The organism is Paenibacillus sp. 01T442 (assembly GCF_056398345.1).
Genome location: NZ_JBFTPF010000024.1, coordinates 1 through 57,671, shown reverse-complemented (window position 1 = coordinate 57,671; position 57,671 = coordinate 1). Strand labels below are relative to the sequence as shown.

Below are 57,671 nucleotides of genomic sequence, written 5' to 3'. Positions count from 1 at the left end.
CTTTATTGACAGTCCATGGGTTGGGTTAGCAAATTTCAATAAACTGTTTCATTATCCCGATTTTCAGCGAGTGTTTGTAAATACGATGATTCTCGGCTTTCTGCGAATCGTGATCGTGTTTCCAATACCTGTCTTGCTGGCACTTATGATCAACGAGATTCGTAAATCAGCTTTAAAGAAGGGGATCCAAACGACGCTGTACCTCCCCCATTTTTTATCGTGGGTTATCGTCTCAGGCATTGTTTTCGATTTTTTCTCTCTACAGGGAATGTACAACACGATAACTGAATGGTTCGGCTATGAACCTTCACTTGTCATGCAAGAGAGCGCTTACTTTCGTCCTGTTTATCTGTTGACGTCAATCTGGAGGGATGCAGGATGGGGAACGGTTGTATACATGGCCGCAATTAGCGCAATCGATCCCCAGTTGTACGAATCGGCGATGATCGATGGGGCCTCGAGATACAAACAAATTCGACTAATTACTTTTCCATTGCTTCTACCAACMGTGCTCGTGCTATTCCTCCTCGAAATTGGGAACTTTCTCGATTTAGGGTTCGATCAAGTGTTTAATTTGTTGACGCCAATGACGTATAGTGTGGGGGATATTCTGGATACGTACGTGTTCAGGACGGGGATCCAGCAAGCACAATATAGCTTTGCAACAACAGTAGGTTTATTCCAATCTGTGATTGGATTTGTCTTGATATACTTCTTTAATCGATTGTCGAAAAAAGTGTCTGACGGAGGGCTGTGGTAAACATGTTAGAATCTAGATGGGAAAAAGTATTTCGATCTGGCGTGACGACTTTGCTGCTCTTCATGTCCTTTATTGCTATTGTTCCGCTCTTAAATGTCATTTCGACATCATTTAGTTCGAAGAGCGCAGTAGAAATGAACCTGGTTACGATTTGGCCTAGGCAGTTCACTTTCTCTTCTTGGAGCCATATTATCGATCGTTTTGACTTGTGGAAATCGTTCTTTCTTACGCTGAGCACTACGGTAATTGGTACCGTATTAGCACTTCTCGTGACAGCATTATTTGCATACCCGTTATCGAAAACAGAATTCCGCTGGGGGCCAGCGATTATGGTTGGTGTGGTAATCGCAATGATTTTCAAGGCACCGATCGTGCCATACTTCTTGACATTACGTAGCATTGGACTGTATAACAACCCATTGGTTTTGATCGTTCCGCATATTCTGAATCCATTCAACCTGATCATCATGCGGACGTTTTTCAAGCAATTTTCGAAGGAGTTAGAGGAAGCGGCCCAAATTGAAGGGTGTGGCTACTTCCGTATGTTATTCCAATTTGTTTTGCCACTTTCCAAGGCGGTGCTGGCTACTTTGACATTGTTCTATGGCATCGTGTTATGGAATCAGTTTCAACATCCACTTCTATTTCTACAAGATACGAACTGGTTCCCGCTGCAGATTAAGGTGCGACAATTTATTACGGATGACAATGTTTTAATTCCAGCGAGAGCATCGACTGCCAACCTGGATTACAATGACCAAACCTTGCGTTCGGCTACTGTTATCTTTGCCATGATACCGATTATTGCTGTTTATCCATTCCTACAAAAATATTTTGTCAAGGGAGCCATGCTCGGCTCTGTCAAGGGTTAGATACTTTCCGGTTTTAAGGCTATTATAGCCTAAAACATACAGACAACAATTTAAGGGGGAAACAAGAAATGGCAATCAAAAAACTACTGGTTCTACATGTTGTAAGCGCTCTAAGTGTATTAGCTTTATCTGGTTGCACCACTGGGATGAAATCTTCAAACACGTCTTCAACACCAACACCAACAACACAAGTTCAAAGCGCGTCGCCCAAAGCAGAGGAAGTCGTCGATCTCGAAGTGTGGTATACGAATGTTGGCTTCAAACCGATTACTAAAGGCAGCAAAACTTATGAGTTTTATAAGAATTTGCTCGGTGTAGGTGTCATTCATCCTTACGTGGAATGGAACGGGGGTACCACGTACAGGGAGCAATTGAATCTTAAAATAGCAGCAGGCGAGATGCCCGATCTGTTCATGCCTTTTCAAGGTAATGAAACCAATTTGGCCAAGAACGATGCGATTGCCGATTTAACGGAACTGCTTCCGAAATATGCGCCAAACTTGTGGAATCTGATACCGAAAGATGTGTGGGACATCGTCAAAGCGAACGATCCTACGGGGCAAGGGAAAATTTACTATATTCCAAGTGTCGTGGATTATGAAAGAGAAGCTGGCCTCATTCGCAAAGATTGGCTCGACAAGCTTGGGTTGCAAATGCCAAAAACGCAAGATGACTATGTGAAGGTGCTTGAGGCATTCCGTGACAAAGATCCAAACGGTAACGGTAAGAAGGATGAAATTCCGACAGGAGGCCGTCAACAATTAACATGGATGAACCATTTATTTGCCATGTACGGCGTCGCGATGTCCGGGGGCAAGCAGGATTGGGATGTATATGACGGTAAATTGACGTATTCCGCCGTAACGCCGAACATGAAGGCAGCTTTAGAATTCGCTACAAAACTTTACAAAGAAGGACTTATTGATAAAGAAGCCCTGCTGAACGACAAAGCGAAGTGGGAGGCGAAAATTGACACCGGCTTGGTGGGGAACTACTACCATTGGGAAGAGACTGTCTTCGAGCGTTTAGAACCAATTTACAAAAACACCGGCGTGAAAGCTGATTTCTCTGTACTTCCGCTCCCCCAAGTCCAAGGCTATCAAGGCTTTTATTCCATCAAAAAAGTACAAAATCCAGTTTGGGTAGTTAAGAGCACGAAAGATCAAAAGAAGCTGATGGCTGTCATGAAATTGCTGAACAACATGTACGATAAGAAAAATTGGAATGCGCTTTACCTCGGCGTGGAAGGTATGCATTCTACKACTAAGGACGGCAAATCCGTAAGACTGCCGCAAGATAAAGGTACTCAGGAAAACCTTCCTCTCGTGCCTTATGAAGATGTAGCAACGGCAGACTTCTCAGCGCAATTGTTGAAAAATACAGCTTCCGACGATCGGAAGTGGGCAGTTGATCAAGGAATTCGAAACATACAGGAAGCACAAAAATATGCCAAGGCTATAGCTGGCGACGGTATGCCAGAAAGCGTCTACGATGGTTATCCCGATATTAGTAACCGTACTTTATTTGTGGAATATGCATCAAAGATCATTCTCGGTCAGTACCCAATAAGCAAATTTGACGAGTTTGTTGATAAGTGGAACAAATCTGGCGGTGATGAGGTCACGAAACGCGCTAGAGATTGGTTCGTGAAAGTAAAGAAATGAAATAATAAATGGTTAATTATGGATTTAAGTGTAGGGTAGGCGACTCTCGAAACTTTTCCGTACGGCACCGTTCTGCGGATGGTGTATGTCGTCATCGCCGGCAAACTGCTGACGATCGACGAAGCCGTCGAAGGCGAGGAAGACAACGCGGTGCTCGGCCGCCACCGGCGCAGGATCACCGCTATGCACTAACGCTGGCGGACTGAACTACGTCTGATGTAGGATGCCTGGCTTCTTCATGTCTGAACACGAACAGGAGGCGATGTAGTTCGGGCTAAACATAGTCATTAACTATGACAGCACGAAGAAGGGATTCAGATAAAACGCAACTTTTAACAGACAATGAAAAGGTGGTGTACGATTTCAAAGGCACAGTATCCCTTAATGCTCAGAAAAGTGACATTAAAGGAGAAAATCATGGAATTATGAGAATCCGTATCGTGTCTTGCATGCGCATAATTTTTAAAAAAAATTGAGAATTAATAGGAGGTAATAATATGGCTAAAAGGTTATTCACAGCACTATTTATTCTATGTCTCTTGATGTCAGGAAGTAGTATGGCCCTTGCTGCAGCTCCAGCGAACTTCAAGGTTGTCGGTTATGTTTTTTCTACTGCTGATATGAATGCGGTTCCCTACGCTAAGGTGACTCATCTTAATTACGCATTTGCTCGTCCTACGGCAACAGGGGGATTTAATATTGATAATCCTACGAATTTTGCTTCTCTCGTTTCACAAGCACATGCCCAAGGGAAGAAGATATTTTTATCTATTGGTGGCGGGCAGCAAGTAAGTACGGATAATTTCGCAGCATTTGCTACAAATTCTTCATACAGAACGGATTTTGTGAATAATTGTATTAACGCGATAAATCAGTATGGCTTAGATGGAATTGATYTCGATTGGGAATTCCCGGCAGGCGGCAATAATCCAGCAAACTATGCCACATTGGTAAGTCAAATGAGCACAGCCATTCATAATGCTGGAAAGTTGCTTACTGCTGCTGTTAATGCGTACGGAGCAAATGCTGATGTTATTCTAAGTTCAACATTCAACTCCTTCGACTGGATTAATATTATGGCTTATGACAAGGGTACAGGTGCTGCAAGTGCATCATACCAGGTAGCTGCAGACTCAGTGAATTATTGGAATGTTACCCGTGGGTTGGCAGCAAGTAAAATTGTATTGGGAGTACCTTTCTATAGCTCTCCAAACGCTATCCCGTATAAGGTTTTAGTCGCAAATGATTCACAAGCTCCAAATAAGGATTTTTCCACGTATAATGGTGTAGTTGAATACTATAATGGTAAAGCTACAATCACATCTAAAACAAATCTTGCGTTAAATGAGGGCCTCGGTGGAATTATGGTATGGGAATCCATGTCAGATACTACTGCCGCCAGTACTTCACTCTATTCAGCTATAAATGCGGCTATGGCTGCTTATAGTGGCGGCGGTGGATCAACCACTTATAGTGCCACTGCGGATGCCTACGTAAGAGGAGGAGCATATGCATCTCAAAATTTTGGAACAGATACTGCAGTTGAAATTAAAGATGCAGCTGGAGATTATCAGAGATTAGGGTACTTGAAATTTACTGCATCCGGTTTATCCAATGTAACAAGTGCAAAGCTTAGAATATACGGGTTGGCAGATTCGAATGCAACGATAAATGTATATGCAGTCGGTGATGATAGCTGGACAGAGACTGGTATTAATTTCAATAACAAACCTGTTATATCGACATTGCTGCAATCTACAAAGACTGTAACTTCAACATCCCAGTATTATGAATTTGATGTAACCAACTTTGTTCAATCTGAAGTAAGTTCTGGATATCAAATATTTTCATTTGCAATAACAGGACCTAATACAACCCAGAATATTGGTGTTCATTTCAACAGTAAAGAAAATTCTACAAACAAACCGCAATTGGTAATTACTAACTAGTCAAAGCGATTGTTGATAATGGGGGACTTGTCATACATTAGAAACTGGGTTCAAGCGTTTAAAGCATGATTACCAATATGTGACTTGGACCATGTGTAACTACAAGTGCGGCAATGTCGTGGACAAGTAAAAACCAGTTAACATTCGTAAAATCGAATGTTAACTGGTTTTTGTCGTTGAACAGCAACCTGTATTTAGTAGTAACAAAAGGTCATCCACGGAACGATTTCCTAATTTACACGTTCATTCTACATATTGATCAGTGCCATTCCAGATTTTGATGATGAGTTTGGGTTTTGACGATTTCCTATCTGTAAGGGTTTCCATATGATGAGTGTAATGGCTTGTACGCTAATCAGCCCTGTTGCCGTTGAGTGAAATCATAACGAAGAGGTGATGTTGAATTGAAGAAAGGATCAAGTGTATATACGAAAAGGATAATCAGCTTGCTGCTTGCAAGCGCTTTAACTTTAGGAGGGCTGCCTTCAGGTTTCCCCAAAGCGCAAGCCGATAGTGCTGTGGCAGGAACGCCGGGGGGCGTAGATGAGAGCTTGCTGAAATTGTGGTTAAAAGCGGATCCGGCCAGCATGACTGTGAATGGAAATGGAGAAGTTACCGMTTGGAAGGACAGCAGCCCGAAAGGGAATGATTTCATTAATGATGGAACGAAGATGGTGGGGGCCAACAAAGCCCGGACGAAGCCCCAATATGTGTCTTCCAATCCGTCGCTGAATTTCCAGCCTGCGGTGCAATTTATCCGTGCAGGTGACGGCAGCCTCCTCGTAGATGCGGACGGGCTGTTCGCTGAGGATGAAGTCGTAGCTCGTGCGATCGTTTATATGATGGCCGGCGGGTTGTCGGAGACGACCAAGTCGTCGAAAATATTTTATGAATATTTTCAAGATAAGGGGAGATTAGGAGCGTACATCCCCTTCGTAGGATCTGGTAGCCCTCCTCCTGCCCCTCAGGTCTTATGGGATTCGGGGAATGTTACCACGGGTAATCCGCGGCTCTCAACGGGGTATAGTGTCCCCCTTCGTCAATTTAACAACTGGGGATTTCAATTCGATTCGCAGCCAGTGACAGGCAACGTCTACCAATCCGTTACGCTTGATGGCCAGACGTATGCGACTTCAACAGCTTCACGTCTTCCGATGAAAGGAAGCGGGAGCTATCCAATGGCCATTGGTTCTGATGTCGACCCAACTCTCCCAGCCGGAAAAGCTGGCTCCGGTTACGACGGACAATTGGGCGAAATGATTGTATTTAATGATGCGCTGACAGCTACACAGCATCAACAAGTGCAGACGTATATGGCCATCAAATTCGGAACGCCTCTGAAAGGGAAGGATTACGTCTCGGCAGGGGTGTCTCCGCAAGTGGTGTGGCCGTCCACACTTAACACAGCATTTAACAATAACGTAGCAGGAATTGCCAAGGATCAGGAAGGCGCGTTAGCTCTGGATACGAGCCGAAGCAGTGAGGATCCGGCTGCATCGCAGATCATCATTAGCGCGAAACAAGCTATGGTCGATAAGCAGTACCTACTTTGGGGAGATAATGAAAGCACTGCGCCTGCTGTTCCTTATGGCTCGGGCTTCAAGCGATCGACACGAACTTGGAAGGCTCAGAACACGGGTAATGTTGGCACTGTGCAGGTCGCATTTCCGCAAAGGATGCTTCCGTCAGGCGGGCTTTTGTTAACGAGCAGCAGCGGTGATTTCAGCGATGCCGTGTCTCTGCCTTTAACCCAGGTTAACCTGCATGGGGAGACTTACTATGCAGCGGATGCGACGCTTGCCAATGGTTCGAATTTTACCTTTGCAGAGAAATTGCCGGACATTCAGCTATCTGCCTTGGACGTCTGGGCGGGCAGTCGGCATCTGGGGATGACACCCTCTTTCTCACCGACCAAGCTAGACGGTTATGAGGTGACGGTCCCTGTGGATGCCGACACGATCCGTTTGGATTCGCATGCAGACGCAGGGATTTCCGTGGATGCGACGCTGACGAACAACGCGGTGGCGAACCAGCCGGTTGGCGATATGAACCAGATTGCCATGACGCCTGGGATTAACAAAATGAAGGTGAACGCTTCCAGCGGCAGTTCGATAAATACGTATGCTTTGCAAGCATATCGATTGTCGGCCAAAGGAACGAACGGCCGCATTCCGATGAACGCTACCACGGTGACCGGCAGTTCGTACCAACCGAACACAACGAATATTCCGGCCAATGTCGTGGACGGGATCTGGGATACGGATGTGCGTTGGTCGGCTTCGGGACAAGGCGAGTGGCTGCAGTTTGACATGGGGCAGCCTGAGACAGTAACGTATCTGAACATTGCATTTCTGAATGCGATTGACCGGGTGTCTTCCTTTGAAATCTTAGGCTCGAATCAGGCGGATTTCCAGCAATCGACGGTGCTTTTATCCAAACGAAGCAGCCGGGCACTTCGCGTCGGTGACAGTATTTTGCAGCCCTATGTGCTGAGCCAGCCTGGAGCCTACCGCTATTTACGCTTGGTTGGGTATGGCAATAGTGCGTCAGGGAGCTCAAGCAGTTGGAATAGTATAACTGAAGTGGAGCTTTACACGGGAACACCCCCAGAAGTGAATGAGCCGACGGGGCCAACAGGGCCGCCGCAAGCGGGGGATAAACCAGTAGATCCGCTGCCGCCGGTTCAGGTTGTCCGTGTCAATACGGCTAGCGAGTTGCAGGCTGCGCTCGACCAAGCTGCTCCAGGCACGACAATTGAATTGCAAAATGGTACCTACGAGCAGCAAGGGCCTTTCATCATCAAGGACAAGCAAGGAACGGCTGCGCAACCGATTAGGGTGATGGCCGTGGAGCAAGGGAAGGCGATTATCGCCGGGGACAGCTATATGTATATACAGAATGCCAGCTACGTCAGTGTGGAAGGGCTTACGTTCCATTCGGGCGGCGGGTCGGAGAATAGCGAGGATTCGTTGCGAAGCCGAGGTGTTTCCGAGGAGATTTTAAACTCATTAAAAGGGTTGCACCCTGGTGTGGAGCTGTATGACACCAACAATGTCTCCATCCTGCGAAGCACGTTTGCCTTGGATGAAACGGGGCAGAAATACCGTTTTACCAAGGTTGAAAACAGTGTGAATAAGGTCATCTGGTGCGTCATCGGTGTGGCGAACAGCTGCCGTTATGGCAGCGAATATGACCCTAACAGTGCCGTCTACACAGGGGAAACTTCGCATACACCCGGCTCAGCATTACTCACGGATGGCGGGACGGACCGGCATTATATCCGGGTAGAAGGCACCGGAAGCCATAACCGAATTGCGTATAATGATATTGGGCCGAAAACTGGTTTTGGCGCTGTGATAACGTATGATGGCAAGGATGCCGTTTCGCAGTACGATGTGATTGAATACAATCACTTCCATGATATCGGTCCGCGCGTGAGCAATGGCTTGGAGGCAATCCGTCTAGGGCTCTCTGGACTTTCATTAGCCCCAGGACACGTTACGATACAATACAACCTTTTCGATGGCTTGAACGGTGAAGATGAGATCGTGTCGGTGAAAAGCAGCGACAATACGATTCGGTATAACACGGTTTTGAATTCCTATGGGGGTATGGTGGCTCGTCACGGTCACCGCAACAGCTTTTACGGCAATTACATCATTGCGGATGGCAAGAAAGCCGGAACGAGTGGCTTCCGTATTTATGGGAATGATCATCAAATTTATAACAATTACATGGAAGGCTTGACCGACGACGCCATTCAAGTTGATGGCGGCACGGAGGATGCCGGGCCAGATGGCTCCGCGAATCCGATGATCCGCTGGGGAATCGGCGTGAATGATGTCGCTCCGCTCAGGAGCTTGTCACCGGAAAGACAGCAGGAATTGCTGCGCGGGCATTGGCGGCAATATAACGTACAGATTTTTAACAATACGATTGTTAATTTAGCCAGCAAAGCCTCCGCGCTGAAAATGGCGAAACGGACATTCGAGCCGACGGGGACGCAAGTGTATAACAATGTGATTTTCAGCAATGCGGGAACTATATTCAATGAAAAAGATATTACCGATGGCAGACCCAATTATGTCGGCAATATGACCGACGGTCTTGCGGTAGTATCAGCTACCGCGACTGTTGTAAGCGCAACGTACAAAGGTGATCTGAAGCTAGTCCGTGGCATTGACGGACTGATCCGTTTATCGCCATTAAGTCTAGCGGTTGACGCAGCAAAAGGCCCGTACCTGCCGGTAGACGATATGGACGGCCAAAGACGGACGAATACAGTCGACGTCGGAGCAGATGAATATGTGCCTGCGAGCGTGCTGACGCAACGGCCGCTAACGTCGGCCGATGTTGGGCCAACTGCAGGACGGAACGTGCCGGTTGAAGAGGATAAGCCAGCTTTAAGTGGCCTTCAAACTAGTTCGAATCTGACAATCGCACCGGCATTCAGTTCGGAGATCACTTACTACACAGTGACGGTCCCAACGGGGATCAACAGCTTGACTTTGACGCCGACTTCCATCGGTCAGGGGGCTGCGATTCAAGTGAGCGTAGACGGTGGTGCGCAGCAGTCCGTTATTAGCGGCAGCGAGAGCAGACCTTTAGCCATTGCCGTCAGAGGCAGCGTAATTCTGCTGGATGTTACTATGCCTTCCGGTGTGCATAAAACCTACACGCTACTGGCACAGCGTCCAGCGGCAAGTGGTTCGTCTTCATCGGATTCCTCATCGGGTTATACTCCAGCGCCTGTACCAACACCAACGCCGAAGCCAATACCGGAACCGAGCAAACCGCCTGTAAGTCCTACAGATCCGTCCAAACAGCAATCATTTGTTGATGTGCCGAAACATTGGGCGTCGGAGGTTATCTCTCGCGCTGCTGCCAAAGGCATCGTGAACGGTTACGCGGATGGCAGCTTCAAGCCTGACGAGCCAATGACGAGAATGCAATTCGCTGCCATGCTGGTTCGAGCTCTTGGTTTGAAGGCCGAAACGTCAGCAACTAAGTTTGCCGATGGGGCAGATATTCCAGCCTGGGCAGTTGGTGAGCTGGGGGCAGCGCTGAAAGCGGGCATTCTTCAAGGGTATGAAGACGAATCCTTGCGGCCTAATAACCCGATCAACCGAACAGAAATGGTTGCTATGCTAATTAGGGCTTATAATCAACAAGGGGGAGTTTCATCCCAAGTGTCGTTTAGCGACAGTTCCCAAATTCCAGCTTGGGCATTGCCAGCCATTTCGCAAGCCGTTTCCTTGGGGCTCGTAACCGGTCGTGAGCAAAATACGTTCGAGCCGTTAGCTAAGGCAACGAGGGCGGAAGCGGTAACGATTATTATGCGGTTATTGGATCGATAACGTTATTTTGATCTCATATCTTATGCACAATTACACATAAAGGATAGATCATATGCAGTAGGCCTGGCATCCCGTTTTTTTCGGGATCTGGCCTGCTGCATTTAGTGCTTTGTTTACACACTTGAAGGGAGAACATCAATATGGAACATTTTAGCCAAATAAATAAAGATCAGTGGAGCTTATATGTCGATCTGACTGCGATCATCCAACAGGCGGATGCCTGCCTGACAACTCTTCCTGTTCAGATTACGGATGAGATAGCCCCGCATAGCCCGGGAAACGCTCATGACTATTATTCAAATGGCGATTACTGGTGGCCAAATCCCAATACGTCAGATGGACTGCCGTATGTGCGCCGAGATGGTGAGAGTAATCCAGATAATTTCCATGCACATCGGATTCTCCTTCGCCGAATGAGATCTCGTGTCGCTTGTCTGGCTGCCGCATACCGGATAACGGGTGAGCAACGGTACGCTTCCCACGCAGTTCGTCTGCTAGACGCATTCTTTGTCAATGAGAGTACACGAATGAATCCGCATCTGCTTTACGCGCAAGCAGTGCCTGGCGTCTGCGATGGCAGAGGGATCGGTGTGATCGATACGCTGCATTTGATTGATGTGGCAGAAGCTGTTCAGATGCTGCAACACAGTCAAATGTCTGTAACAGATTCTATTGTTCTGCAAAGTGTTTCCGCATGGTTCGCGAATTACTTGCAGTGGATGAATGAGCATCCGCAAGGGGTGGAAGAAAGAAACGAACCGAACAATCATGGGGTATGCTGGTATGTGCAGGCGGCCGCATTTGCGCGGTTAACCGGTCAACATAAGATGCTGGATTGGTGCAGAGAACAATACAAGACCAAACTACTGGTCGAACAGATGGCCACAGATGGCAGTTTTCCGCGGGAATTGTCCCGTACGAAGCCCTATGCCTATTCCCTTTTTACACTCGATAATTTCGTTACGCTTACGCACCTTCTTTCTACGCCGGACGATAATTTGTGGAAATTTCAGCTGTCGGATGGCAGAGGCATCGAGCAGGGGATTTCTTTCTTACTACCCTATATAGAAAATAAACGAACTTGGCCCTATGGCCGGGATGTCGAATATGATGCGCATTGGCCAGTAGGCATGTCTTTCTTACTGCTTGCAGGGTTGGCTTATGATTCTGAAAGGCTACTTGCCTTATGGCATACATTAGATCAAAAGCCGAAAGAAGATGAACTGCGGCGGAATATGGCCATTAAGCAGCCGCTGCTTTGGATATGAGGGACTTAAAACCGAGACGGGTTCCTCTATTTTCGCTATAATATATGAAAACAGTGACAAATGGGGATAAGGGGTTAGTGCTAATGAAGTTTAATCGGATCCGGTTTAATAAACGCAGCGTAATGTTTACTTGGTTTACTTCTTATATTTCCGTGCTGCTCGTCCCAATCATCATCAGCGGAATTCTATACGCGGCTTCATGGCATGTGGTCGAATCGGAAGTAAATCGTGCCAACACGAACGCATTGAAGCAGATGGAATTAGCGATAGATAACAGTTTGGGAGGTATTGAGCGATTAAGTCTGGAAATTTCCCTTAATAAACAGGTGAATGCGTTTATCAATACCTCACTGCCGCTTTCGGATAACGATTATTACGATTTAGTCACCATTTCGAATGATTTGCGGGTGTACCAGACAGCGAATGAGTTCATTGAACAAATTTATCTGTATTACAAAAATAGCGATACGGTCATATCCACCCGTAATCGGACGGACGGCCGCCAATTGTTTCAGATGTTGGACGGACAAACCTTGAGAGGTTATGATGCTTGGAAGTCGTTTCTAGACGAACGCTATGTTCAGGCCTATATGCCCGTGACGATGAAAGAGAATGACAATTCGTATAAAGCTGTTTTATTTGCTAAATCGGTTTCATTGGCGAATCGCGATCAGCCAGGTGCAGTGCTCCTGTTCGTGATGAGAGATACGAAACTGCTTGCCAATCTTCCGCCATCGGAAGCGACATCTGTTGCGCTGTTGGATAAAGAAAACCGACTAGTTGCTTCTAGTGGTCTTGAGCAAAGGCCGCAATTTCTTACTTATGACAAATTTACTGGCGAAAATGGACTCTTCTACGGGGATGTAGCCGGGAAGCAGGTCGCCGTATCCTATACCACGTCAGCTAGGACAGGTTGGAAATACATGTCGATGATTCCTGCTGAGCGTTTTGACGACAAGATGAGATATATGAAAAGGCTCGTGTATGCTAGCATTTTGCTAAGMCTTCTGCTGGGCGGGGTGGTCACTTTCTTGTTCCTTCGCAAAAATTACAATCCGATTAATCTGCTCATCCGGAGCTTTTCCATGAAAGCAGGGATTTCATTTGCCGAGGGAACGAATGAGTATGGCTTCCTGCAAGATGCGCTCAACAATACTTTCGCAGAGAAAGAGCAGGTTGATCGCCGTTTGCATCAGCACCGCGATGCCATTCGCTCGCATTTTCTGCAGGGGCTCCTAAAGGGGAATCTGGAGCAGGACATTCCTGTACATGAATCACTCTCAGCGCACGATATTCAGCTGTCATCCCCTCATTTTGCTGTACTCTTGTTCCATATCGATCATTTTGGCAAATTCCAGGATGATGTCACGGTAGATCCACAAAAGGTGAAGTTGATGCAGTTCATCCTGATGAATGTGGTGGAAGAAGTGATCGGCAGCCAGCATCGGGGTTTCGTAACGGAAATTGATGACATGCAGGCCTGTATTTTTAATTTCGGCACAGGGCAGGACCCCGAAGAGCTGCGGCAGGTTGCCGAGCAGGTGAAATTGTTCTTGCTTGACCATTTCCATGTCCATTTGACGGTGTCGATTAGCGGAATTCATACCGAGTTGTTCGGGATTGCCGGGGCTTATCAAGAAGCGCTGTCGGCAATGGCTTATCGACTTGTGGTAGGAGGGGGAGAGATCATTCGATACGACGAATTACCGAGTTCCGAGGCTGCCCACCAGGCCGGAAATTATTATTACCCGTTGCATGTGGAGCAGCAGTTGATTAATTTTGTCAAAACAGGCGATTATGAGAAGTCGAGCTCCATCATAGAGCAAATAATAGAAACGAACGCATCTAATGCCGTGTTGTCCGTACCGCTTGGCAAGTGTCTCATGTTTGATCTAGCCAGCACGATGTTGAAAACGATGAATGAAATCGGCTCGCAAAGTAATAAAGCGTCCTTTATCGAACAGTTTCATCCTGTGGAACGACTTTTCGGATGCGAAACGATGAAAGAAATGAAAGGGGAAATCCTTTCGATTCTTGGGCAGGTCTGCCAGTCCATCCAAGCTGAGCGCAAACAGGAGTACAGTCCGCTTGGCGAGCTTGTAAGCTCATTTGTGAAAGCCAACTATGCGGAAGATAATTTGAACATTTCGATGATCGGAGAGAAGTTCGGAATCACGCCTTCTTATTTATCCAAACAATTTAAGGCACAAACCGGCGATGCACTGCTTGATTATATAAGTCGAACACGGCTCGAAGAGGCCAAGAAGCTGCTAAGCGAACAATCGCTCTCTATTATGGAGATTGCGCGGAAGGTTGGGTATGCGGATATCAATACGTTTAATCGGACCTTTAAGAAGTTTGAGGGCATTACGCCAGGGAAATACAAAGAACTAAAGTGATACGTAACCGTTTGACATGGAGTCGTACAAGCTTGCTTGCGCGACTTTTCATTTTTTGCATAGTGATTTTGGATTCTGATGATTGCTTTCTACGGATTTTAAATAGTGATTTGCAGTTTTGACGATATTCAAAAGGGTGCTTTACCAGCCATACTGAAGCTACAGTGCTGCAACGAAATCAATCGCACTAGACAATATGAGGGGGATTCCACATGAGCAGTCGTTCAAAAAGAAAATCCATAAGCCTAGCACTAAGCGTTGTGGTCGCTTCTAGTATGTTCGCCGCATGTTCCAAAGAGGCAACGAAGTCACCAAGTGAAACGGGAACTGCTACAACAAAGACAGCACCAACTGCGGCAGCAGGCAAATATCCAATTGCTACGCAAGAAACACTAACATCTTGGGAGCAGATTAACCCGAACTTGACAACGTTATTTCCGAATATAGGCGATTCCCCTTTTGGTAAGCGATTGGAGAGCGAAACAGGCGTTAAAGTCAAGTATACGCATCCTGCTGACGGTCAATCGAAGGAACAATTCAACTTGCTAATCGCTTCGAACAATCTGCCGGATGTGATTGAATACAATTGGGGCGGCGGTGGAACAGCGGCGTATCCAGGTGGACCAGAGAAGGCGATTGCCGACAAGGTCATCCTTCCTCTCAACGACTTGATCGATAAAAACGCGCCAAATTTAAAGAAGCTGCTGCAACAGGATAAAGAGCTGGACAAAATGATTAAAACGGACAACGGTACCTACTACGCGTTTCCAATGATTCGTCCGGACAACGGCCTGGTTTTCCGTGGACCGATGCTTCGTAAAGACTGGCTGGATGAGATGAACCTAAAGGTGCCTACGACGATTGATGAATGGTACACCGTATTGAAAGCGTTTAAGGAGAAAAAAGGAGCTACCGCTGCTTTGACCGCTCAGTACAGCAATGAATTGAATATTCAGGATGCCTTCATTGGCGCTTATAAAACAGCCAACCGATTCTACATCAATGATCAAGGCAAGGTGAAATTCGGACCGATCGATCCTCAATTCAAAGATGCGCTGACTCTGCTGAACAAATGGTATGCGGAAGGTTTGCTAGATAAGGATTTTGCATTGAACACGGATTCCAAATCGCAGGATACGAAATTACTAAGCAATGCTTCTGGAGCGACAGTCGGCTTACTTAGCGCCGTGGGTAAATGGATGGATACGGGCAAGAAGACGAACCCGAACTACCAGCTTGTAGCTGCTCCATACCCGACGTTGAACAAAGGCGAACGCGCTTTCATCGGTCAACGTGACTTTAAGTACAACCCGGCTGTAAGTAAAGCTGTTGCAGGGGATTCCAAACATGCGGAGCTGGCTGTCAAATGGATGGATTATGCGTTTGGCGAGAAGGGCGCAATGCTCTTCAACTTCGGTATAGAAGGCGAAAGCTATACGATGAACAATGGCGTACCTACGTTCACCGATAAAATCACCAAAGATCCGAAATTCAGCCTGCAGCAAATGGTTTCCCAATATACGAAGCCGAACGGTCCGTTCTTGGGTGACAGCCGGAAGAGCTTCAATACGTACAAAGAGCAAGATGAAGCTGTCGGGATTTGGGAGCAAACGGACGCTGTCAAGCATGTGATGCCTCCTTTCTTGACGCCAACAACGGAAGAAAGTAAAGAACTGGCTAAATTGAGTACAGCGATTACGAGMTATAAAGAAGAGATGTTTGTTAAATTTGTTATGGGCAAAGAGCCGATCAGCAAATTCGATGAGTATGTCAAACGGATTAATGAAATGGGGATCGAGAAGGTGACCCAAATTTATCAGCAAGCGCTGGATCGATACAATAAGAGATAATTAGTTTACGGCATAATCTTGCGGGAGGAGGAACGTATTGTTCCGACCTTCCGCAAGAATAGGGCCGTGGCAGGAGAAGGTGATGCGATGAACACCATGATTTCCAAAACGAAGCCAGTTACAGCCATTGAAGACAAACGAAAAGTATTTCGTTTCGGGCTATTGCTGGATATACGTAAAAACAAACTGCTTTATGTAATGTTGCTGCCTGTTCTGCTGTATTATGTCGTCTTTCATTATGCGCCGATGTATGGCGCCCTGATCGCTTTCAAGGATTACTCCCCAAGAATCGGTATTTGGGGGAGTGACTGGGTTGGGTTCGAACATTTTGTTAATTTTTTCAACGGTGCCTACTTCTGGCGAACGATTAAGAATACGGTTCTGATTAGCTTCTACCAGTTATTGTTCGGGTTCCCTGCGCCTATTATTTTGGCACTTCTGCTGAATGAATTAAGGCATGCTTTCTTTAAAAGAATTGTGCAAACCGTGACGTATATGCCGCATTTTATTTCCTTGATTGTTATTTGTGGGATACTGAAAGATTTTACAACCAGTGATGGTGTCATCAACGATATCATTGCCTTCTTCGGGGGAGAACGGTCGACTTTCTTGCTCGAACCGAGTCTGTTCCGTACCGTCTATGTTTCTTCCGGGATCTGGCAAAATATTGGTTGGGGAACGATTATTTTTTTGGCGGCATTAACCGGAATCGATCAAGAGCAGTACGAGGCAGCCAGAATCGATGGCGCTGGTCGCTGGAAACAAATGACACACGTCACGCTGCCGGGAATTATGCCAATTATCATTATTTTGCTTATTCTCGATATCGGTCGGATGATGAATGTCGGGTTTGAGAAAATTATTTTGCTGTACAATCCGGGCACTTATGAGACGGCAGACGTCATTTCTTCCTATGTGTACCGTGTAGGTCTGCAAGATTTCAATTATAGCTACAGTTCAGCGGTGGGCTTGTTTAACTCGGTCATCAACTTTGCCCTGCTCATTTCCTCCAACTGGCTGAGCCGCAAATTTAACGATACAAGCTTGTGGTAAAGGAGAGTGCATGAAGATGCTGAACAAAACGAGCTTTGCAGAAAAATGCTTCGATGCGATCAATGTTGTGCTGCTGATCTTGTTGATGCTGCTTACCGTATATCCACTTATTTATGTGTTGTTTGCTTCTGTTAGTGACGCAGGAACTCTGATGGGCTATAAGGGCATGTTATGGCGTCCTCTCGGTTTCTCGCTTGATGCTTATACGAATGTATTCCGCAATCCGATGATTGTGAGAGGCTACGGTAATACCCTATTTGTCGTACTGGCAGGCTTGGTGCTGAACATCACGCTCACTGCGTTCGGGGCTTATGCCCTCTCGCGAAAGAGTTTGCGGTACCGCAAGCCGCTCATGCTGTTTATCATTTTTACAATGTTCTTTAGCGGTGGCTTGATCCCCCTTTACTTGACGGTCAAAGGTGTGGGATTAATTGATTCCTTATGGTCGCTTATTATTCCGACTGCCATCAATACCTTTAATCTGATTCTGATGAAGACGGCATTCGAAGCAATCCCAGATGCACTTGAGGAATCGGCCAAAATCGATGGGGCGAACGACTTCGTGATTCTATTTCGGATTGTACTCCCGCTCTCGATGCCCGTGATCGCTGTCATGCTGCTGTACTACGGCGTGGGCCATTGGAATTCCTGGTTTAATGCGATGATTTTCCTGCAGGAGCGTTCGCTTTATCCATTGCAGCTCGTGCTGCGGGGGATTTTGCTGCAAKGGGAAACCAATGCCAATTCAGGCGCTTCCGATGACGATGCCGCCATGTTGGCCGCTACCTTGAAGTATGCGACGATCATCGTTGCGACGGTTCCGATTTTGTTCGTATATCCATTTTTACAGAAATACTTTGTGAAAGGTGCTCTCATCGGAGCCGTCAAAGGATAGAGGAGGGATCTTCGCGTGAAAGAAGTTAACAGCTCGGCGGTTAAACTAGAGGTCGATTGGGAAGCCTACATGGCCAATAACGATATGGAATGGGTAGTTAAGCCAGTTAGCTGGGACGAAGGAGMTTTCCTCGGCAATGGCTTGCTCGGCACGATGGTTTATGGCGAGGAGCATGCGAGTAAGCGAAATGTGCTTCGCATGGTGACCGGGCGCACGGATGTCACGGCCATCCGTACGGACAAACCGGGATTCCCGCCACGCGTTCAGCTTGGTGAACTAGATCTGGAATTGGAAGGAAAGATCTATCATCCCACACAGATGCGCATTAACTTGTGGAACGCTGAATTGCAGGCTACGTTGACGACAACGAGCGGAGTGGTTAAACTGCGCTCACTCGTGCACAGTCTCGATCCGGTGATCGCCATCGAGATCGAGACGACAGAGGGAGAAAGTGGCGCTCGCTTTGCGTGGTACCCTTTTCCAGAAGTCGATCCTGTTCTGAATAACGCAGACGGCGTGAATTTGAATCAATATGTGCCGCAGACGGAAGTAGCCTATACGGAAGATGAGGATGGCATCCGCGTGTGTACCCAACGGTATTCCGGTGAAGATGGCTGCGTAACCGCTTGGAAGGACGTGCAGGTTTCGCCGAATCGGCGGATCTGTTGGCTGTCCATTGCCCGAGGGTATGGTGAAGCGGCAAAGGCTGAAGCCGTAGAGGCGGTGGGACAGGCTACGGCAGCGAATTTCGAAGAATGGGTACAAGCTCACCGAGCATGGTGGCACCGATATTACCAGCAAAGCTTCGTTTCGCTGCCGGATGGACGATTGGAAAGCTTTTACTGGATACAAATGTATAAGTTGGCTTCAGCTACGCGAGTAGACAAACCCTTGATTGATAATCAAGGTCCTTGGCTTACATCGACGCCTTGGCCTGGTGTTTGGTTTAACATGAATGTACAGATGAGTTATTCACCAGTTTATACGGCTAATCGTTTGGAGATGGGGGAATCTCTTGTTCGTTCATTGCATGCGAATAGGAACCAGCTGATTCGCAATGTGCCTGAACGTTTCCAGCATGATTCGGCTGGGTTAGGACGGAGCTGCAGCTTCGACTTGGAGACGAATGTAGAGGATGAGGTTGGCAATTTAACGTGGATCTGTCATAACGTGTGGCGGCACTACCGATATACCATGGATGATGGCATGTTGGAGGAAATATTATTTCCGATTTTAAAGCGGAGTGTGAATTATTATATCCATCTGCTGGAGGAGGGAGAGGACGGCTGCCTGCATCTGCCTCCGACAATATCTCCTGAGTACGGCTCATTCATGCGGACAACGGTGCCGGACTGTCATTATGATCTTTCCTTGCTGCGCTGGGGCTGTGAGACCTTGCTTGCGATATGCAAGAGGTTGAGCGTTAGCGATCCGCTCAGTCCGAAGTGGGAAGACATTCTGGAGCGTTTGGTTCCGTTGCCAGTCGATGAGACTGGCTTTATGGTGGGGCTTGATATGCCGCTTGCCTACGGCCATCGTCACTTTAGTCACTTGCTGGCGATTTTCCCGCTGCATCTGATCAGTGGAGAAACGGAGGAAGAGCGGGCTTTAATCGCTACTTCTCTGCGTCATTGGCTGGCGAAAGAAGGCGATCTACGCGGCTTCAGTATGACCGGAGCGGCATCCATTGCCGCAGTTCTTGGATGGGGAGATGAGGCGATGCGGCTCCTGCAATCACTGCTGCTCATCATCAAGCCGAATACGATGTACAAGGAAGCGGGACCGGTGATCGAAACGCCGCTGGCCGGTGCAGAATCGATCCAGGATATGCTGCTTCAGAGCTGGGGCGGCAAGCTGCGAGTGTTTCCGGCTGTGCCGGGAGCGTGGACAGAACTGGCCTTCCATGATTTGCGTGGGGAAGGCGCTTTCTTAGTCAGCGCAGTCCGCAAGGATGCTGCCACGCAGTGGATTAGAGTGAAGAGTTTGGCGGGAGAACCCTGTCTGATCAAGACGGGCTGGCAGGGACGGATTCGATGGGAGATCTTCGGCGTGGATGGCACGGAGCGAGTGTCTGGTGAAACGGTTATCCACGATGAGCTATCACTGGCGTTGGAGAAGGGCGAAGAGGCTGTACTCTATCCGAGTGAAGAGGTTCCTGATTTCCATGTACGTCCGGTCGAAGGAAAGGACAAGGTTGTGCGGTACTTCGGTGGACACAAGCCTTGGCGGTTATACGGGTTTCATTCAGACAATTAAGGCGATAAATATTGTTCTATCGTTTAAAACAAATTCGCCTCACAATAAATACAAACAGGTAGACCCTCAGCCAGTGGCCGTGGGTCTACCTGTTTGTATATATGGAAAAATAATGTAAGAAATAGAACGATACATGACCTATGCAGTTGGATGAAAATTCTGGATAATTAAACCCTGCCACTTACGCTAGTAACCCGAATAACGTTATGGCACAGCGCTATTTACACGAGTAGCCTTTTGGGCTACACCGATAGATAAAGTGAAATCGGTTAAGAAATAGCTATTCTAGACAACGTAATTAGGAGGTGCTGTCCGTATAATAAATATCAAATGAAGTACATACATGTGGAGGTAATCATGAGGAATGCACTGACATCACCCAAAGCTACGCCTATTAAACTGAGGAAGACAACATGGAGACTAGATCATCTTCCTTTCTACGTCATGATTGCACCAGGCTTGCTTTATTTTTTAATTTTCAAATACATTCCCATGTTTGGTTTGTTGATTTCTTTTCAGCGTTATGACCCCTTTGTTGGGATTATGAAAAGTCAGTGGGTCGGTTTTGACAATTTCAAACGTTTATTTACAGAACACGATTTTCCTATGCTTTTAAAAAATACGTTTCTATTTGCCGGCATGGATATTCTTTTTTTCTTCCCAGCTCCCATTATTCTGGCACTCCTTCTTAATGAAGCAAGATTGAAAGCTCTCCGAAATGTCGTGCAAACGATTATGTATGCACCGCATTTTATCTCATGGGTTGTGATTGTATCTATCACAATGACTTTGTTTTCATCGCAAGATGGCGTTATTAATCAATGGCTTCAATCCTCGGGGCTTGGTAAAATCGAGCTGTTCACGAAAGCAGAATGGCTTCGCCCGATGTGGCTCTTACAAAATATATGGCAAGGCATGGGTTGGGGATCCATTTTGTATCTAGCAACAATGGCATCCATTGATCCTTCCTTGTATGAAGCGGCAAAGGTTGATGGCGCAGGGCGGTTTCGGCAGATTTGGCATATTACCTTACCTGGTATTCGATATGTGGTGATCGTTCTGTTTATTTTACGACTAGGCAATTTTATGGACATTGGGTTCGAGCATATTTATTTGCTGCAAAATCCATTAAATGTGAATGTGTCAGACGTTTTTGATACTTACGTGTATCGGACAGGAATCTTACAGCGAGATTACAGTTATTCAGCCGTTGTTGGCATGTTTAAATCCATTGTAGGACTTGTACTTGTACTCGGTGCCAATCGCTTAGCTCGCAAGTTCGGCGAGGAAGGGGTGTACTAGTCGATGAAATCAGAACAAGTATGGAAGGATCAGATCTTTAATACAGTGGTTATCTTAATTTTATTAAGTTTGGGTTTGGTTGTTGTTGTGCCCTTCCTCTTCACAATCTTTAGCTCCTTTGCGACAAGTAAAGAGTTGCTCCTGAAAGGTGTGGTGCTGTGGCCTGAAATGTGGACATTAGAAGCGTATCGGTTTCTGTTAGATAATGATCAGTTTACAGGTGCATTCAAGAATGCGGTTACTTTGACGGTGTTTGGGACCATCATCAATATGACCCTCTCCATTTTGATGGCTTACGGATTGGCTCAACCTGGCGTAAGAGGCAGAAAGGCAGTTAACTTTATGGTTCTGTTCACCATGTTGTTTCACGGAGGCATGATTCCTACCTATTTAGTCGTGAATAAACTTGGTTTGATTAATTCGTACTGGTCAATCTGGCTCGTGAATGCGATTGCTCCGTTTAATATGATTGTCATGCGCAGCTTTTTTCAAACGTTGCCTAGCGAGATCAAGGAATCTGCCCGTATTGACGGATGTGGGGAATTTAGTATTCTTTGGCGCGTAATCCTGCCGATTTCTTTGCCGGTCATCGTAACATTCAGCCTGTTCTATACGGTAGCTAATTGGAACACGTATTTCCAAGCGGTCTTGTATCTCAACGATATCAAAGCATATCCGCTTCAAGTATTTCTTCGTCAGGTACTGATTGTGAATGCTTCCGAATTAGGGTTAGCCGTGACGGAGCATGGCTATGAATATTCGCCTGCTGTCCGGCATGCAGCCATTCTACTAACCGCAACACCGTTATTACTCGTGTATCCTTTTATGCAGAAATATTTTAGCAAAGGTATGATGATGGGTTCGGTAAAAGGGTAAGGGTGGCCAAGTATGTACTGTTCAAATACGTTCTTCCTATTGTATGGTTGAAGTAATCACATCCATGAGGGTATAGGGGGAAGCAGAGTATGTATCATGTTCTCGTTGTAGAAGATGAGCTGTTAATTAGAGATGCTATTGTAGAAATGGTCGGTCAATTGAATGGCTTTAAAGTGACAGGCGAGGCATCCAGCTGCGAGGAGGGATGGCGGCTCCTTCAAGAGCTCTGGCCGACTGTTGTTATTACCGATATTCAAATGCCGGACAAGGATGGACTTGAACTGATTCAGCGTATTCGACAAATGCGTCTACCTGTTGTTTCCATTATTATCAGCGGACATGATAGATTCTCTTATGCGCAGAATGCGATCCGTCTGCATGTTTCTGAATACTTGCTAAAGCCTATATCTGAGATGGAGCTGCATTCGGCTTTATCACGATCTGTCAGTCGACTGGAAACATTCGCTGAATCGAATCAACTGCTGCAGGACATTCAGATCTTTGTTGATCGCTTATCTGAAGGGAATCCGGTGACGTTGTTTGAGCAAGCGAACCAAGTATTGGGTGCGATTCTCGGGAATCGGACACTCGATCATGGTGCGAAGACAAGTTATGTTCGGATCTTTCTTGGCAAGCTCATGGAATTTGTGAAAATCATGTACCCGAGCTTTGAAGAGCCCACTATTTCGGAAGACCTCAACGAAATGCAAGTGCGCCAGGTGTTTCATACGATTTTGCATGAGTGGATACGTCGTTACCCGCAGTTCTCTAACAATAATATGCGTTTGGTAATCAAGAAAGCGATTACTTATATACAGACACATCTACAGGATGAGCTAACCTTGAAACAGATGTCCGATTACACCAATATAAGCACCTCCTATTTTGGCGTACTATTTAAACAGTACACGGGGAAAAGCTTTGTGAACTATGTTAATCAAATAAGAATTGAAAAATCGTTGGAATTTTTACGAAATACAGATATGAAAATATATGAAATTGCCGATGAGGTCGGCTTTGCTTCCTTACCTTACTTTAACCGAGTGTTTAAGCAAGTATCTTCACTGACACCCAATGAATATCGAAAGAGTCTCGGCCTATGAGATGGGGGACGTGGTTCAGCCGCTATTCGATTAAAGCTAAATTGATCGTCATCTTACTGATTGCAACTTTGACATCTATTCTTTTAATGGGTACTTTTTCCCAATACTTATATGCGAAAGCGGCGAGAAACGATTTTTATCAGTTCGCTGATGATGCATCGTATCGCTTGAATCGTCAAATCGATCTCTATATTCAACAAATGAAAATATCAGTTTCATCCCTCTTGGCTGGACCTTTGCCCAAACGCAATGAGTTTAACAGCCAGTTGGGGAATGTGGGAATTGTTCAGAATTGGCTAGTGAACGAGGCGCCGAGTACGCCGGCTCAACTGGCCGACTTGGAGGATGTGCTGAATAATTACGTCGCCCTTAATTACAGCGAGGTTGACAGTATGTTTCTCATGTCCCAAAGCGGCAGAATTGTCTCCAATGTGCAGCGTTTTGATGAGGCTTCCAAAGTTTATCTGAATGAGCCTTGGTTTGCCATGCCGATGAGCAGTACTCTAAAGGTGCTTCCAACCCATCAATCGCAAGTCACAGGTAAAAACGTGATTTCCTTACTCGTTCCTATTTACGCGACAGATACGATGAAGCTGGGAGGAAGACTTGTTATCAATTTGCGCATTAGTGAACTTGAGAAAACGATTGTCCGATCTTCGCTTGCCAAAAAGGGTTATTTTTTCATACTAGCCAACGATGGCACGATCGTATATCACCCGAATTCGGATTGGATTGGGAAGCGGATCGAACAAACGGAGTTAGCTCCTTTGAATTTACTTACATCTTCTTCGGTTCAAGAGCTTCAAGGAACAGAAATGCTGGTTGCTGCCAATTATTCGGAGTTAACGGAATGGAAGCTTGTGGCAATGGTGCCGTTTGAGGAGATGGCTAGCGGGATTACAGTGGCTAGAAAAGCCATGCTTGCTGCGATGCTTATTCTTGCAGCCTTTGTGTTAGTGCTCGTACCGATGGTGGCGCAATGGTTCATCCGGCCAGTTCGACAATTGAAGCAGCTGATGGAGCATGTAGAGAAAGGAAATTTAGACGTACGTGCCAAGGTATTACCTGGGAAAGATGAAATTCAACTGCTGAGCCGCAGCTATAACCGAATGACAGACCAGCTTCTACAGCTCATTGAAACGGTGAGTTCCATGAAAGTCAATGAAATGCACATTCTGCTGAGGCAAAAAGAAGCAATGATTCAAGCGCTGCAAAATCAAATCAATCCGCATCTCCTCTACAATACGTTGGAGATTATCAATAGCTTAGCTTATATCGAAAAAAATGAGCGGATCCAAGTTATTGCCAAAAATTTAGGTGACTATTATCGATATACTGCCTCCATTATTGAGCCGATCGTAACGCTTAGAGAAGAAATAAATCAATTAGAAAAATACCTGGAAATTATCAAAATTAGATTTCCAAAAAATTTCCAGAGTCGCTTTTATGTACATGAGAAATATCTCGATATACGCATCGTGAAATGCTCGCTGCAGCCGATTATTGAAAATGCGATTAAGTACGCAGTTGAACCGAAGAGCGGGAATGGAACGGTTATTATTAACGCGTATCAGGAGGCAAACGATCTCATTATTGAAATCGCCGATAATGGCAATGGCATAGAAGAAACTAAACTAAAAGAATTACAGGAGCGGTTGAGTTGGATTGTAACTCAAGCAAACGAGACGCTAATTAAGAGTGAATCCCTAGGCATAGTGAATGTTCAAGCGCGATTAGTCTTGCAATACGGTCCAGCCTATGGATTGACGATAACGTCATTTGCAAACAGGGGAACCGTTGTTTCCATCCGAATTCCTGTTCTTGAAGAAGACGGCACCAGGATAAAGGAGTGAAGGGTATGAAAGAAGCGCATATCAACGTTGAAAAAAAGCTTTCAAGTCACACGGTAAGTCCTTACCTGTTTGGTCATTTTATTGAGGATATTGATGATCATATGACAGCAATGTTGGCATTTCCCGTTCGCAATATGGATTTTGAAGAAGAAGACACGAACTTGGATGGTGTATCAGGTTCGTGGTTTCCTCTTCACGATGGGAAGCATACGCAATATGCCTTAGAGCCAGCAGCAAGAGGGCATAGCGGTCATAGTCAAAAGATTCGAATATGGAATAAAGATCGAGGGATGTCAGGCATTGGCCAACATATTCATTTAGAAGCCGGCCATCATACGCTCCGATTATATGTACGAGCGACAAGTGAAATCCATCGTGTGTTGGTGCGAATTGTTGATCGCTTGAACGGTAAGGTTGTAAGTGAAACAGAGCTCGAGATTACTGGACATAGATGGAAGGAATTAGGAGGTTTATTGAGCGTTTCAGGCGCTATTTCTGCCGCTGAGTTACAGATTTGGGCAGTTCCAAGACCTGCAAATGAGTGGGAGGATTCCGTCTCGACGGGAATGATCTGGTTCGATCATATTTCACTTCTTCCCGATCAAGCGACACTAACAGGCTTATTGAAGAGAGATGTCTTTCAAATGGCAAAAGCTCTGAATAGCGGGATTATGCGTTTAGGCGGTAATTATATTAGTTTATATCATTGGGAAGATTTTGTTGGCCCGACCTCCTTGCGGCCTAATTATATCAATGAAGCGTGGGAACAAGCAGGACATGTCCATAAGTATTTTGGGACGGATGAATTCATAGCACTATGCAAGCAATTGGGGGTAGAGCCTCAAATCTGTGTCAATATGGGTACCGGAACGCCGGAGGAAGCAGCGGATTGGGTAGAGTATTGCAATGGCGATATGGAGACGACAATGGGGGCATTGCGCGCAAGCCATGGATTTCCTGAGCCATATGGCGTGAAGTATTGGGAAGTTGGCAATGAAATGTATGGTCCCTGGCAGGCTGGGGTATGTACAGCGGAGCATTATGCAGACATGTATGTCCAGTTTGCTAGAGCCATGAAAGCCAAAGACGCTTCCATTCTATTATTGGGATGCGGAACGGCGAGAGATTCATTGGCGCCTGGCTGGAATCAGAAGGTGCTGGCACGGGCAGGCAAGGAAATGGATTTCTTTACTTTGCATATCTACCAAGGACAGAATTTTTTCCCTATCGATGCTCGAACACCATCAGAAGCACGATTTAAAGCGATTACCGCTTTTCCGGAAGTGGCGAGATCACTATTTGGGGAAGTTGAAAGCTTGATTCGAAACAACGATGAGTTAGCGCATCTGAAAATTGCCGTTACGGAATGGAATACGATGTACTTCCCAAACCCGGATTTACCCAATAATCATACACTAGAAGCTGCAGTTGCCAACGCGTGCATGCTAAACGAAATGATACGTCAAAGCCATCTTGTTCACATTGCGAATTTCTCTGATCTCGTGAACGGTTGGGTTGGCGGCTGCATTCGCGTAGGTGATGCTTACGAGCGGATGAGGAAACCAGGTTGGAGCGGGAATAACCACGTCATATTTGGGACTGCTACTTATCATTCCTTGCGATTATATGCGAATTGCCAAATAGACCGGCTGGTGGAGGTAGAGGTGGATTGTCCTACCTATGATGCTGGAGCATCGAAGTTAGAACTCTCCTTGAAGCAGCTGCCTGAATTAGATGTCGTTGCAGGGATATCTGCGAAGTTGGATAGACTGACGCTGTTTATTGTGAATCGAAGCTTGAGACAGATGCCAGTTTCTTGCCGTTTGACAGCGTGGGAACCGAAGGCGGAGGCGCGCGTCTCAGTTATTTCAGGCTCAGACTACGAGGCGTTCAATACGGTATTTGAACCTCAAGCATTGCAAACCCAGGTTGAACAAGTTCAGCTTGATGATGCTAAGTGGCAAACTACGTTAGAGCCGCATGCCATTTATGTGCTGGAAGTAGAACTTGAAACAATCGAATGAAATCGGATAAGTTTTAGATATTCTGTGTAACGATAAATAAATGAATTCCATGCATACTAAACATGTAAGCAATTAATCTGCTTTTGTGAAAAAGAGTAATGATCAGAGGAGGGGCAGCTGTGGGAATACACATAGACATTCAATCAGCTCCAGAGAAAGTAAGTCCGTGGTACATCGATAAGCGGATTTTCGGCAAGTTTTTTGAAACGAATGGCAGAGATACGTACCCAGGTATTATTGATGATTGCGTAGCTAACGGATCGTTTGAACATTGGTTCTCCAAGCGGAAGAAGGATGGCACGAATTTACCATGGACCATGCGCACTGAGATTATGTACAGAGACGTCGAGCCGACAACGGGGTTAGCTTACCCGTGGGAGCCTGTCGGTGATGTAACTGATGCCTTCGAGCAATTGCAAGGCGGTGTACATGGCAAACAAGGTTGGAAGACGTTCCAGCGGATCAAGCTCGGAGAGGGTACGATGAGCAGAGGCATTGCTCAACGCATTACGCTTGCCGATGAGCGAACGCTGACCTACCGATTGCAATTGTACGGCCGGGCAACGGGTTCGATAACTCACCTGCAAGTAGCGATTGAAGATAAAACTGGTGAATTACGCAGTGACAGCAGGATTCAGTTGACGCAAGAGTGGAACCGCTATGAGGTTGAGTTGACGTTGGATCGTGTAAGTTCGTCACGTTATGAAGCTTCACCTTTTGGCGAATACAAGCTATTGATCATTGCTAATACAGAAGAAGCTAGCTTCGTTGATCTGGATTGGGTGATGCTGATGTCAGGAGATGCTGTTGAAGGCTTGTATAATCCAACGACAATTGCGTTATTAAAGCGCTATCATGTCACTTCGATTCGGTGGGGTGGGAATTATGCGAATGAATACAATTGGAAGGATGGCATTGGACCTTGGCTGCATCGACCTGTTCGAGATAATCAGAATTGKGGCGGGTTGGAACCTAATTATTTCGGGACGAACGAATTTTTACGCTTCTGCCAATTGATCGAGGCAGAGCCTTTCATGAATATTGGCTTCAGTTATGATCTACCACCTGAATTAGCAGCAGAATGGGTGGAATACGTGAATGGCGATGCTTCGACGCCAATGGGACGGCTGCGCGCAGAGCACGGTTATCCAGAACCGTGGGGAGTGAAGCTATGGCAAGTTGGGAATGAGAGCTATGGTGATTATCAGTTCGGCTATACCAACTCGATTGATTTCGCGAAGAGGATCCAAACTTACTATACGAAAATGAAAGAAGTGGACCCAAGCATTACCATTATAATCGCTGGGCAGGATCCCATGTATGTAGACTTCTCCGAAATTCCAGGCCAACCACCGATCTGGAACAAACGATTGTTTGCGCTTGCAGGAAAGGATTATGTGGATGGGCTTGATATTCATCAATACACGCGAGGAATAAGGGACGAAGGCTTGCGTAAGGATTGGTTAGTGAGCAATGAAGCAGATCCAAGCTTTTATAATCAAGTTTTAGTAGCGTATCCTTCCCAATATGAGGTACTTATTCAAGAGTTGAAAGAGCTCGCAGGCGGATATGGCATTGAACCATTGGCTCTTGAAATTGGTGAATGGAATTTGGAACCGGAAACGGATGCTAATTGGCCCAAAGCCGAGTACGAAACGATGGCTCATGCGTGCTATGTTGCCGCCATGCTCAATACGTTTATTCGCCAAGGGGATAGCGTTAAATATGCGTACCAACGAGATAACACCCTGTATTATCGGGCGTATCCTGTCGATATGAGACCCGTTAATCCTGGCAACGATACGTCCAGATTTTATGCAGAGCCGTTTATGCGAACGGAGACAAAGTGGCGTAGCTTTGAACTTCAAACAGAAGGTACGACGTTTGACATACCTCAAACGTGGGTAAGGATCAGACCTATGGCGGGGATCGCCCATGTGGATGCAGCGGCAATCCTATCAGAAGACAACGCTGAAATGATTCTCTTTGTCGTCAACCGAGATTTGAAGAAAGCCCATAAGGTGGAGTTGCAGGGAGGATGGGATGGCGATCATGCCAATTCATCTGTTCTGCTGCAATACAGTGATTCACCGTTTATGCGACATACCGATTGGTATGAGCAGCGAGGGTATCATCTGGTTGAGACTCAGCTTATACGCGAAGAAGGCAATACGGTATCTTTACTTTTACCAGCAGGCTCAGTAGCAAGGATTACATTCCGATTAGCACACAAATCAGAGGGGGATTTGAAGTGAAAAAAACAGTTGTAGTAAGCCTTACGCTAATGCTCTCTGTAAGCAGCCTTGCCGCATGTTCAACAGATAAGGGGACGACGAATTCCGCTGCGAGCGCTACACCAGTAGCTACATCCGCAAATCTTGATGATGGCAAAGAGCTCATGAACATTTCGTTAATGCTTCCGCAATATGCTGAGATTGGCCCATCAAGCGACTCACCGCTAGTGAAAAAGTTGAATGAGAAGCTGAACATTAAGCTGGATATCCAGTGGATTCCCGGTGCGAGTTACAACGATAAAATTAGTGTTTTGGCGGCTTCAAACAGCTTACCAGATGTATATCGCATTGCCACCGAGGATTACATGAAATGGCGAGACAAAGGTGTATTTCTGGATGTGAAACCTTTTCTTAGCGGGTATCCCAATTTAACTAAACAACTCCCCGAAAGTGCATGGGCAGAACTTAACAATAAGAACTCGTATTTCGGAATTCCCTATTATAGTATTCCCCACCTGTTCTCTATGTCGATCCGAAAGGATTGGCTAGATAAATTAAACCTGAAGATGCCTGAAACAATTGGCCAATTCTATGAAGTAGCGAAAGCATTTGCCACCAAAGATCCCGATGGGAACGGCAAAGCAGATACAACAGGTTTCTCTGTACTTGTGAATTCCAATGGTACCTTTGGAAATGCTGCTCCGCTCATGGGGGCCTTCGGACTTGCCAATGAATGGGCCTTAAAAGATGGGAAGTTAGTGGCTATGCAGGCGCAAACAGATGAACTCAAGGGCTTCATCGGTTTCCTGCGGAAAGCTTATGCAGAAGGAGTGCTCGATAAGAACTTCCTGGTTATGAAATCGGCAGATGCCAGAAATAAGCTCTGGAACGGCCAATCGGGTATTCACCTTGTGAACCCGAACGAAGTGATTCGTCTAGATATTCCTAATATCAAGAAGAATGCTCCGCAAGCAGAGCTTGTCCAATTGATGCCTCCAGCAGGTCCAACGGGAATTCGCGCGACGCAAACAGACGGCATGGGTCAAGTCAAAGTTGTTATTAATAAAAATACAGATCCGAAGAAGCAACAGCGGATTCTCAAATTACTCGATTACATGCTTTCCGATGAAGGCTATGATCTATTGAAAGAAGGCGTAGAAGGTATTGATTATAAGAAAAATGCCGATGGCACGTTTACGAAGCTAGAAACGAAGGAAACAGGGAGTTTGTTCTCCATTAATTTCTTCCGACGCGCGGATAAAGCGATTCAGCTTCACAAATATAATGACCAAACTTATGTGAAACAAGTGGAACAATGGCTGAACAATAACGATAAATACGACTGGCCGAATGTGGGCTTAGGTTTGGCTGCAGAAACTGAGGCCTATAAGAAAATTAATCTCACGACCATGAACACGAAGTGGATGTCTTCGATGTCTCGTGTCATTGCAGGCGATGCACCTCTTGAAGAGATTGACAAAGCCGTGAGTGAGTGGTTAAAAAGCGGAGGTGAACAATTAACATCAGAGATTAACGAAATCTATAAGCAACGTAAGTAAGCAGATGTCACCGTGACAGGCGTATCTTAGGGAAGAGCGCCTGGTCACGTTGCTCGTTTACCTCATCCTCATTCTTAAAGGAGATGTTATGATGAAGATTCGTTCAAGCATCATAAGTTTGGTATTGATTGGTTTGATCGCGTTTTCACAGTCATTCATTATGCCTGTTCCTGCGCAAGCAGCGAATTCTACTGCGACGATCAAATCACCAGCGAGACGACGACCGCGATTGGCTTAAGCTGGGTACCAACTAGAACGGAAACCTATCATGAGTATTTTGAAGACGGTGCAGCGGATAACTGGTCACAAAATAAAGGAAGCTGGTTGGTCTTTACCGATACAAGCCGAGGGGCTAATTTCTATCAATCACCACTTGCGACGACGGGATTAACCATATTCAGCAACAGTGCAACCGGCAACTATGAGGGTGAAACAAGTGTTGAGCAGGTTGCAATGGCTTCGGGGAAATCTGCCTATGCCTATGGTGTCGTTGCACGTTATGTGGATGTTAACAACTATTACAAATTTGTTTATAACATCAACGAGGATAAATTTAAGTTAGTGAAGGTACAGAACGGTATAGAAACTGTGCTTATTAGTAAAACGACCCAGCAAGTAATGACCGATAGTAAAGTCACATCGTTGGATATATCCAAATTGTTGATGTCGATCCGGGTAGATGGCAGTACAATTGTGTGTTCCCTAAATCAAATTGGACCCATGTTTACAGTAACGGATAGCACATTTACAAGTGGCAAGTTCGGCCTCTATTCCCTAAATGTGCAGGCCAATTATAATTGGGCACGCATTTATCGGAATAATGCGGATAGTTACACCGTGTATCGCAGCACCCAGCCGCATACGAATTTCACTGCTATCCAAAGTGGACTTACAGGTACGACGTATACGGACACGGGCTTGACTTCCGGAACTACTTATTACTATCGGATTACCGCGCAGAACAGTGCCGGATCCAGTTATCACTACTCGAACACACTTCGCAAAAATTAATCCCTAACATGCCTTGAAAAATAATTCTTTCACGAAAGGGGAACTCCATAAGTGCTTACGACGAGCAAAAGCAATCATAACGCCTATCTCATGGGCTATTTTCGATCAGGTCCGGGGCAAACCCACAAAGTTGAAGAGTTACATTACGCTTATAGCAGAGATGGATTGCACTGGTATGAATTGAATGAGAATAAACCGGTATGGGCGTCTAATGTTGGCGAAGGAATTTTAAGAGATCCCTTTATTGGAAGAGGGCCTGATGGGAAGTGGCACCTCGTCTATACAATTCGTCCGAAGGGGCCATGCATCGGATATGCAACGTCAGACGATCTCATTCATTGGACAGATGAGAGGGCACTTCCTGTTATGAAGGATATTCCGGATACGGTGAATAGCTGGGCTCCTGAGTTTTCTTATGATCCTATCCATGACCAATTCTTGATCTATTGGGCATCTAGCACAGGTCAAGATTTGAGTAACAGCAAGCATTACTGTTCACGTACAAAGGATTGGCAGACGTTCTGTCCCACTACCTTGTTCTACGATCCAGGTTTTCAGACGATCGATGCGAGCCTGGCCGAACATGAAGGTAAGTATTATATGGCCATTAAGGATGAAAGTCATGTATATGAGCCAACCAAATATCCGCATCCACCGATGAACTTTTTGGCAGTATCTAATCAACTAGAGGGACCCTATGAAATTATTCCTGGTATCCAAACGCCAGATTATACAGAAGGTCCGGAATTTCTATGGGTTGATCGTGTGAAGAAATGGCGACTGTACTATGACTACTGGGCCTATGGTAAATTCGGAGTCATGGAATCCTCCGATATGAAAACTTGGTCTGCTGAACTATCAGAAAGTCTGATTCGGTTTCCTTACCGTGCTCGACATGCAACGATGTTTCCCCTTAGTGAAATAGAACTTCAACAGCTTATCGAGAAATATGCGTTATCCGTACATTACCCAACACCGACCTACTCACCGGTTCGTATTGCTGCAGAAGGGACGGAGGGTTTCTTACACGAAGGCTTCGCTATGCGGTCTGTGACAATGCATTTCCGTGCAACTTCTAGAATGGGAACTCAGGTCTTATTCGATGAAGGTGATAGCAAGAATGGTCTTTCACTACGCATCAAGGATGGTTTATTGGAGGCCGTTGTCTGTTCGAAAGGAACGAGACTCAAGATTTCTGGTGAACAGGCGTTACTACCTCTGGAAGAGTGGATTCAGACGGCAGTTACTTACGTAGAAGGTAAGTTATGTTTATATTTGAATAGGACTTGTGTGGCGGAAGGTCACGCGGACATCGGCTGGGTCAACATTCATGATACTGCCGGCGGGTATGGTGGACGATTTGGGAAAGATGCGTTTGGTGATGACGACGGCAAAGCCGCATTCCAAGGGTGTATAAAAAATGTGCGGATTTACTCAGTGCCACTGCAGCCGGAGGATTTGAGGCACAGGTAGATTGGATGGAAAGGAGCTAAGCGACAACACGCTTAGCTCCTTCTTTAGCATCAGGTATGACAAAGGGAAAACCCTCTACATGTCGAATTACAGAGCTATGACAACTCAAATGGAGAGATCCGAGAAGGTATTGACTTTATTAAAGGTGAGGTGGCTGCATGTTTGCACAGTACGAGGACTCCGAACGATTAGATAAAATGGAAGGATTGGTAGAAGCTTATTCGCCCTACCAGGATTTTCGGTTATATCCTTCTTCGGTTACACCAGGAATTCAACTCGGAATGAATGTGATCAGGCCTGAGAAGCCAGGTTTACTGCTTATTCAACTGCACGGCTGGCATATGAGTATGCCGAAGCCGCAACGGAGGGATACCCCGAATGAAAGCCCGTATTTGATTGTACAAGTGGATATGCGTGGGCGTGCCTTCTCCCAAGGCAGCGCAGATTGTAATGGGCTTGAGCTGATTGATATCTATGATGCTGTCCAATTCGTTCGTCAAGCATACAAGGACTGGCTGTTCGCAGAAGAGCCTGTTTACTTGGAAGGCGGAAGTGGCGGCGGCGGTAATGTGCTTGCCACCGTAGCCAAATTTCCTGATCTATTTGCAGCTGCATCAGCGTTGTATGGGATGTCGGATTACGCTGTTTGGTATGAACAAGATCAAGTCGGGGAATTTCGCGACGAGATGGATGTCTGGATTGGCTGCACGCCGCAAGAAGATATGGAGCGTTACCAAGCTCGAAGTGGCTTGCACTTGGCTATGAATGTGCACACTCCACTCTACATTACGCATGGCGATGGGGATATTCGCGTCCCTGTCACTCACTCACGTAATTATGTAAATGAGATGGAGCAACTGAAMAAAAATCAGCTTGTTCGTTATGATGAGCTTGCAGGTGTCGGGGATCAAGGACATCTAGCCCATATTCGACCCGAACAGTCACTCCGAGTGGAACAGGAATCCGAGCGTAATCGGCTCGACCATCCGACACCGATTCAGCTACCGTTACAGGGCAAGCTTCTCGTAGGCGGGTATGTGTACACGAAGTACTTCAAGCTTCAACTTGACTCTGTGAATCATCTCGCTGAACTGACGTATGACGTTGAGAGGCGAAGTGTTCAATTAACGGCTTTAGCAGAGTATACGTATCATCTTGAATGGGCCGATGGGACGGTTATGAGCGGATGCTGTGCGCAACGTGTAAACGAATAACTGGCCTATAGACGGAGAAACACTATTTTACAGTTTTCATCAAGCGTTCCCTGCTCAATGTAGCCGGGATTTTTTTATGCATATTTAGTCGGGAGAGTAGGGGGAACGCTCCAGTGGATCGCGGTACTGAGAAAGGGAACCACGTTCCGTATCTTCGGCATGGTGCAAGGACGGGGGCAGTCCAAATAAGAGGACATCAGAACTGATATTGAAGATTTCGGCTCATTTTGCAGTGTTCTTGCAAGGGGATTTCACATCGATTCGAAGTAAACGACGCAAATTGAAATATACACCGACGCTTAACTAGCGTACTGTTCAGGTAGATACCACTCTTCCACAATCGACTACTCGTACTAGGGGAAGTGGCGTTCAATTTACGATGTTAATCGGAGGTAGGTTGTTGACATGAAGAAACTCAAAGTTGGGGTCATCGGGCTTGGAGAAGTTGCTCAAATTATTCATTTGCCGATCCTAGAATCACTAAGCGAATGTTATGAAATAGCTGCGATCTGTGATATATCTCCCCGTTTAGTGCAGTGGGCAGGATCTCGATATGGTGTCCACCAGCAGTATACAGATGCATTGGAGCTCGTTAAGCAGTCTGATCTTGATGCTGTTTTTATCCTAAATAGCAACGAGTATCATACGGCATGTGCGATTGCTGCAATCGGGCAGAAGAAACATGTGTTTATTGAAAAACCGATGACGATGACTCAGCAAGAAGCTGATGCCATCATAGAAGCACGAGATGAACATGGTGTGAAGGTCATGGTCGGCTATATGCGCCGCTATGCACCGGCATTTACACAGGCTGTCCAGGATGTCAGAGACATGGGACGCATTCAATATGCGGTTATTCGCGGCATAATTGGGATGAATCATTTTTTTACAAATCAAACGAGCTCCGTGCATCGCTTTACAGACATTCCGGCTGAAGCGGCGATCGAACGCAAAACCATCCACCAAAGATTGATGAGGCAAGCGATTGGTGATGTTCCGCAGGAGATCTATAATGCCTATTCGTTGCTGCTTGGCTTAGGTTCACATGATATTTCAGCAATGCGCGAGCTTATTGGTGTCCCGAATCGCGTCGTTTCCGCTGTGCAATGGCAAGGGGGTTCGAGTATGGCAGCTACTTTCGAATACGATGGCTTCTACGCGACGTATGAAACGGGGCTTGATCAGAACCGACGTTTCGATGCCCATATCGAGGTGTTCGGATCCACGAAACAGTTGAAAATACAGTACAATACACCTTATATCCGGCATTTGCCGACGACCTTGCATGTAGGTGAAACAGTAGGAGAAGCTTACGAGGAGCGTGTCCATCGGCCAACGTTTAAAGATCCTTACACCATCGAAATGGAAATTTTCCATGAATCCATCACGCAGGATAAGAGTCTGAAGACGACACCGGAAGACTATAAGCAGGATTTGACGATTTTCAAAATGATGGTCGATCAAATGCTGATCACCTATAAGCCGCAATAGAGGGAGGATCATGAGACGAATGGCGGCCATCGTGAAKGGGAAAAGGAGTTAGCATACTATTCAGGCAGAGATCGCGTTGGATTTGGCAATCATCAATGCCCACTGGGACAATAAGTTGGAACGGCTCGKAAAACTATGAAGCGTGCAAAAGTGCAAAAGTGCAACCTTTCTCATCGATTTACCCTCCCGATATGAAATGCTTGTGAAAGTGCAACAATTTCTGCAGACATGTATCAAATTGGCACTTTTCCATCTAAAAGGTTGGCCTATTTGCATGCATTCATCCGATAGAGCCTTTTTCTATGAAAATAAGTGTACTTTAGCATCTTTGACCACTTGGGAATACGATTCAGACAATCGAGCGATTGTTAGTCTGGTTTTCACCGCGAGAGCAGGTGGTGCAAACGATAGTTGTCTTAGCTCCCAAACTCATCATTGACTTCAAACGAAGAATGTGCGACCATAATCTAAACGTTTAGAATTTGTTGGGGTGTGAGTGAATGAAAGCTACCATCAAGGATGTAGCCAGAGAGGCGAAGGTATCTACTGCCACGGTTTCTTTCGTCGTCAATGGGATCGACAAGGTGAAGAAGAATACGAAAGAACGCGTTCTGCTAGCTATTCAGAAATTGAATTATGTCCCAGACCAAGCAGCACGAACGATGATCAAGAAGAAGACAAAGACGGTCGGCTTAATCGTACCGCTTCTTACGAACGAGTATTGGGCTGAGCTTGCTGAACAAATTCAAGAAGAACTTATTCTTCGGGGATATACGTTAATGATTTGCACGGCCGGGATGAAGTCGGCAGAGCTTACGATCAACTCGCTGTTGGAAAGAAACGTGGATGGGGTTATTCTAAGTGGGCGAATCGCCAGTGTTCCTGATGATCATTATATTCAGATGTTTATGGAGCGTAGGATTCCGCTTGTTTCGATTGGTCAGATCCATAAGGAGGTCACCTCCGTGTGGGGAGATAATTTGAACAGCTCCAGAGAGGTAGTTGAACATCTTATTCAACAAGGCCACACGAAAATTGCCTACATCGGTTCTATATCTACCGGAATTGGTCGCGAGCTGGGCTATCGGAATGCGTTAGCTATCGCAGAAATACCAGTCGATGAAACACTTGTAAGAAACGGCAAATCCGAGGATGTACACAATTTCAGTCAGTATGGCTATCATACAATGAAGCAGCTCGTTGCGGAGAAGTGCGAATTCACGGCTTTATTCKGTGCGAATGATCTAATTGCCATTGGTGCGATCAAAGCGTTGCAGGAGTCAGGACTTCGCGTTCCGCAAGACGTTGCTGTCGCAGGATTTGATGATATTGCTATGGCTGCGCTCTATAGTCCATCTATAACGACAGTCAAGCAACCGATTGGTGAGATGGCAGGCTCAGTGGTTGCGGCACTCATTGAACAAATTGAACAGCCCGACGGACAATCCATGGTAAGAAAAATTAGATTCCCGATGACAGTGGTCGTTCGCGAAAGCTCCATCTCCCCAAAAGGCGGATACAAGACCTAATTGTATCGCTTTCAATTTAAAATCTAAACGTTTAGATTTGATCGTTGAAAATCCCATCATCCCTAAGGAGAGTTATCTATGACTATGAAAACATTAAATGTTGGCATTATCGGTCTTGGAGAAGTCGCGCAAGTGATTCATTTACCCGTACTAGAAACGCTTCCTAAGCAGTTCCGCATCGCAGCTTTATGCGATATTTCGCCAAAGCTAGTAGCGCATTTAGGTGACAAATATAACGTGGAACACCTATACACAGATGCTGCCGAGCTAGTCAAGCAACCGGATCTGGATATCGTTTTCGTGTTGAATAGTGATGAATACCATGCGGAATGTGCGATTGCAGCAGCGAATCATAAGAAGCATGTGTTGATCGAGAAGCCGATGTGTTTGACGGAGAGCGAAGCTGACGCCATTATTGAAGCCCAACAACGCAATGGGGTGAAAATCATGGTTGGCTATATGCGCAGATACGCGGCTTCTTTCGTGGAAGCGGTAAAGCAAATTGGTGGCTTTGAGCATATCCAATATGCAAGAGTAAGGGATATCATTGGACCGAATCGCCTATTTGTTAAGCCAACCAGTCATGTCGTTTCCTTTGATGATATTCCGGAAGCGTTGAAGGCGGATAAGCGTCATAGAAGTGAAAAATTAGTGAAAGAAGCGACGGGGGTAGACGCGGACTCGCCTAATGGTCAGTTATATCGTCTACTGTGCGGCTTATCTAGCCATGATCTTTCCGCTATGCGTGAAGCGCTTGGTATGCCGAGGAGGATCGTTGGTGCAAAAGTAACGAACAATGGCAGTTTATTTTTGACGGCAATCTTCGATTATGATCAATTTGCAGTAACGTTCGAAACGGGGACCGACGCTCAGGGACGCTTCGATGCTCACTTGGAAGTGTATGCGACGCATAAATCAGTCCGTGTTCAATACGATACACCGTATATTCGCCATCTTCCGACGAAGCTCCATGTGCATGAAACGGTTGGCGAAGCCTATATAGAATCTGTGATTCGTCCTACTTGGACAGACTCGTATACCTTAGAGCTGCAATACCTGTACGACGTCATCACGCAGGACTTAACACCGAAGACGACCCCAGAAGACTCTAAGCAAGATCTTATCATTTTCAAAATGATTCTGGATGCGCTATCACGCAATGAAATCTAAACGTTTAGATTTTGAGGTGTTACCTGCTGAAAGGAGGTACATATGCGTAAAATTACTGTAGGCATTATTGGAACAGGATTTATCGGACCTGCTCATATCGAAGCGATAAGAAGGCTGGGATTCGTAGAAGTTGTGGCTATCGCGGAATCTAATCTCGCTTCAGCCGAGAAGAAAGCTTATCGGTTAGGCATTCCAAAAGCATATGGAGATTATCGAGAACTGCTACAGGATCCGGACATTGAKGTTGTCCACAACTGCACGCCTAATTATCTTCATTTTCAAATTAATAAGGAGGCGATCTTAGCTGGCAAACATATTTTGTCTGAGAAGCCCCTGGCGATCTCAAGTGTAGAGTCTGCAGAGCTAGTGGCTCTAGCGAAATCCAAGGGTATTGTTCATGGCGTCAATTTCAATTATAGACAATTCCCAATTCTCCGGCAGCTTGCCTCTATGATTCAAAGGGATGATCTKGGGCATATTCATCTTATACATGGCAGTTATCTACAGGACTGGTTGCTCTATGAAACGGACTATAATTGGCGACTTGCTCCGGAAATTGGCGGTGCATCTAGAGCTATTGCAGATATTGGCTCTCACTGGTGCGATACCATTCAATACGTCACAGGTAAAAAAGTGGTTGAAGTATTTGCCGATTTGGCAACGGTTATTCCGATCAGGAAAAAACCGATTCACCAAGTAACGACATATTCTCAAGGGGGCGTAGCGCTCGACTACGAGGATGTCGTGATTGTAACGGAAGACTATGCATCTGTACTACTTCGCTTTGATGATGGCGCCAAAGGAGTCTTTTCCGTTTCACAAGTGAGTGCGGGAAGAAAGAATAAGCTTAGTTTTGAACTTAATGGCAGCAAAAAGTCTGCATGTTGGAACCAAGAAGAAGCCGAAAAGTTATGGATCGGCCATCGAGACCAAGCGAATGAAGTGCTATTGGCAGACCCAGCCCTCTTTTTACAAGAAGCACGTTCAACGATCCATCATCCTGGGGGCCATAACGAAGGCTGGCCAGACACGATCAAGCATATGATGCTACACTTCTATTCTTTCCTTAGGGAAGGGAAAGACCCACTAACAGAGCAGGCTAACTTTGCGACTTTTGAGGATGGGCACCGCTCGATGTTGATTACGGAAGCCATATTGGATAGTTATACGAAGGAGCAATGGGTGAAAGTAAAGATGACTATGGGATGACATAAGGGGATGTAACGTTTCGTGCAGCCTGACGGTAAATCGTAGCAATCGGAGCAACATCCGTTTGTCTCCTAGCCGGTCTAGAGTGCCAATACGTCCAAGCGAGTTCGTCCCATTCAATTCCTAATGCGATACGTAGCCGGTGTTACACCTGTTTTCTCTTTAAATAATCGATAGAACCTTTTCGGATCCTGAACCCCAACGGCTGCGGCGATATCTGCAATGGATAGGTCACGATTGGAAGGATCAGCCAACAGACGGCAGCTTTGGTTGATTCGCTCATGGGAGAGCAGCTCCGAAAAGGACGCACCGGTATGTTCGCTAACAATGCGTTGTAATTGTCTTGCACCAATTCCCACCTCTTTGGCTAGGCTAGCTAAGGTAATCTTGTCAGCTAATCTGTTTCGAATCGACCGCAGGACAGCTTCCATTCTGTCTTGATTGGGAGAGGATAAAGCTTCATTGTGATCTATGGCGCGTTCCATGACGATGAGCAGCTGGAGGAGTAGTCCGCACATCATGGTTTCGTAGCCAGTCCGCTTCTGTTGGAATTCAATGAATAGAGATGACATCAGTTGTTCGAACTCTCCCGATTGTTCTCTCATTTGCAGCCATTGACCGCCATGCGCAACCAGATCATTGAACCTGTACATATGGTACTGCTCTGGCAGAATGGAGGTAAGAAAATGAAATAGCGATGCGTCGAAGATGCAGTTGCCTATTCGCAGCGGTTTATTCGGATGAGGAGAGGAGGGACGGAAAATATGGGAGATGCCAATTGGAATGAAAAATAAATCGCCTTTGCTGACGCGGATGGTTTGATCTCCGATGTAGTGAAAGCCACTCCCTTCCCACACATAGCTGATTTCATAAAAATCATGCAAATGTTCAGGAAGATCGAAATGTTCGTAAACTTTATTGACGAATATTGCAAATCCATTTTCAAAAAACTCTTCGCCTTTCTCAACGTGCATATCAGGTCTACGCATAGGAACTCCCTTACTTAGTTTAGGATAATGTCATCATATACCTAGTAGATGTCGTTATCAACCAATAACATTGCGGCAATGCCTACGAATTCATAGTTGCTTCCAATGGCTTGGATGCGAAGCGTTTTCGATTCATAACGATCAAGTACATGGCAATCACTGTGAGAATGATCCCGAGTATTCGCAAACCACCCGCGCTGAACGTATCTCCCATTACGATGCTGATTAATAACGAAGAGAGAATGGTACCCAGATATCTGGATGTATTGAACAATCCGGAGGCTACTCCAATGATATCTTTCGGTGAGCTTTGAAACAAAGCGGCTTGCATCCCAACATTATTCAAGCCATTACTAATCCCGAATGCGGCTAAAGCCAAACATACACTGATCATCGGAGAAGTTGGTTGCCATGTCACGATCCATATGGATCCAAGTGTCATCAGGATCGCGGATAGCAGCAAGGCTGGTCGAGGGCCAGATTTATCAATCCATCGACCTGCGAGGGGAGATACGACGAGAGAGCATAAACCTAAGCTAAGCATGAGCAGCCCGGTATGGAACTCACTGACATGGCGTACCATTTGCAAATAGGACGGAAGCCCGAAGAAGAGTGAGTAGAAGAGTACGTTAACGAGCATGTATTCGATATTGACCCTAGTCATTGCCGGATATTTGGCGAATGTGCGCAAAGGAATAAAGGGAGCTGTCGTTCTTAACTCATGCCGTACGAAAAACCCCAGTGAAACGAGGCCAATTAGACCGACGATGACATGCTTTATGGAGATGTGTCCAACTGATTTGGCTGACAGCAATCCTACAAGCAGTCCAAGCAAACTCACTGTGAACAGCAGAATCCCAGGCGCATCGATCAAAGCCAACCATTTTCGAAAAGATAGTTTGTGAGTAAGAGATGTTGCCTGTTGGTCATTGGGAATGAACCTCCACGCGAGTAGATAGCTCGCCACGACGAACGGAATATTGACGAGGAAGATGGCCTGCCAGTCCCACCAGTGAATCAGGATCCCGCCTATGAAAGGGCCAATTGCTGCAGCTCCAGATAGGAATATGGACATGACGGATAGAGCAGTCGCTTGTTTCTCCGTTATATGAATCCGCACAATGGCCATGCCAAYCGCAACCATCATGCTTGTTCCTATCGCTTGTATGATGCGAAACACAAGGAGCAACCCGAAGTAGGGCGATAGCGGAGCTAATAAGGAAGCAATGAAGGCTATAACTAGCCCGGCAAGAAATATCTTCTTGCGACCGAATAAATCACTGGCCTTCCCCATGACAGGCTGCGCGACAGCACTCGCCAAGTAAAATACAAATATGATCCAGGATACCTCTGTAAATTCAAGACGGTACACATTTTGCAGCCTTGCGATAGCAACAGCAATCATCGAAGAATTTAATGGGTTCAACAGCACCCCCAATCCAACTGAAATCAACAACCATTTGCTGCGATTATTCATGTCTGACACCCCCTGTTTACTGATGTCATCGTACTTGAAATTCATTATTTATTCCAATGACTTTTATGTTATGATTTCATTGATTAGAAGGAATGAGTCGGAGGCGGCGGTGAACAATGGAACTACTTCAATTGCACTATTTCATCACGGTGGCTCGATTGGAACATATGACCGAGGCCGCGCAGAGCTTACATGTTACGCAATCGTCTCTGAGTAAAACGATTCAACGTTTGGAAGAGGACCTAGGCGTTCCGCTATTCGATCGAATCGGGAGGAAGCTGCGGTTGAATGAGTTCGGAAGCAGATTCCTACAGCGTGCTGAACGAGCTTTATTTGAATTGGATCAGGGGAAGCAGGAGTTAAGTGATTTATCAAGTCCAGAACATGGCGCTCTCGAATTGGCGGTTACTGCCGCAAGCACCTTGCCCAATATCCTTCGAGCGTTCAGGAAAAAGCGGCCCCATCTCCAATTTCATGTACAAATGCTGTCCACGCAGGAAATGGTGACGCTTCTTCATCGCGGTGAGGTTGATTTTTGCTTGTCCTCACCCCCGGTTCAAGGGGAGGACATCGAATGTCAAATCGTCTGCATGGACCCAATCCTCTTAGCAGTTCCATTTGGGCATCGATTGGCAACCAGAAACAGTGTTTCCTTAAGCGAGCTAAAGAATGAATCGTTTGTCGGTGTAAAGAAAGGCTACGGTACCCGCGATTTAGTAGATTCCATATGTAATTCGGTTGGATTTGAACCGAAGTATGTGTATGAGGGGAATGAACCTGCCAGATTAAGCTCACTTGTGGAAGCTGAGATCGGTATAGCTTTCCTACCAAGCTCAGCAAAGAACTCACGTGAACAGATTACCTACCTACACATCGAAGATCATGAATTGGTGCGGGAAATTGCTTTATTATGGCACAAAAGTCGATACATTTCCCGGGCTGCACAGGAATTTCGTGAAGTTGTGGTCGCTTATTTTCAGGAGATGTCTGGGAATGCTTGATTTTATGGTGGAAGGCGAAAGAAGGGGGAACTATGGAAAGTATTTGTTTCATACACAATGTAAACGATCAAGTTTGGCTCCGTGCAAAGTCTGATCTATAAACAACGGCGGTTGTTTGTATGGAGCAAAATGATTTGCCGCCGTTCATCTAGGCACGAATATGATGATTGTTTAATAGAATGGACTTTGCTTCCTTAAAACACACAATACTTTTTAAGGGGCAGAGCTACAATGAAGTATGTAAATGCAGAATCCATTTTTCCACAAGAATTAATTGAAGAAATACAGAAGTATACACATGGTGGAATCATCTATATCCCAAACCCCAAAGGATTGCATAAGAAGTGGGGCGAAAGCTCAGGGAGCAGAAAATATTTGAACGATCGGAATAAAGAGATTCGCGAAAAATATGCAACTGGTGTTTCTATTGATCAACTTTCTGATCTTTTCTGTCTTTCTAGCTATAGTATAAAAAAGATCATTTATTCGAAAAAATAAAGATCCGAAGGGTCACATCGGGTTATTCTGGTGTGACTTTTTATGTAATAGTTGATTTCTAATTGATTTGTACACACTATATAACCACCTACCTTGATATACTTAGTTTAATTAGAGAGGGGGGAACCGAATGAATAAAGACACTGCGATAATTAAAGATAGTTGGAACGAATGGTCTGAAACATGGTATCAAAGATATAGAGGTAATGGTGCTATTTCACAAATAATTAAGGCTCCTGAATCAGTATTTCATCATACAACGTTTTCGATGATCAAAAAAGCATTCCCAAATTTACAAAATAAACGCATATGTGTTCCTTCAAGTGGTGACAACCATGCAGTATTTGCTTTTCATTTGTTGGGGGCAAGAGTAACTTCATGTGATATTTCTGAAAAGCAATTGGAAAACAGTTTCCATATAGCCAGTGAACATGGTTGGGATATTGAATTTATTTGTGAAGATACAATGAGCTTAAGCAAAATAAATAGTAATGAATATGATTTTGTATATACGTCAAATGGTGTCCATGTTTGGATCAACGATTTAGCGGCCATGTACAATAATATACATAGGATACTTAAACCCAGTGGTTCCTATATTATGTTTGATATTCACCCATTCTTACGTCMTTTTGGTATACGAGCTGCAAAGGAAATAAAAGCTGTAAAACCGTACGATGTGACAGGACCATTCGGAGAAATTCCAACATATAAATGGCGTATACAAGACATTTTGAATGCTATGTTGTCATCAGGGTTAAGCATCAAACATATGGAAGAAATGTATGCCGAAGATGGTTCATTTTGGGTTGACGACTCCAAAGAAGATGTAGATGCATTAACGCAGCAAGAGCTTGAAGAGTTATCGAATTGGCAATCCAATACATTGGCTGGTCTTCCACAATGGTTATCGGTCCATGCTACGAAATAATAGGTTCAGTGGGAGATATACGATATTAATAGTTGAAGTTATTTTTGAAATGAGGGATTGCATTGCATTTTGAAATGAGTACGGCAATTACCCAACTGATATCAGTAGCATTCATGGTCGCAATTTTGACTTTACTTATTAAGCTTTTTAGAAAAAAGAAATCAAAGTAAAGTGATTTAAACTTTAGTGGATACTCTTTACAAACGAACGTACATTCGTTATTGTTTATATGGGGGAATTTCCCAATAACCAAGGGAGTGATCATGTGGAAGTTATCAAAACGAAGATTGAAAGTTCTCTTACAGTCTTGTTGGTATCCAATTATGAAAAGTCTAAAAAGTATTATGAAGATGCCCTTGGATGCGAAGTAAACGAGTTTTGGGCCATTCGAGACAATTTTGGATTAGGATTTAAGTTGATTCAAGCAACCCATATAGAAGACGTTAGACCTAACAAAGGTACTTGGAATACATATGCTTATATAAAAAATCATGATGAATTGGATGCTTTATTCATAGAGCTTAAAACCAATGGGGCAATTATTGTTTCAGAACCTAAAGAAACAGCACATGATTGGGGTACTTKGAAAGATTTCTCGGTTCAAGATTTAGATGGATATGTAATCGGTTTCGGATCGGGAAATAAACTTAATAAAGGAGAGGAATAACGATGTCTTTTTTTAAGAAAATGATGGCTAAAGTAGGGATCGGGAATATTGATATCGATACACAGTTCCATACGGAGGCTTTCATTCCAGGTGAACTGGTAGAGGGCGTTATTATCGCTAAAGGCGGCAGTGTAGAGCAGAAAGTGGACAAAATTTATTTTCAAATTATGACCGAATACCGTAAGCCCTCACCCATTGATAACGAACCGAATCGTATGGTGACAGAAACGGTTGTGATAGCCAACATCCTGTTGGGCGAGAGTTTTGTTTTTGAACCGGGAGAATCGATCGAAATTCCTTTTCAATTCGTGCTGCCGCATGAGACACCGATTTCTATTGGTGTAAGCAAGATCTGGATTCGTACAGGCATGGATATTGACAACGCGGTTGATCCATCAGATCGTGATAATATTGAAGTATTGGCTCATCCGCACACATCTGCTATTTTCGAAGCGTTGGAGGAATTGGGCTTTTATGTACATAAAGCAGAAAACGAATATTTTCCTAAACATAATTATTACCTGCCCTTTATTCAGAATTTTGAATTTGTCCCCTATAAAAATAGCGAATATAGCCGCTCTGTTGAAGAGCTGGAGCTTGTATTCTACCCAGATGAAAATGGGGTTAAAATCCTCATGGAATTTGACCGCAAAGCGCGTGGATTTAGCGGACTCCTAGCAGAAATGATGGATATGGATGAGTCCCATCACCGTTATTATTTCAGCGCCGATGAGCTGGAGGAAGGCACTTCAGCAGTGGCTAATCAGTTCAGAGGCATTTTTAATAATTTGCTGGGTGTGTAACGAGCTTGTCTGGCGACAAGTGCATATGAAGTTAAGAAGGCGGCTGACCCAATTGGATCGGTTGCCTTTTCTTAAAATAAGGGTGGCGATTTTGCAGACTTTGCGCAAGAGAAGTATCCCGGTCGCTCGTCGCACGCTAGCGCACAAATATTGTGCGCTAGAGAAGTATCCAGGTTGATCATCGCACGCTAGCGCATAAATATTGCGCAAGAGAAGTATCTTGGTCGGTCATAGCACGCTAGCGCTCAAATATTGTGCGCAAGAGAAGTATCCAGGTTGATCATCGCACGCTAGCGCACAAATATTGTGCGCAAGAGAAGTATCTTGGTCGGTCATAGCACGCTAGCGCATAAATATTGTGCGCAAGAGAAGTATCCCGGTCGCTCGTCGCACGCTAGCGCACAAATATTGTGCGCAAGAGAAGTATCTTGGTCGGTCATAGCACGCTAGCGCACAAATATTGTGCGCAAGAGAAGTGTCCTGTTCGGTCATCGCACGCTACCTTTTCTTAGTTAACGGATTAGAGATATATGAGTAGGAAAACAAAAAGAGACGACAATTATGCCATCTCTGTAACTAATAACGTGAATATGTTTCATTTAGGTACAAGTTAGTCGCAAAATTTGATTTTATATTTAGTTCCGTCATAGATTTCAATCTTAAACTCCTCTAAAAATTTCCAATTGATGCTGTCTAACCACTCCGCTAGCATTGCTACTCTTTCTACTTCATTCTGGGATTCATCAAATGATAATTTTGATTCATCACCATTATAATACTCTGCTTTGAGCTTCTCGATATCCTCGATATCAAGTAGAGACAATACACCTTCGACTAAGGAACGCTTTGACAAAATAAACACCTCCTAAAATATGAATATCAAATCTATATAGTATAAGGGAAATTTTAACAATTGCTTGTACATAGTTACTAGTAAATAAGTGATTTTTTTAAAATAGTTTTTAAGAGAAAGAGATCATAGGAGAAGACCGGATTAACCCTTGCTGTGCTTAGATTATTTTGGTGTTGTGATGGAGCAGATCGTGTATAATTATACCCATATAGATGGGCTGAAATTGAAGGGGATAATAATGGACGAAGAGGATATCAAGCAACGTATCAAGGATTACCAGCAGGCAGATGGAGTTCGCGCTCTCACTTGCGGTAACAACAGTAAGCACGAGAAATTATACCCTAAGGTTCTTGAACAAGGGTTGGTTCTTCTTTGCCCTAATTGCAATTATACGCAGACGTACATCCCTGATCTCTTTTTTGATGATGGTTTTTATGAGTGGCTGCGGGGCATGAAGAGCCTGATTTAAGAGATAGTCTAGTATGATCCGCAGCCCGTTGCTGAGGGTCTTTTTTTTGATGAAATCATCGATGAAATAAATTTTCAAATGAGGGGGCACTTCAATGCATCCAAGAGCTAATACATTAGGTTTACTTATTAAAGATAACTATATTCTTTTGGAGGAGAAAGAAGGAAGACATTCCAAAGGAATAGGTTTTTACTACCGTCCAATTGGTGGAACAATAGAACTTGGAGAACGATCAGATGAAGCGTTATTAAGAGAATTTAATGAAGAGATGKGTGTTGAAGTAATTATAGTACGATACATCACCTGTTTAGAAAATATCTTCAGAATAGATGATCATATAGGACACGAGATAACTCAGATATACGTAGTTGATTTTAAAGATAAGAGCTTATATGAGAAAGAACATTTTACTGTAGTTGAAGGGGACAAGGTTACTTATGCAAAATGGGTTTCGAAAGAAGAATTAGTTTCAGGGGATAAGATACTATATCCAAATGGATTAACAGATTTGCTAAGGCTGCCGTCACAATTGGTTTGAGAACCTTCTCAACGGGCAGTATAGTCGAAAAAGGAAGTTGAATTCAAATCTCGAATATCTAATGTAATCGTAATAGTTAAAAAAATTGATGACAGACAGGAGTTAGGTACGATGATTAAAGGTTTCGGAGGAATATTTTGGAGAACAAAGAATCTTGAAATTATAAAAAAATGGTACAGCGAAGTGTTGAAGCTTGAAATAGAAAATTGGAATGGGACTATGATAAAACCTCAATTAGGAAATGAGACTATCTTCTCTTTCTTTGCCGAGGATGACAGTTATTTTCCATTAGATCAACAAGTGATGATAAATTTCCAAGTAGATAATCTAGACGAGATGATTATACATCTTGAGCAAATTGGTGTACCTCTTGCCAAGAAAAAAGAGAGTAGTGATTATGGAAAGTTTGTTTGGATCGAAGATCCAGATGGACGATTGATCGAACTTTGGGAGAAATAAAGGGACAAATCATATGTATGGACAAACAATTTGTTTCCATGAATTCGGTGAACCACAAGACGTCTTAGAAGTAAAACAGCGAGAAGTTACGCCACTAATGCCTGATGAGATTTTGGTGGAAATGATTGTTCGTCCGATAAATCCCTCTGACTTGATTCCGATCCGCGGTGCTTATAGACACCGCATCTCGTTGCCATGTATTCCTGGCTATGAGGGCGTAGGATCTGTGATCGATATTGGTAGTAGCGTGTCAAAATCCATGCTTGGCAAGCGTGTATTACCTCTTCGAGGAGAGGGGACTTGGCAGCAATATGTAAAAACATCTTCTTCGTTGTCTATTGAAGTGCCAAATTTCATCTCTGACGATGAGGCTGCTCGATCCTATATCAATCCTCTCACGGCGTGGATTATTTGTAAGGAGCTTTTTAAACGCTCCAACAATTCTTTTCTATTAGTTAATGCGTGTAATTCTGCCATCGGCCGTATTTTTGCTCAATTATCAGTTGTATTTGGATATAGGCTTATAGCCGTAGTGCGAAGTTCAGCGTATACAGAAGAGTTGTTGCAATTAGGTGCATGGCATGTGATTAACTGTTCACAGAGCGATGTCTATAAAACGGTGATGGACGTAACGAGTGGGCAAGGTGTTCATGCTGCGATTGATTCTATCGGTGGAAAAGAAGGATACGAACTAGCACTTGCTGTGCGACGAGGTGGTTTCTTTATATCCATTGGATTGCTATCAGGGCAGCAAGTGGATTGGAAGCGAATCGCAATTGAACTTGATATTCAATCGAAAATTTTTCATTTGCGACAATGGCTACAAGGTATCTCAGTCGATGATTGGCAAAATTCCTTTCTACAGATTTTTGCATTGCTTCGTCAAAAGCAGCTCATCTTAGGAAAGGCTGAAGCGAGGTACAAGTTAATCGAAATTACAAAAGCGGTGCAGATAGCCGAACTATCGGGCCGACAGGGGAAAGTGCTACTTACATGATAGATCCTCATACGATGTACGATTGTTAAATACAGACACTGAGGTAGCTGGTCGTTGACGATCAGCTGCCTTTTCCATGTAAACGGGCTGACCTGCAAAAAAAGATCGTAAATTCAGTCACATCAGACTAGAAATAGTAGGATTCCCCCTGCAGTATTTAGCGAAAAACTCTTATAATAGAAGGTAATTTTTATTCAATATCGTTCTGCCAATTTCGGATAAGGAGACTGAAATTATGTATAAACTGGTCATTGTCGACGATGAACCTGCTGTCCGAGGAGGGCTCAGTAAATTCGTCCAGTGGAGCGACTATGGGATTGTTCTTGCCGGAACAGCGGACGATGGAGATACGGGGCTGGAGCTGATCGAGCGAGTAAAACCCGATATCGTACTGACCGATGTGATGATGCCGGTCATGGACGGGATCCAAATGTCGAGGGAGATTCGAGAGCGGCTCCCTGAGACGAAAATCGTATTTATAAGTGGTCACAATGAAGCCAACCTTTTGCGTTCGGCCTTGCAGGTTCATGCTGCCGATTATATTTTTAAACCAGTCAAACGAACTGAGCTCCAAAAGGTTATTGAAGGTGTCGTGCAAGACTTGCGTTCGGAAGAGAAGGAGCGGCAACGCCTCAAAGACATGGAGGTCAAATTGACCCAGAGTATGCCACTGCTTAGGGAGAAATTTCTAATGGCATTGATCCAAGACGGGGACGCAAAGCCAGAAGTGCTGCGGGAAAGAGCTGCATTTCTCAATCTGGAACTGCCGTTTGAAACGCCATATCTCGTACTCGTTATAACCATTGACGATGCAAGGGAGGTTCTAGGTAGTCGTTCGGAGAGGGACAAGCAGTTGTTGTCGTACTCACTCTTGAACGTCGTTCAAGAACTGATTGATCAGTACCTGCATGGGTATGCATTTGAGAACAGAGCTACTGAATTCGTTGGACTGTTAGTGCTTGATGATCCGATGAAAGACCCGGAAGCAACGCTGCTTTTGCTGGCAGAGGAGATTCGCGACAATCTGAAGCGCTGGCTGAATATCAGCGTTACGATTGGAGTAGGCGAACGTGCCGATACTATCCGGATGCTTCCAGCGTCTTTTCGGCATGCACGGGATGCGGCAGACCAAAAGTGGTACATGGGCAAGAATCAAGTGATCACGATGGACAGTTTAGAAGTTGGAGCTGCCTGTCCGATTCGGTTCGATAGCAGTCAGAGTGAGCGACTGGTATCCGTGCTGAAATCCGGGGAAAAGCAACAATTGGAGTTGGAAATGGAAAGCATTCTCGAGCCGCTGGCGCAAATTCGCAAGGACGGCTTTAAGTACGGCAGGCAGGTAGGACTGCAAATGATCGCTCTCGCCGGCAGGTTGCTGCTTGACCTTAATTTGCTTACCCGTGAGAAAGAAGAGGAGGAAGCTTGGGCGCTTGATCGACTCCTGAAGTTGGAAACGATGGCCGAGTTAAAAACCTTTGTAAGCGATTACCTATTTAGCATATGCTGCTGGATTCAGGAGAAGCGGAGCGGACGATCGAGTAATGTAATCGAACAGATTCAGAAGTTTATTTCCGAGAATTACGCTAAGAACTTGGCCATCGCGGAGATCGCCGCTTACGTTTATCTCAGTCAAACTTACGTCAGCTTATTGTTCAAGCAGGAGACTGGCGAGACGATTTACGAATATTTGATGAAAGTCCGTATTGCGAAAGCGAAGGAATTGCTGGTAGATCCTCGCATCAAGTTCTACGAAGTGTGCGAGCTAGTCGGCTATACGGATCCGAGCTATTTCAGCAAGCTGTTCAAGAAGATGACCGGACTTACGCCAAGCGCTTATCGGGACCAACAATAGGAGAAGAAGTGTTTAGCATTCATAAGGAGTTGATCCAGTGAGAGGGGTTTTGCAAAAAAGAAGGATCCGTCCCTCTAATTTGTGGGAAGGCGTTGTGGCGGCCAGGAGGTGGATGCTCGCCTACGGTCTGATGATTTTCCTGCCAGTATGTATGATGTTGTTCGTGTATTATGAACAGTCTTCCCGGATTTTGCAGGAGGAGGTGACCCAGACCATGCAGCAGACGTTGAAACAGGCAGGTATTAATTTAAGCTCGCGGCTCAACTATGTGCAGAATTCATCCAATTCTATATTTATGAACAATAAACTGTATGAAAATTTGGATCCCGCTTCTCCGATTATCGAGCGTATCGCTCAGTCAAAGGAGCTGCGCAATTTGCTCGAATCGGTTCAAACGGCACCAGACATTGTCAGGGCGCGTGTTTTTACCGATCCGGGGAATTTATACGGATTCGATTTGTTGAATCTTTTTCCGCTAGATAGCTTGAAAGTTCGCCCATGGAACAATGAGGTCATGAACGCTGGCGGCAGTATCGTGTGGACGGGCATCTACGAAGAAAACTATCTGGATTCGGGACCTGCAAGGATTCTTTCTTGTGCTCGATTACTGAGACATCCGCGAAATTTTTCACAGAGTCTTGGTGTGCTTATGCTTGACGTTCCCGAGAAAATGCTTACTGAAATTATTTCCGAGCTTAATTTTCCAGCTCAAAGTCGTGTATATATCGTGGATCGCAGTGGGACTATCATTTACAGCGCGGAGCAATCGGTAATCGGCACTAAGACTGCCCCCGAGAGAGAATCTGATGAAGGAATCATCAAACGGTCTGATAACGGTGTAGAGGTGTTTGAAGTGCGTGCACCCATCCGAGCTGCGGATTGGCGTCTCGTGCTGGAGGTGCCCAAGACCGGCCTGACGCATCGCACAACCACGTTAAGTCAGTGGTCTGGCATAGCGACGGTCGTTGGCATGACGATCATGTTTTTGATTCTCGTGTTCATGTTATTGGCATTCGTTATTAACGGGATGAACCGGCGAATCAAATCGGTCGTCAAGACGATCCGCACGGAAGGTGTTGAAGGGCTGGAGGAGCCGGGAGGCGACTTTCGGTTGCTTGAGCGAGTTGTCGATCATTTGGTGCATCGCGTGAAGGATTTGATGGAGGAGGCCTACCGTTCGAAAATGCTGGAGCGAGAGGCTGAACTTCGTGCGCTGCAAGCTCAGATCAATCCCCATTTTCTCTATAATACGCTGGATACCATTAATTGGTTGGCGATCTCTCGCGAAGCCGATGATATCAGCCATCTGATTGAGAGTCTGTCTGATTATTTCCGGCTTAGTCTGAATAAAGGGAAGGATCATGTGTGCGTAGTGGATGAGCTCGAGCTCTCGAGAGTCTATTTGGAGATTCAACAGAACCGCTTCCCTTCCACATTTGAGTTCGTCATTGAAGCGGATCCAGAGGCGAGTCGGTGCGTCATTCCGAAGCTGACGCTGCAACCCATCGTTGAGAATGCGCTGCTGCACGGCATACGCAAGAATAAAGGCAAAATCGGAATCATTAACATTCACGCGAAGCGGTGCGGAGATGTGCTTGAGATTACCATCAAAGATAATGGGATTGGCATGGACGAGCAGCTAGCTTCCAGTCTGTTGTCTACTTCGCGCCCTTTGCTGCATGCTGAAGGAAACGGCAGCTCGTATGGTCTATACAATGTGAACGAGAGAATCAAGCTTATGGCTGGTTCCGATTATGGACTGACGGTCCGTTCCCGTCTAGGCGAAGGTACTGTTGTGATCGTTCGTCTCAAGGCAATGCAAGAGGAACAAACTAAGTAGGATATGACTAGAAAGTGTCGGATTACCMTCTATATGACGCACTCTCCTGTAGGTACAATAAAGCCATAAGTGCAGGAGGTGCAACCACAATATGAGCGAAATCATCACACATTTGAATGGAAAGGCAGGGGAGACCAAGTTTTCTCGCAAGCGTGAAGGCAGATGGCGTAGGGTATGGCGGAACCTTGATACTTATGTACTGCTGGTGCCTGGGCTGCTTCTACTGCTATTGTTCAAATACACACCGATGTACGGAGTCTTAATCGCTTTTCAGGACTTCAACATTTTTGACGGGATCAGAGGAAGCCAATGGGTCGGATTGGAGCAGTTCCGAAAGCTCATGCAATCGGCAGAATTTATGCAAGTGTTCACGAATACATTGCTCATCAGTATTTACAAGATTGTGTTGCTGTTCCCGATACCCATCCTGATCGCTCTGCTGCTGAACGAAATTAGGTTCCCAGCGTTCAAACGGACCATCCAGACGATTATCTACATGCCTCACTTCTTGTCCTGGGTCATTATCTCTGGCTTGTTCATGACGATATTGTCCCCTTCTGACGGACTTGTCAATACCGTCATCCAATGGTTCGGCGGCGAATCCATACGATTTTTTATGGACAACCACGTATTTAGAAGTGTCGTCGTGTTCACGGCAGGCTGGAAGGAGATCGGCTGGAACGCGATCATCTTCATCGCTGCCTTAGCGAGTGTCGAGCAGGAGCAGTACGAGGCGGCTTCTATCGACGGAGCGAATCGACTGCAGCAGATGTGGCATATTTCGCTTCCCGGCATTGTGCCGACGATTATCCTGATGCTCATTCTGCGCCTTGGTATGGTGCTGGATGCAGGTTCAGAACAGATCCTAACGATGTATAACCCTACCGTCTACGCATCCGGCGATGTTATCGGTACTTTTGTTTACCGAATGGGTCTCGGAAAGATGGATTACAGCTTCAGTACGGCAGTCGGMCTTTTCAATTCGGTCGTCGGCTTTATTCTCATCATCTCCGGCAATTGGCTCAGCAAAAAAACGCTGAACCGCGGAATATGGTAAGGAGGCCTGGCATGCAAATCCGTAAAAGAACATACAGCGACTGGGTATTAGATAGTTTCGTCTACGGCTTCATGATCGTGTTAGGCCTGATTACCTTATTGCCGATGATCCACGTGTTCTCCAAATCCGTCAGTTCGGACTGGGCGCTTGTATCGGGACGAGTGAATCTGCTCCCGGTAGGCTTTCAACTTGATACTCTCGTAAAAGTCGCCACCTCCTACGCATTTGGCCGAGCATTCGTCATCTCGGTTATCGTGACTGTAGTTGGGACACTATTGAGCATATTGGTGACCGCCATTACAGCTTATCCGCTATCTAAGCGGCATTTGCCCGGTATCTCGGGAATCATGGTATTGTTCGTTTTCACCATGCTATTTAACGGAGGACTTATTCCGAATTACCTGTTAATTCGTGAGCTGCATTTGCTAAACAATTTATGGTCGCTCATTTTGCCTGCCATGATCAGTGTTTTCAATATGCTGGTCATCAAGAGCTATTATGAAGTTCTTCCCGAAGCACTTGAAGAATCGGCTCGGATGGATGGAGCCAAAACGCATACGATTTTGTTCCGCATCATTCTACCGCTCAGTATGCCTGTTCTCGCTGCGATCGCCTTGTTCTATGCTGTCGGCTTTTGGAACGATTACTTCAGTCCGATGCTTTACATTAGCGATCCATTATTGAAAACGCTTCAACTTCATCTGCGCGATATCGTGATGGAGAACGATACGGCGAATGCGCTCAACAAGTCGGCAGACGATCTGATGAATATGTCACCGGAAAGTATCCGTGCCGCTACCGTAGTCGCATCTACCGTGCCTATCCTTCTCGTATATCCGTTCCTTCAGAAGTATTTTATTAAGGGTGTATTGATTGGTTCCGTCAAAGGCTAATGCTGCATTAACGCCGGCGGAATCCACCGCTGCTTAATGATAAATTTCACAACATATATAGGAGGGTTTAAAAAATGAAGAAAACGATGAAATGGGCTGCGCTCCCTGTCGCAGTCAGCCTGATGCTGCTTACCGCTTGTGGCGCAAGTAGCGAAGGAGAGAAGGGCAGCTCACCAACCCCGGCCCCGTCTACACAGCCAGCGACTGCCGGCCCCAAGCCTGAACTGAAAGCGCTTATGCGATTGGGCCCTAACTTCGCTAAAGACCCAATCGCCATGATGCTGGAAGAGAAGACCGGGTACAAAGTCAATTACGAAGCACTTCCGGTCGATAAACCGGAGGACAAACTCAATCTGCTGATTGCTTCCTCGGAGCCTTATGATATCGTCTCGACAGCTGGGGACAGCAGTTCCAAAGCGATCTATGCCGACTATGCCAAAAAAGGCGCACTGGTCGATCTAACTCCGCTTATTGAGAAATACGGTAAAAACATCAAAGCATCGTTGTCCAAAGAGACACTGGAAATGGCCAAAGTCGACGGTAAAATCTATGCCATTCCGACGCGAACCCTCGAATCAGTCGGCACCAGTCTGATGATCCGCAAGGATTGGTTGGATAAGCTGGGTCTGAAAGTCCCAACAACGCTTGACGAGCTGTTGGTTGTACTCAAGGCGTTCAAGGAGAAGGATCCTGGTGGTAACGGAGCCAAAAATATTCCGATGGCTATTAAAGGCGACAATCCATTGGTCGACAACCTAGTCGGCGCTTTCGGCATGGTGAACGATTGGAACGATGTGAATGGCAAGTTGGTTCCTCGCGCGATGAATCCTGCTTTTAAGGAATATTTGACTTATATGACCGATCTTTATAAGCAAGGGCTGCTTGATCCAGAGTTTGCGATCAACAAGGACGCAACGGTGAAAGAGAAGTTTACAAATGGTAAGGCAGGCGCCATCGTGTTGCATTGGGCCGACATACCGTCGATTGACGATGCGCTGAAGAAAAATTTCCCAAGCGCCACCTATGCGTACATTCCTGCGCTGACGGGCAAAGACGGCAAGGCAGGTTTGGCACAGTCTTCGGGATTTGATAGGCTGACCTTTATTCCCAAAGCTTCCAAGCATCCGGAAGATGCGATCAAATGGATGGACGCCAAGCTGGAACCGAACACATTCAAAAACATGGCGATCGGTGTAGAGGGCACGCACCATACAGTGAAAGACGGAAATTATTATCCGATTTTGCCGATTTTCAATGACGAGCGCGGCTCTGCCAGCAACTATTTGACAGGCATCGATGAAACCAAATATCCGATCTACTGGCAGGCACGCGTCCGTAAAGATGACAGGCTCTACAAGGGCTGGGAATTCTTGAACAAGCTGCAAAAGCCAGAAGTATTCAAGCAGAATCCGCTCGGTTTAGCGCCGTACTTCCCGAATTACTCCAAGGAAAATGCGCAGCTGAATCAGATGGTTAATGATTATGCCGTCAAAATCATTGTCGGCGGCGAGCAGCTTACAGGATTCGACGCCTTCACAGAAAAATTCAAAAAAGCCGGCGGCCAAACGAGTTACGACGAAATCAACACCTGGTACGCGACCACTCGTAAATAAGGCAGTGCGGCAGTCTGCAGATGACGCTTAGGCGGTGCAGGCTGCCGCATTCGCTGTGCCTTTATGAAAGTATGAGTAAGTAAAGGGGGGATGAATGCTGTAAGTCGAGCAAGATGATATCCATTATGGGAGGGAATTGGGATGATTTCTTTGGAATTATCGAAGAGGTGGAAATTGCACGGTTTTATGATGCTATTTTTTTTTTTTTTTTTTTCTACGACTGACCAATTGACTAACAGGTAATTCCAAATCCTCTGTCGAATTAGTTAATAGCTAATTTGACGGAGGTCTTGCTCTATGCCATTACCAAAAAACCGAATCATTCCTGAAAAGAAAGTTTACTTTCACCCTGAAATTCTTCAT

At 45.4% G+C, this 57,671-nt stretch carries 43 protein-coding genes (1 of these 43 running past the window's edge); 40 read left to right on the top strand and 3 right to left on the bottom strand.

The features are described from left to right. The 26 genes from AC1DLM_RS19060 to AC1DLM_RS18935 all read left to right on the top strand — a co-directional run. Positions 1–760: the 3' portion of an ABC transporter permease gene (locus tag AC1DLM_RS19060; protein ID WP_477570855.1), read on the top strand. It extends 146 nt beyond the left edge of the window; 760 of the gene's 906 nt are visible here — the last part of the coding sequence; its start codon lies beyond the left edge, outside the window; the stop codon is at positions 758–760. 2 nt (positions 761–762) lie between these two features. Next, on the top strand, positions 763–1,632 hold the full coding sequence (locus tag AC1DLM_RS19055; protein ID WP_441987229.1) for a carbohydrate ABC transporter permease: 870 nt from the start codon (positions 763–765) through the stop codon (positions 1,630–1,632). Positions 1,633–1,700: 68 nt separating this feature from the next. Beyond that, positions 1,701–3,296: a type 2 periplasmic-binding domain-containing protein gene (locus AC1DLM_RS19050; RefSeq protein ID WP_477570854.1), complete on the top strand. Its 1,596-nt coding sequence runs from the start codon at positions 1,701–1,703 to the stop codon at positions 3,294–3,296. Positions 3,297–3,793: 497 nt separating this feature from the next. Continuing rightward, on the top strand, positions 3,794–5,245 hold the full coding sequence (locus tag AC1DLM_RS19045) for a CBM96 family carbohydrate-binding protein (RefSeq protein WP_477570853.1): 1,452 nt from the start codon (positions 3,794–3,796) through the stop codon (positions 5,243–5,245). Positions 5,246–5,649: 404 nt separating this feature from the next. Next, a complete protein-coding gene (locus AC1DLM_RS19040) occupies positions 5,650–10,602 on the top strand; it encodes a chondroitinase-B domain-containing protein (RefSeq protein WP_477570852.1) in 4,953 nt (1,650 codons plus the stop codon). 140 nt (positions 10,603–10,742) lie between these two features. Further along, complete coding sequence (locus AC1DLM_RS19035; RefSeq protein ID WP_441987225.1) at positions 10,743–11,870, top strand: alginate lyase family protein; 1,128 nt, start codon at positions 10,743–10,745, stop codon at positions 11,868–11,870. An 83-nt stretch (positions 11,871–11,953) separates the two neighbouring features. Further along, positions 11,954–14,269 carry a helix-turn-helix domain-containing protein gene (locus tag AC1DLM_RS19030; protein ID WP_477570851.1) on the top strand — a complete coding sequence of 772 codons (2,316 nt, stop codon included), beginning with the start codon at positions 11,954–11,956 and terminating at the stop codon, positions 14,267–14,269. Positions 14,270–14,481: 212 nt separating this feature from the next. After that, on the top strand, positions 14,482–16,119 hold the full coding sequence (locus tag AC1DLM_RS19025) for an extracellular solute-binding protein (RefSeq protein ID WP_477570850.1): 1,638 nt from the start codon (positions 14,482–14,484) through the stop codon (positions 16,117–16,119). 87 nt (positions 16,120–16,206) lie between these two features. Continuing rightward, positions 16,207–17,172, top strand: a complete 966-nt coding sequence (locus AC1DLM_RS19020; protein ID WP_441987222.1) for an ABC transporter permease — start codon at positions 16,207–16,209, stop codon at positions 17,170–17,172. Positions 17,173–17,188: 16 nt separating this feature from the next. Then, a complete protein-coding gene (locus AC1DLM_RS19015; protein ID WP_477570849.1) occupies positions 17,189–18,067 on the top strand; it encodes a carbohydrate ABC transporter permease in 879 nt (292 codons plus the stop codon). Between the two features lie 15 nt (positions 18,068–18,082). After that, on the top strand, positions 18,083–20,323 hold the full coding sequence (locus AC1DLM_RS19010; RefSeq protein WP_477570848.1) for a glycosyl hydrolase family 95 catalytic domain-containing protein: 2,241 nt from the start codon (positions 18,083–18,085) through the stop codon (positions 20,321–20,323). 357 nt (positions 20,324–20,680) lie between these two features. Next, positions 20,681–21,625, top strand: coding sequence for an ABC transporter permease (locus AC1DLM_RS19005; RefSeq protein WP_477570847.1), 945 nt, complete (start codon positions 20,681–20,683; stop codon positions 21,623–21,625). 3 nt (positions 21,626–21,628) lie between these two features. After that, the gene (locus tag AC1DLM_RS19000) at positions 21,629–22,501 is read left to right on the top strand and encodes a carbohydrate ABC transporter permease (RefSeq protein ID WP_477570846.1); all 873 of its coding nucleotides are present in this window, start codon (positions 21,629–21,631) and stop codon (positions 22,499–22,501) included. 89 nt (positions 22,502–22,590) lie between these two features. Next, a complete protein-coding gene (locus AC1DLM_RS18995; RefSeq protein ID WP_477570845.1) occupies positions 22,591–23,604 on the top strand; it encodes a response regulator in 1,014 nt (337 codons plus the stop codon). Next, entirely contained in the window at positions 23,601–25,457 is a 1,857-nt protein-coding gene (locus tag AC1DLM_RS18990; RefSeq protein WP_477570844.1) for a sensor histidine kinase, read from the top strand. Before AC1DLM_RS18995 ends, AC1DLM_RS18990 begins: the two co-directional genes overlap by 4 nt. A 134-nt stretch (positions 25,458–25,591) precedes the next feature. Beyond that, positions 25,592–27,481 (top strand): alpha-L-arabinofuranosidase C-terminal domain-containing protein, encoded by a 1,890-nt coding sequence (locus AC1DLM_RS18985; protein WP_477570868.1) that lies wholly within the window; start codon positions 25,592–25,594, stop codon positions 27,479–27,481. Positions 27,482–27,600: 119 nt separating this feature from the next. Further along, on the top strand, positions 27,601–29,736 hold the full coding sequence (locus tag AC1DLM_RS18980) for a hypothetical protein (RefSeq protein WP_477570843.1): 2,136 nt from the start codon (positions 27,601–27,603) through the stop codon (positions 29,734–29,736). After that, entirely contained in the window at positions 29,733–31,274 is a 1,542-nt protein-coding gene (locus AC1DLM_RS18975) for an extracellular solute-binding protein (protein WP_477570842.1), read from the top strand. The genes AC1DLM_RS18980 and AC1DLM_RS18975 overlap by 4 nt, the downstream gene beginning before the upstream one ends. Before the next feature lie 88 nt (positions 31,275–31,362). Continuing rightward, positions 31,363–31,512, top strand: coding sequence for a hypothetical protein (locus AC1DLM_RS18970; protein ID WP_477570841.1), 150 nt, complete (start codon positions 31,363–31,365; stop codon positions 31,510–31,512). 86 nt (positions 31,513–31,598) lie between these two features. Then, positions 31,599–32,285 (top strand): hypothetical protein, encoded by a 687-nt coding sequence (locus AC1DLM_RS18965; protein WP_477570840.1) that lies wholly within the window; start codon positions 31,599–31,601, stop codon positions 32,283–32,285. 51 nt (positions 32,286–32,336) lie between these two features. Then, a complete protein-coding gene (locus tag AC1DLM_RS18960; protein ID WP_477570839.1) occupies positions 32,337–33,758 on the top strand; it encodes a LamG-like jellyroll fold domain-containing protein in 1,422 nt (473 codons plus the stop codon). A 158-nt stretch (positions 33,759–33,916) separates the two neighbouring features. After that, positions 33,917–34,972 carry an alpha/beta hydrolase family protein gene (locus AC1DLM_RS18955; protein WP_477570838.1) on the top strand — a complete coding sequence of 352 codons (1,056 nt, stop codon included), beginning with the start codon at positions 33,917–33,919 and terminating at the stop codon, positions 34,970–34,972. A gap of 405 nt (positions 34,973–35,377) precedes the next feature. Continuing rightward, a complete protein-coding gene (locus AC1DLM_RS18950) occupies positions 35,378–36,463 on the top strand; it encodes a Gfo/Idh/MocA family protein (protein WP_441987209.1) in 1,086 nt (361 codons plus the stop codon). Between the two features lie 500 nt (positions 36,464–36,963). Then, entirely contained in the window at positions 36,964–37,992 is a 1,029-nt protein-coding gene (locus AC1DLM_RS18945) for a LacI family DNA-binding transcriptional regulator (RefSeq protein ID WP_477570837.1), read from the top strand. 78 nt (positions 37,993–38,070) lie between these two features. Next, positions 38,071–39,162: a Gfo/Idh/MocA family protein gene (locus AC1DLM_RS18940; RefSeq protein ID WP_477570836.1), complete on the top strand. Its 1,092-nt coding sequence runs from the start codon at positions 38,071–38,073 to the stop codon at positions 39,160–39,162. A gap of 42 nt (positions 39,163–39,204) precedes the next feature. Continuing rightward, complete coding sequence (locus AC1DLM_RS18935) at positions 39,205–40,371, top strand: Gfo/Idh/MocA family protein (RefSeq protein ID WP_477570835.1); 1,167 nt, start codon at positions 39,205–39,207, stop codon at positions 40,369–40,371. A 116-nt stretch (positions 40,372–40,487) separates the two neighbouring features. On the opposite strand, the gene AC1DLM_RS18930 is transcribed toward AC1DLM_RS18935, so the two are convergent. After that, positions 40,488–41,360 carry an AraC family transcriptional regulator gene (locus tag AC1DLM_RS18930; protein ID WP_477570834.1) on the bottom strand — a complete coding sequence of 291 codons (873 nt, stop codon included), beginning with the start codon at positions 41,358–41,360 and terminating at the stop codon, positions 40,488–40,490. An 82-nt stretch (positions 41,361–41,442) separates the two neighbouring features. Further along, positions 41,443–42,837: an MFS transporter gene (locus tag AC1DLM_RS18925; RefSeq protein WP_477570833.1), complete on the bottom strand. Its 1,395-nt coding sequence runs from the start codon at positions 42,835–42,837 to the stop codon at positions 41,443–41,445. Positions 42,838–42,953: 116 nt separating this feature from the next. Between AC1DLM_RS18925 and AC1DLM_RS18920 the strand changes: the two genes are divergently transcribed. From AC1DLM_RS18920 to AC1DLM_RS18900, 5 genes are all read left to right on the top strand, one after another. Next, the gene (locus AC1DLM_RS18920; protein WP_477570832.1) at positions 42,954–43,838 is read left to right on the top strand and encodes a LysR family transcriptional regulator; all 885 of its coding nucleotides are present in this window, start codon (positions 42,954–42,956) and stop codon (positions 43,836–43,838) included. Positions 43,839–44,069: 231 nt separating this feature from the next. Beyond that, a complete protein-coding gene (locus AC1DLM_RS18915) occupies positions 44,070–44,336 on the top strand; it encodes a CD3324 family protein (RefSeq protein WP_441987202.1) in 267 nt (88 codons plus the stop codon). A 130-nt stretch (positions 44,337–44,466) separates the two neighbouring features. Further along, the gene (locus AC1DLM_RS18910) at positions 44,467–45,267 is read left to right on the top strand and encodes a class I SAM-dependent methyltransferase (RefSeq protein ID WP_477570831.1); all 801 of its coding nucleotides are present in this window, start codon (positions 44,467–44,469) and stop codon (positions 45,265–45,267) included. A gap of 265 nt (positions 45,268–45,532) precedes the next feature. Continuing rightward, complete coding sequence (locus tag AC1DLM_RS18905; RefSeq protein WP_477570830.1) at positions 45,533–45,934, top strand: VOC family protein; 402 nt, start codon at positions 45,533–45,535, stop codon at positions 45,932–45,934. Positions 45,935–45,936: 2 nt separating this feature from the next. After that, complete coding sequence (locus AC1DLM_RS18900; protein ID WP_441987199.1) at positions 45,937–46,737, top strand: sporulation protein; 801 nt, start codon at positions 45,937–45,939, stop codon at positions 46,735–46,737. 610 nt (positions 46,738–47,347) lie between these two features. On the opposite strand, the gene AC1DLM_RS18895 is transcribed toward AC1DLM_RS18900, so the two are convergent. After that, positions 47,348–47,590: a hypothetical protein gene (locus AC1DLM_RS18895; protein WP_441987198.1), complete on the bottom strand. Its 243-nt coding sequence runs from the start codon at positions 47,588–47,590 to the stop codon at positions 47,348–47,350. Positions 47,591–47,828: 238 nt separating this feature from the next. Here AC1DLM_RS18895 and AC1DLM_RS18890 point away from each other — a divergent pair, with 238 nt between their 5' ends. The 9 genes from AC1DLM_RS18890 (at position 47,829) to AC1DLM_RS18850 (ending at position 57,308) form a co-directional block, all read left to right on the top strand. Beyond that, positions 47,829–48,059 carry a hypothetical protein gene (locus AC1DLM_RS18890; RefSeq protein WP_441987197.1) on the top strand — a complete coding sequence of 77 codons (231 nt, stop codon included), beginning with the start codon at positions 47,829–47,831 and terminating at the stop codon, positions 48,057–48,059. Between the two features lie 94 nt (positions 48,060–48,153). After that, positions 48,154–48,597, top strand: a complete 444-nt coding sequence (locus AC1DLM_RS18885) for an NUDIX hydrolase (RefSeq protein WP_477570829.1) — start codon at positions 48,154–48,156, stop codon at positions 48,595–48,597. A gap of 111 nt (positions 48,598–48,708) precedes the next feature. Then, on the top strand, positions 48,709–49,056 hold the full coding sequence (locus tag AC1DLM_RS18880; RefSeq protein WP_441987195.1) for a VOC family protein: 348 nt from the start codon (positions 48,709–48,711) through the stop codon (positions 49,054–49,056). A gap of 13 nt (positions 49,057–49,069) precedes the next feature. Next, on the top strand, positions 49,070–50,053 hold the full coding sequence (locus AC1DLM_RS18875; RefSeq protein ID WP_441987194.1) for a zinc-dependent alcohol dehydrogenase family protein: 984 nt from the start codon (positions 49,070–49,072) through the stop codon (positions 50,051–50,053). A 235-nt stretch (positions 50,054–50,288) separates the two neighbouring features. Next, positions 50,289–51,905, top strand: coding sequence for a response regulator (locus AC1DLM_RS18870; protein ID WP_441987193.1), 1,617 nt, complete (start codon positions 50,289–50,291; stop codon positions 51,903–51,905). Positions 51,906–51,954: 49 nt separating this feature from the next. Next, positions 51,955–53,745 (top strand): sensor histidine kinase, encoded by a 1,791-nt coding sequence (locus tag AC1DLM_RS18865; protein WP_477570828.1) that lies wholly within the window; start codon positions 51,955–51,957, stop codon positions 53,743–53,745. Between the two features lie 91 nt (positions 53,746–53,836). Beyond that, complete coding sequence (locus AC1DLM_RS18860; RefSeq protein WP_441987191.1) at positions 53,837–54,802, top strand: ABC transporter permease; 966 nt, start codon at positions 53,837–53,839, stop codon at positions 54,800–54,802. Positions 54,803–54,813: 11 nt separating this feature from the next. Next, a complete protein-coding gene (locus AC1DLM_RS18855) occupies positions 54,814–55,695 on the top strand; it encodes a carbohydrate ABC transporter permease (protein WP_441987190.1) in 882 nt (293 codons plus the stop codon). 74 nt (positions 55,696–55,769) lie between these two features. Beyond that, complete coding sequence (locus AC1DLM_RS18850; protein WP_441987189.1) at positions 55,770–57,308, top strand: extracellular solute-binding protein; 1,539 nt, start codon at positions 55,770–55,772, stop codon at positions 57,306–57,308. Positions 57,309–57,671: the final 363 nt, after the last annotated feature.

Excerpts from the sequence above, each read along its gene's own strand:
- AC1DLM_RS19055 (WP_441987229.1), top strand. The coding sequence starts at position 763 with ATGTTAGAATCTAGATGGGAAAAAGTATTTCGATCTGGCGTGACGACT.
- AC1DLM_RS19035 (WP_441987225.1), top strand. The coding sequence starts at position 10,743 with ATGGAACATTTTAGCCAAATAAATAAAGATCAGTGGAGCTTATATGTC.
- AC1DLM_RS19020 (WP_441987222.1), top strand. The coding sequence starts at position 16,207 with ATGAACACCATGATTTCCAAAACGAAGCCAGTTACAGCCATTGAAGAC.
- AC1DLM_RS19005 (WP_477570847.1), top strand. The coding sequence starts at position 20,681 with ATGAGGAATGCACTGACATCACCCAAAGCTACGCCTATTAAACTGAGG.
- AC1DLM_RS19000 (WP_477570846.1), top strand. The coding sequence starts at position 21,629 with ATGAAATCAGAACAAGTATGGAAGGATCAGATCTTTAATACAGTGGTT.
- AC1DLM_RS18995 (WP_477570845.1), top strand. The coding sequence starts at position 22,591 with ATGTATCATGTTCTCGTTGTAGAAGATGAGCTGTTAATTAGAGATGCT.
- AC1DLM_RS18990 (WP_477570844.1), top strand. The coding sequence starts at position 23,601 with ATGAGATGGGGGACGTGGTTCAGCCGCTATTCGATTAAAGCTAAATTG.
- AC1DLM_RS18985 (WP_477570868.1), top strand. The coding sequence starts at position 25,592 with ATGGATTTTGAAGAAGAAGACACGAACTTGGATGGTGTATCAGGTTCG.
- AC1DLM_RS18970 (WP_477570841.1), top strand. The coding sequence starts at position 31,363 with ATGATGAAGATTCGTTCAAGCATCATAAGTTTGGTATTGATTGGTTTG.
- AC1DLM_RS18950 (WP_441987209.1), top strand. The coding sequence starts at position 35,378 with ATGAAGAAACTCAAAGTTGGGGTCATCGGGCTTGGAGAAGTTGCTCAA.
- AC1DLM_RS18940 (WP_477570836.1), top strand. The coding sequence starts at position 38,071 with ATGACTATGAAAACATTAAATGTTGGCATTATCGGTCTTGGAGAAGTC.
- AC1DLM_RS18930 (WP_477570834.1), bottom strand. The coding sequence starts at position 41,360 with ATGCGTAGACCTGATATGCACGTTGAGAAAGGCGAAGAGTTTTTTGAA.
- AC1DLM_RS18920 (WP_477570832.1), top strand. The coding sequence starts at position 42,954 with ATGGAACTACTTCAATTGCACTATTTCATCACGGTGGCTCGATTGGAA.
- AC1DLM_RS18915 (WP_441987202.1), top strand. The coding sequence starts at position 44,070 with ATGAAGTATGTAAATGCAGAATCCATTTTTCCACAAGAATTAATTGAA.
- AC1DLM_RS18900 (WP_441987199.1), top strand. The coding sequence starts at position 45,937 with ATGTCTTTTTTTAAGAAAATGATGGCTAAAGTAGGGATCGGGAATATT.
- AC1DLM_RS18890 (WP_441987197.1), top strand. The coding sequence starts at position 47,829 with ATGGACGAAGAGGATATCAAGCAACGTATCAAGGATTACCAGCAGGCA.
- AC1DLM_RS18880 (WP_441987195.1), top strand. The coding sequence starts at position 48,709 with ATGATTAAAGGTTTCGGAGGAATATTTTGGAGAACAAAGAATCTTGAA.
- AC1DLM_RS18875 (WP_441987194.1), top strand. The coding sequence starts at position 49,070 with ATGTATGGACAAACAATTTGTTTCCATGAATTCGGTGAACCACAAGAC.
- AC1DLM_RS18870 (WP_441987193.1), top strand. The coding sequence starts at position 50,289 with ATGTATAAACTGGTCATTGTCGACGATGAACCTGCTGTCCGAGGAGGG.
- AC1DLM_RS18855 (WP_441987190.1), top strand. The coding sequence starts at position 54,814 with ATGCAAATCCGTAAAAGAACATACAGCGACTGGGTATTAGATAGTTTC.
- AC1DLM_RS18850 (WP_441987189.1), top strand. The coding sequence starts at position 55,770 with ATGAAGAAAACGATGAAATGGGCTGCGCTCCCTGTCGCAGTCAGCCTG.